Here is a 57671-nt window from a genome sequence, read left to right as displayed (position 1 = left end):
TCAAAATAATAAAAATAAGCCTTTTTGGGCTTGGTTTTAATTTATCTTTATTAAATTCAATGACTTATTCCGTGTTGTTGATTTTTTAAGGCGCGCTCTAATTTCATTAGTGTTATAAATAAATATCGCTGTCACTTTGCCGATCAATGTAGTTGCCCTGTCCATAATCACAGCCAAGTGATTTTAGACAGTCGTAATCTGTGTTTGTTTCGATGCCTGTTGCGACGACTTGAATGTCTAGTGCATGAGCCATGGCGCATAAAGCCTTGATGCTTTGTTTAGTAACGTCGCTATCATAAGCATTTTGTACCAATGACTCAGCTAAAGTGATGCGTGATATTTGGCATTCAAGTAATGGCTGTATAGATAAGTTTTGTCCTGTGACATGGCTCATTACCAATGATGACCCATAACTGTCGAGTAACTTGAACGATTGCCTAGCTGGACTATTTGATAAACTTGAACTAACGGTTTCAGCTGGCACCTCAAATAATAATTGCTGCATTGCTATTGGGTGCTTTTCAACGAGAGGCAGTAATATGGATGCTAGCAGATCCGGTTGGGATAGGCTTACCTGCGAAATGGGCATGCTTATTCGCCTGGGCTTGCTCTCCCGCAAAGATGAGAATGATTCTATTTCTTTTTCTATCGCATTAATCGCTTTACGAATCAGCTTAACTTCCAAGCAAATAATATTACCGGTCGATTCTGCAATACTTAATAACTCTTGAGCAGAAATTCGCCCAAGTTGAGGATGCTGCCAGCTATAAACCCCCTGCTCTTTTGTTTTAATGCCTGTTTTTAAGTCTTCTAATAAGGTTATTTCTAAAGAAAATTCGTCCCTTTCCAGTGCTAATTTTAGTTCTTGGCATAAAAAATCATGACGTTTGTTGTCCACGGCGATTTCTAGACTATAGAAGCGATATCTGTTTTTACCTGCTTTTTTCGCTTTATACATCGCATGATCTGCTTTTTGCTGTATGTCTTGTAAGTTGACGCGCTTTGCCGAAGTAAAAACAATGCCAATACTGGTGGTGACATGAGAAATTCGATGGTTAATGACAAAGGGCTTTTCAAAACTTTGGATAATTTTTTCTGCGATTTTTTCGGCAACAGGCTGATCTTTAATAGGAGCCGATATCACGACAAACTCATCGCCCCCTAAACGACAGATTAAATCTCGCTGACGAAGCGTATTTTTTAAACGTTCAGATACTTGGGCAAGCAGTAAGTCCCCATAACCATGGCCATAACTGTCATTGACTTGTTTAAAGCCATCCAAATCCAGCAAAAAGAAGGCAAATTTTTCGTTATTTTGGCGACATTCAATCGCAATACGCTCGAACTCACTGGTCAGATGTTGACGATTTGATAGACCTGTCAATTTATCAAAGTTAGCCTGTTGCCAATATTTGTCTTGATTCAATTTGTATTCAGTAACGTCGTGAGAAATGCCAATGACTCCAATAACTTCATCCTTTGAATTTTTTAACGGAAGTTTAGTTGATAGGTTCCATGTATCGTGACCATCATGCCACATTTCGTGATGAAGTTTGTTATAGACGCCCTTTTGCGTTCTGATAATGTTTATTTCTTCTTGTCTTGTGATACTCGCGTGCTCACTGGAGTAAAAGTCTGCGTCTGATTTGCCTATTACTTTGCTGGCATCTTTAACGCCATAACGCTTGGCTAAGCTTGGGTTGATTAGAATGAATTTGGATTCAAGGTCCTTAAGGTAAACCTGGTCGGGGATGGAGTTGATCAGTGATAAAAGCAGGTTATGTTCTTCTCTAACCTCGTTCAGTAAGGCATATTCTTTAGAAACATCTTCCCATAACTCAACCAATACATGGTCACCATCGCCAAGCTCCATGGAAAATTCATTAAGGCGTAAAATGGACTGATCATGGAGGCGTAAATAGTCTTTCTGAAATGACGATTGTGTTTTTGATATGGGTTGATCAGTTATAATCGGCTGCAGAGTTTTATGGTATAGGTTTTCTATCTGGGGACGGTTTAATGTGTAAGAGCTGCCTGCGACAATTGACGGTGCTAGCCATTCTTGAAAAAAAAGAGAGTTATAAAAAAATACACGCCCATCTAGACCATAAATTACCATTGCTCTAGGTAACTGTTCTGCTAATGATTGGTAATCTCTTTCTATTAACACAATGCCTTTCCAACCATATAATAAGGATAACTGTATAAATTTAGTCTTCAATGCCTATGGACACAATCCTTAAATACTAAAAAGCCGCCAAAAAGCAAGATTTTGGCGGCTTTTTTATCACTTTTCTCTACTAATTGGTTGGTGAGAGCTTACGATTAATGAATACCAATAACAATCCACTGCAAGATAATATACCCGCCGCGGCAGGAATCCATTCATAACCAAGACCAACGGTAATAACCAGTCCGCCCAAAGCTGCCCCTAAAGCATTACCTAAATTGAAGGCACCAATATTAATGGAAGATGCTAAGCCTGGCGCGTCCTCTGCGACCTTCATAACCTTCATTTGTAATGGCGGCCCAATACCAAAAATAGCGACACCCCATAAAAAAACCATAATTGCAGCAGAAAAAGTAGATTGGACGACAAAGCTAAAAGCCACCAAGAAAATAATCTGAGCCGTTAATACACAAAATAAAGCAAAGTCCGTCGACTTATCGGCTAATTTACCACTGATAAAATTCCCTAAGGTAAAACCAATTCCTGCCAGCATCAGAATAGAAGCAATGGCATTATCAGATGCGTTTGAGAGGGTTCGCAAGATAGGTGAAATGTATGTATATAGTGTGAACATGGACCCTGCACATAATACGGTACAAGCAAAGGCTCGCAGTACGGCGGGTTGCACAATGGCCGTTAATTCTTTTTTTACATTCGGCCTTTCTAACGCTGGCATTTCTGGTAAGAAGCGCAGCATCCCAGAAATGGCTAGAATACCCAGTAAAGCGGTAACCGCAAAAGCGGCTCGCCAATCAAGTGTTTGGCCTAGCCAAGTGGTGAAAGGAACACCAATAATATTTGCGATGGTTAAGCCTAGAAACATAGAAGCGACAGCCGAGCCTTTTTTATTCATGGGCGCTAGGTCCATTGCTACCATGGCGCCAATACCAAAAAAGGCGCCGTGGGAAAGACTTGTCACAATTCGAGAGATCAATAATACATCGTAATTCGGTGCTAAAGCAGAAAATGCGTTGCCGATAATAAATAATCCCATTAGGGCGATTAGGGATTTTTTACGGCCAAATCGACTTAAATATAAAGTCACGATTGGTGCACCAAACATGACGCCGACCGCATAAGCACTAATCAATAGTCCGGCGCTAGGAATAGAGACATTCACACCATCAGCGATGACGGGTAGAAGCCCCATGGGCATAAACTCAGTTGTACCGATGCCAAAAGCACCTAACGCTAAGGCAAATATGCCCCATTGATAAGCTCGCATAGAAGCTCCCTATCTGCATACAATTAAATAAAAAAGGAAACCAAACCGAAGTTTGATTTCCTTTACGATAAGATCAAATACCGTTCTTTAGACTTAAGCCATCACACTATTTGGGTGGTGTACCACAACAATGAGGAACATGACGAATATTATCCCTTACATTCTGTTCGACTTGGCGTAAGGTATTCAATCTCCAACGGTTTATCCAGCCATTATTAAGCATAATTTGTGAGGCTCGCATGGCTTCTAAAAGCGTGTTTAGATCCACCCATTTTACATCATAATGGATCTGAATTTTTTGTTTTTTCACTAAAATACGTAAAAACTGAATACCGTCCGCCTCTTGCCATGTTTGAAAGAATGACTTTGCTTGTTCCATTTGCATGGAGTGAGTGCAAATGGTGGCTTTAACAATGCTCGCCTGATCAAACGTTTTCATGTTCCACTCACCTGCTTCATTTTTTCTTTTTGTTCGGTGTTATCCAGAACCACCATATAATAAATACAATCAACATCATCCCGATGGCATTTACCAAATAAGTCATGAATTTTCTCCTTTTGAGTGGTCAGCTATTTTTAACTGTCGAAGTCGATTCGCATTTAACACAACGGTGATGGACGATAACGACATGGCTGCCCCAGCAACCAATGGATTCAGTAACCAGCCTGTCAATGGAAACAACACCCCAGCCGCTAAAGGAATGCCTAAGCTGTTGTAAGCAAAAGCCCCCCATAGGTTTTGCTTAATATTGGTTAACGTCGCTTTACTGACTTGGATAACGTCGGCCACATTGATTAAATCACTGCGAATAAGAGTGATGTCCGCACTTTGCATAGCGACATCCGTTCCCGCTCCCATTGCAAAACCCACATTAGCTTGCGTCAATGCCGGGGCGTCATTGATACCATCGCCAATCATGCCAACAATGTCCCCTTGATTTTGTAAAAGGCGAACCCTGTCTAATTTATCTTCTGGCATCAATTCACTATGATACTCATCAATTCCCAACTCGGTGGCAACAAATTCAGCGCTGTTTTGGTTATCCCCCGTTAGCATGACAACTTTCAGCCCCATATCATGCAGCATATTAATGGCTTTTTTCGATGAGGATTTGATGGGGTCTTGCAGATAAAAAATAGCCAATAATTGATTGTCACGAGATAAATATACTTTTGTTGCAGCATTGTATTGATGAGTGCGCTCATTATTTGTTGTCTGTTCAATCACTACACCTTGCTTCTCCATTAGACGCTGATTACCAAGGTAGTAGCGCTCATGATTGACTATGCCTTGCAGCCCCAATCCACTGAGTGACTGAAAGTCTGATGTTTCTAGTGAAGTCGCTTCTGTGATTGAGTCAGCATACTCCAGCAAGGCATTCGCCAAGGGGTGATTTGCCCCCTTCTCCAGTGAGGCAATCAATTGAGCCGCTTCTGTTTCAGTTGTGCTGTTAAAATATTCAGCCTTAACGACCGCAGGCTTGCCTTCAGTAATGGTGCCCGTTTTATCTAGCACGATAGTGGTTAATTGGCTGGCTGTTTGCAGAGCATCACCATTACGGATGAGCCCACCAAACTGTGCCGCTTTACCAACGCCAATCATGGTAGAGATGGGTGTCGCTAGTCCCAAGGCGCAAGGACAGGCAATGATAAGTACGCTAATGGCCGCAATAAGCATATGAATAATGACAGGGTCGGGTCCGAAATTAAACCAAACTAATGCCGCGAATACCGAGATAATCATCACACTAGGAACGAAAATAGCGGACACTTTATCGGCCAGTTGGCTAATGGGAGGCTTAGAGTTTTGGGCTTGACTCACCATATCGATAATTTTTGCCAACATGGTTTGCGCGCCCACTTCGGTTGCTTGGTAGCTAAAAGTCCCATTGCCATTCAGTGTACCCGCTGAGATTGTATCCCCTGTTTGTTTTTCGATGGGTATTGGCTCACCTGTGAGCATGGATTCATCGACACTGGATGAGCCACTGGTTACAACTCCATCAACTGGCATAGTGTCACCAGAACGAACCCGAATGATGTCCCCCACCACTATGTCACTAACGGGAAGGCTTTGTTCTTCTTTGTTGCGAATCACATTAGCCATTTTAGGACGAAGATCCAGTAGATGACGAAGAGCCGCACTGGTCTTACCTCGCGCTTTTACTTCAAAGGCTTGCCCTAAGTTAATTAACCCTAAAATCATAACACTTGACTCAAAATACAAGTGTCGTGAAGTGACAGGGAAAATATCAGGTACGATAACCACTAAGAAGGAGTATAGCCAGGAACTGACGGTTCCTAATGTGATTAAGGTATCCATATTGGATTGACGATGTAAAAAGGCTTTAAACGCACTACGGTAATAATGACGCCCAGCAATAATCATAACTAGCAATGTGAGCGCGCTCACCAAAAACCAACTTAACTGTTGCGATGTGGTTGTTACTGTCATATTGCCGCCAAGCCAGCCATAAAGCATCAATGGGATACCAAGCGCTAAACTAATAATGGAAGCATTACGTTTGCTCTTATATTCTTGCTGCTCTTGTTTCTCTCTTTCCTCAGCGGCTTGATCTGGATCGTTAATAACACTTGCGCCATATCCCACAGCGGAAATGGCTTCAATGATGGTGTCTGCAGATATGGACGCAGACACCTGTGCTGTACGACTGGCAAAATTCACTTCTGCTTTGGTAACACCGTCTAGATTATTCAATGTTTTTTGGATGGTATTCACGCAGGCAGCACAAGTAATCCCCGTTAGGGAAAATTGTTTTTGATGTGCTGAGCCATCGAGGGGGTGTGTACTCCCTTTGCTGTCAGCACCTTCATGTCCATTAGGTTCGTTTGCCAAGTCTTTTTGTTTTTGTCGGTTTGCTCCTTGGAGATCACTATTTTGCTTAGTCTCGCGGCCGTGAGAGCTTTGCTGCTCTTCGGCTTGATAGTCTCCAAGATAGGTGAAGCCGACTTCTTCAATCCATTGCTGAATGTCTTTTTTGCTTTTTGTCGTGGTCACCATTAGGTGATTTTGGGCGGGATTGCCTTCTACTTCGGCATCGCCTTCTTCTTGCTCAATGCGTTTTCTAATTTTACTGACGCAGCCCTGGCAGGACATTCCTTCTACGGATAAATTATAATGAGCACGCTCATTTTTTTTATATTGACCTAATGGTTGATAGCCTGCCTCTTGAACACATGCTTCCACTTGTTTTTGAGTTAAAACAGTTTGCACATCGAGACGATCCTCTACTGGCGTTCCGACCACTTCCGCGTTTTCATCTTCCAATTGAATTTGCTTTCTCACCTTGCTGACGCAGCCTTGGCAAGACATTCCTTCAACGGATAAATCATAGTGAGCAAGCTCACTGTTTTTATATTGACCTAATGGTTGATAGCCTGCCTCTTGAACGCATGCTTCCACTTGTTTTTGAGTTAAAACAGTTTGGACATCGAGACGATCCTCTACTGGCGTTCCGGTCACTTCGGCATTTTCATCTTCCAGTTGAATTTGCTTTCTCACTTTACTGACGCAGCCCTGGCAGGACATTCCGATTACGTTTAATGCCATGTTATTAATAGATGTATTTGAGTTCATCCTATGGCTCCTTTGTGTCTGTTGTTGTGGTGCCATCCTCTTCATGGTTCCAATCCTCAATGAGGCAGCAAATAGAGTGTCCATCAGGGGTGCCGTTGGGCATTTGATCCCATACCGCTAATGCGGCTTCCATGGTGTTTAAATGCGCTTGTAGCTCTGCTATTTTTGCTTTTGTTTCGGGCACTTTTTGCAATAAGAGCTCTCGCACCATAGGGCATGGTGAATCCCCACTGTCGGCATGCTGAAAAATATCGTCTATTTGTTTAAGGCTGAATCCTAGCGTTCTTGCCTGTTGTATAAACTGGATACGCTGTAAAGCAGTCTCATCATAGAGTTGGTAACCATTCTTAGGGTCTCGCTTGGCCACGATTAGACCTTCACGGGTATAGTGTCGTACTGTTTCGCTCGTTACATTGGCTTTTTTCGCCAGTTCACTCACTCGCATTTTTACCTCACTTGAAACAGGTAGCGGAGTTATTTGCTTCTTAATATGGCTTATACTATAAAACCTATGGGTAACACATAGGTCAAATGCTATTTCGTCAAAAACACCATTTGCTTATGAATTGCACATTGGTGAAAGGTTCACAGATAACCGGCTAGCAAGGGGTAAGGGGGGGCTAAAAAAGAAAAAACCGATGTGATGGCATCGGTTTTTTTGAGGCTCACAGCAGAGAGGCTTTTTCTTTTCGAATGGAGCGCGTCAGTTTAATGAAGCTTAAGTTTGGGTTTTACCACTTTGCCTATTTTCTGAGCCGCCATAATAATGGTTGCTTTAAACCAGCCGTGAATAGCAATCAAATGTAAACGATATAAAGACACGTAGACAAAACGGGCAATACGACCTTCAACAAACATGGACCCCCCCATCAAGTTCCCCATCAAGCTGCCAACGGTGCTATAACGGCTTAGGTTGACTAGAGAGCCATAGTCTTTATAAACATACTCTTTTAGCGGCTGGTCTTTGAATGAGGCTTTGATGTTGGCAAAGACAATCGAGGCCATTTGGTGGGCTGACTGAGCCCGTGGAGGCACAAAGGAGCCATTTGCTTGCTTGCACGCACAGCAATCGCCAATCACGTAGACGTTTTCAAAGTTCGCGGTTTGCAAATTGCCTTTTACTAATATTTGGTTATTGCGTGTAGTTTCAAAGCCTTCGATGTCTTTGACAAACTCGGGAGCTTTTACGCCAGCCGCCCAAATCATTAGGTCTGCCTCAATGAGTGTGCCATCAGCTGTTTCAAAACCATGTTTTTCAGCACGAACAACCCTTGTCCCTTGACTAATGGTGACGCCCAGACGAGTTAAGGCTGAATGGGCTTTCACGGTAATACGATCGGGTAACGCAGGGAGAATACGTTCCCCTGCTTCTATTAATTGGACATTAAGACGTTTCCCCGACATATCACGCATACCATAGGCTTTAAGAAGGTCTGCGACATGGAAGAGTTCAGCAGACAATTCAACACCTGTTGCGCCCCCACCTACAATGGCCAACTTCAGTTTGTCCTCTTTATCACCTTGGTTTAGGCGCAAAAAGTGTGTAAGAAGGGCTTGTTGGAATCGCTCCGCTTGCTTGTGCGAGTCAAGGAAGTAACAATGCTCTTTTACCCCTGGTGTGCCAAAGTCATTACTGATACTACCAACAGCCATCACTAAAATGTCATAGCCAATAGTACGTTCAGGCAAAATCACATGTCCTTTATCATCACTGATGGCGTCAAGCGTTATACTTTGTTCTTTAGGGTCGACATGAGAAACCGTTCCCAACTTGAATTGATAATGATGTTTGGCGGCATGAGCTCGATAATTAACACCGTCGCTATTAATATCAATGGACCCCGTTGCGACTTCATGCAGCAGAGGCTTCCAGATATGGATTTGGCTGCGGTCAATTAGTGTAATATTGAAGTCTTTCTTTTTGCCGTATGCATGGCCAAGCTGAGTAACAAGCTCTAGGCCACCGGCGCCACCGCCGACAACAACAATTTCTTTCATTTCGATCCCCCTATAAATGAATAATCAGGAAAACATTCATAAAATGCTTTCCTGATGACTCAACACAATACTCAGCAAGCGACCTATATTAGCTCGACTATTCTATTGTGCTTTTCCGATAACATAGAATCTGAGCAGTGCTTTTATTCGGTCTTGATTCTTTGAGTTAATAATTTGTCCAGTGTATTGGCAAATGCCATACGATCTTGCTGACTAAATGTTGAAGGACCATCGGATTGAATACCAGAAGAACGCATTTGTTCCATAAAATCACGCATCGCTAGGCGCTGTTTAATGTTCTCTTTACTGTATAACTCACCACGAGGATTAATGGCCAACGCCCCTTTAGCAATAACTTCCGAAGCAAGTGGAATATCAGCGGTCACAACAAGGTCCAGGTTTTCAACTTGTTCAACAATATAATTATCAGCCACATCAAAACCTGAACTGACTACCCTTCGTTCAATCCATTTTGATGGTGGAATGGAGATGGCTTGATTAGCCACTAAAATACAGGGAATATTGACTCTTTCTGCGGCTCTAAAAAGAATGGTTTTAATGACATTGGGGCAGGCGTCTGCGTCGACCCATATTCGCATAATAGAAAGTTCCTCTGAATGAGCTTCTATTATTAATCAGGTTAATGATGAAATCCAGCAACGATTATGAACATACAGATCACAAATAGTGATCTGTATGCAGTTTCATCATTTTGTGATGTTTTTTTAATAAATGCATCACATATTTGGATAATTTGGTCCACCAGAACCTTCTGGTGTGACCCAACGAATATTCTGTGATGGATCTTTAATATCACAGGTTTTGCAATGTATGCAGTTCTGAGCATTAATCTGAAAAATCGATTCCTCACCTTGTTGAACCACTTCGTAAACCCCAGCAGGACAATATCGCTGAGCGGGCTCACTGTATTTCGGTAGGTTCTCTTTAATCGGCACATCGGCATCTTTCAGTTGCAAATGACAAAGCTGATTTTCTTCATGATTTGTGTTGGAGAGAAACACGGAAGACAATTTATCGAAGCTTAATTTGCCATCGGGCTTAGGGTACGAAATGGGCTGGTGTTTGCTGGCTAATTCCGTACAAGCGTAATCCGGTGTCATATCCTTGAAGGTAAAGGGTAAGCTTCCGGAAAAAATACTTTGATCCAACCAGTTGTAGGCACCACCTAAGAAGGTCCCAAATTTATGCATAGCAGGAACGAAGTTGCGCGCTTGCTCTAGTTCTTTACCCAGCCACGACGCTTTAACTTCATCATTATATTGGCTTAACTCTTTTTCTGGCTGTTCTGATTGCAGTGCTTTGAACAATAGCTCAGCGGCAATCATGCCGCTTTTCATGGCGGTATGAGTTCCCTTTATTTTCGCTGGATTCAATGTCCCAGCATCGCAACCGATTAATAAGCCTCCAGGGAAGCTCATGCTTGGTAAAGAGGCCCATCCTCCCTTCACAATGGCTCTAGCACCATAAGCAACACGTTTGGCTCCCTTTAGATGCTTAGCAATCAGTGGATGATGCTTATATCTTTGAAACTCTTCGTATGGACTTAAAAAAGGGTTCTTATAATTCAAATCGACAATTAAACCAACGGACACTTGATTATTCTCAAGATGGTATAAGAAACCGCCACCGCCCGCTTCTTTACCTAATGGCCAGCCCGCTGTATGTACGACTAACCCTGGGGAGCTTTGCTCTGCTGGCACATCCCAAAGCTCTTTTATACCCAAGGCATAGTGCTGAGGCGCTTTCCCCTTATCAAGCTGATAGCGTTCAATTAATTCTTTACCAAGATGGCCACGGCAGCCTTCCGAGAAAATCGTATATTTGGCTTTTAAAATCATGCCAGGCATGTAGCCAGATTTTTGGGAACCATCGGCAGCAACGCCCATATCACCTGTAATGACGCCTTCGACGTTGCCTTCTTCATCATAAGATAGCGCCGCAGCAGAAAACCCTGGGAAGATTTCGACGCCAAGAGATTCTGCTTGTTCCGCTAACCAACGGCAAAGATTGCCTAAGCTAATAACATAATTGCCTTGGTTGTGAAGAGTTTTAGGTATCATCCAAGAGCTGAATTTTCTACTGTCAGTTTCTGAACCGAGCCAATACAATTCATCCTGATTAACTTCGCTTAATAAAGGCGCTCCCATTTCTTTCCAATTAGGAAAAAGCTCCGTGAGTGCTTTGGGATCCACTACCGCACCAGATAGAATATGAGCGCCAATTTCAGATCCTTTTTCCACAAGACAAACGCTTATCTCTTGGTTTTTTTCCTGAGCTTGTTGCATTAATCGACAGGCGGTCGTTAAACCTGCTGGACCACCTCCAACGATTACTACATCAAATTCCATCATTTCTCTGTCTGTCATACAGCCTCCTAAAACAGGCAGTCATGCTTTAATAATGTCGCTAGAATAGCAAAACTTACCTTCCGCGACGATGCAAACTTATTGATTCACTGCCTGTTTTTTTCATTATCGAATAAAACTGTCTTCATTTAAGATTTGTACAGACTTTTGTCCATGCTCAATGGTTTTTGCGTAATAACCCGCTCTGGGCAAAATATGATCACAATAAAAGTCAGCAGATTGTTGCCAAGAATTCACTTGTTGATCGCCGAGTGATTCGTCAGTTGTGCTCACTTGCTGGGCTCGAACCTGTAACCATCCACCTATTACATACCCCATCATCATCATGTAAGAATAAGCTAACCCAGTTCCTAGCACAGGGTTATCTTTCATGGCGGATAAGCATTTCTCTGTGGCTTGTTTAGCCACCTCAACTGAGCCTTTTACCTTTGCTGCATTATCATGTTTTTCTGAGTCTAGGTATCCATCTAGTTCGTTTTCCATTTCAGAAAACAATGCCGCCATGGCATGACCATTATCCCCTAATAATTTACGGCCAATTAAGTCGATGGCTTGAATGCCGTTGGTTCCTTCATAAATAGGAAGTATACGAGCATCACGAGCATGCTGAGCAACGCCAGTCTCTTCAATGAAGCCCATACCTCCATGAATTTGAATGGCCAGAGACGTCACTTCTTGAGCTTGTTCAGTAATCCATCCTTTAACAATGGGGGTTAGTAATGCCGTTCGAGCAATGGCAGCTTGTTGCTCTTCACCCTTGCTAATGTTTGACAAATCATTTTCTACCGCAGCAACATAGATCAATGAACGCATGGCATCGATTTGGGATCTCATGGTCATCAACATGCGAAGCACATCTGGATGCTCAATAATGGCTGCTCTGCCTGATCGGTCAGCCTTCATGCCTTGTTTGCGCTCTTTTGCATATTGCAATGCTTGTTGGTATGCACGTTCAGAGATAGCTAACCCTTGTAAGCCTACATCTTGTCGTGCGTTATTCATCATGGTGAACATGGCTTTTAAACCGTCATTTGGCTTACCGACTAAATAACCAATAGCGCCAGTTTTATCGCCGTAGCTCATCACACATGTTGGGGAGGCATGAATACCTAATTTATGTTCAACAGAAACAACGCTAATATCATTGCGTTCTGCAGGGTTTCCCTCTGCATCAAGTAAAAACTTGGGCACAATGAACAAGGAAATGCCTTTCACTCCGGCAGGGGCATCAGGTAGACGAGCAAGAACCAAATGAATGATGTTTTCAGACATTTGATGATCGCCCCAAGTGATAAATATTTTTTGCCCTTTAATGAGATATGTCTCTGCAGCTAAGTCGGCACTATTGGGGAAAGCTTTACAAGAAATGGCAGCGAGATCAGAACCTGCAGAAGGCTCTGTCAAATTCATCGTACCTGCCCACTGCCCAGTGACCATTTTGGGAATATAAGTATCTTTCAGTTCATCACTGGCGTGAGATTGGATGGCTTCAATGGCCCCATGTGCTAACAAAGGACAAAGTGAAAAGGCAAGATTAGCGGCTTGGATACCCTCATTTACCGCTGTGGCAATGGTTGAGGGTAAACCTTGCCCACCATATTTCACATCACTCGATAATGCTCCCCAGCCGCCATCACAGTAGGCTTGGTACATTTCTTTGTAGCCTTTTGGTTCGAACACTTCACCGTTTTCTACTCGTGAGCCTTCTTGATCTCCGCTCCAATTCAAGGGGGCTATTACTTGCTCGGATAGTTTACCCACTTCACTAAGAATGGCTTCGATAAGTTCTTGATCAAGTGGCTCAGCTAAATGAGGGGTTAAACGCTCAAGGCGAGCGACATTGTGCAAACTGAATAAAATATCTTTATAGGGGTATTTGTAATCGCTCATTTTTATTCTCCGTTTTTATGTGAGCACGAATTTCACACTATAGCATCGTCAAAGATACTCTATATCTCAATAACATTTCAGCGCTATATCTCTGACAAATACGTTCATTACTGACTTAATCTCTTTAAATATCAGCAATGCAGACTCTTAGCCATTTTTGTAAATTCCTCACTTTTTCGGTATTCCCCAGGTGTCATCCCTGTCCATTTTTTAAAAGAACGGAAAAACGCGCTTGGCTCATCGAAACCCATTAATGCTGCGACATCATTGATACTTAGCTGAGTCGCATTCATATAGGTAATGGCCGCTTCTTTACGACACTCATCTTTAATATGCTGGTACGAGGTCTGTTCTTCATTAAGTCGGCGGCGTAAGGTTGAGACGCTCATGTTTAGACCGCGAGCCACCTCTTCTGCACTGGGCATCTCCCGTGAAAAATCTTTGCCGAGTATCGCCGTCACTTGTGATTTTAGACTATTATCGTTGTCTACCATGACAAGCAACTGATAAGGTGCGGTTTTTAAAAAGCCTCGTAGGCTATCTTCCGTTTGAACAATTGGCATATCCAAATAACTAGAGGGAAAAACCAGAGCATTAGCATGCTGATTGAACTTTATTTCTGACTGGAATAGGGTCTTGTAATACTCCAAATCATTAGGGCGCTCACAGGTAAAATAGGCGGCTTTTAAGTTCAGGCGTCGACCAATTAACCAACAGAAAAAGTGATGCCACATCGACAGAGTGATACGAAGCTGTTCTTGGGACTCCCCTAATACTAAACTTGTGATATCGGTTTCCGTTGACTCAATTGGAGCAAAAGTAACCATGGCAAAACGCCCTTTTTTGATCAAAATCGGTTTGATTGTTGGACCACGACAAATGTCGTAAAAGTCACTACAACGGTACATTGCGTGGGCCAGCGAGCGAGCATGAATGATGCTCAAACACATCATGCGAAATGCTCCATTGGGCATCTTGCCGCCACTTAGCATACCAAAAGATTCATCTTGAACCAGCCACATGATTTTTTGATACAGCATGCCATATTGGTAGGCGGGGAAGTAATTGTTTTGCTCAATATCAGCTCGAGAAAGGCCTAGAGATTCAAGCAGTTCATCGCAATTTATTCCTTGATTATCGACGGCTTTTAGAAGGTAGCGTACGCTTGACATCGGAACCGATGCTTTCAAATTCATAGACTAATTCCATCAAGTTTTATACTTTCATTGTAAGGCTTATTTTACCTATAAAAAAAGGCTGCAATAGCAGCCTTTTTAACTTTACTTCTTTAAAACTTAATTTTCTTCCGTGAAAGCAGATAACAGTTCATCCACTGTTAACTCTTCAGTATCACTGTTAATACCAGATGCATTCACGGTTTTAACTGGTTCATCTTGTTTTGCCTCTTGAGGCTTCACGAACACAAAACGGCGTGGACGTGTTGCAGGCTGCGGCGCTTCTTGTTCAGGAAGTAGCCCCAGTCTTTCAAGTTTTCTGTGCGCTTGCTCTTTGCGCTCCTTGGATTTCTTAACAACAAAACGGCGAGTTGATGAGGCTTTGCGAGCTTTGTTCTGCTCTTTCATCATCTCCTTTGAGCCAGTTTTTCCAAGTTTGCCACGCATGCTGCGCGATTTTTTCGTACGAGCCATAAATAACCTCTCTTTCTCGCGCGCATTGTAGCAGTCAAATCCTTAAAGGTCATCATTCTAAGCGATGATTAACAGCTCGTTTTGAAAGAACTGTGCCCGATTTTGCGTTCTTGGCCTACTTTCCCCATTAGGGTTTTTACTTGAGCCATGTCGTTTGCTTTCAGTGCCGTTTCCAACGACTCAAAAACGCCAATCGTATCGTCAATAACTCCTTGGAACGCCTTTTCTTTTTTGGCTAATTCGGCACCCTGTAAGTTCTCTTCTATAAACAGATAAGGTGTTTCTTCACGAGATTTTTTAAATAGCGTAATTATCTTATTAACCCCTTCTGCCGCTGCTTGATTGTCACCAGATTTGATATCAGAACCAACCGTACGCAATTCGTCTCTAATATGATGCATATACCCTTGCAATGGACTTCCATCACAGCCAGCTTGAGCTAAAGAGCTACCCGTAAAAGCTAAAACGGCTAAAGAAGTAAGAAGAAAACGTTTAGACATGTCAGTAATCCTTTTAAATTGATTAAAGATAGAGCAATCATTAATGACTCTATTACTATAAATAGCATAAATGCAGTAAAACAGACCAATAAATAATGAATTAGTTCATATATTTGATCGATATATGTAAGAATATAATCATTTATTTCATGTAATAATTTAATCATATGGTAGAAAATGATTCTCATTCGTATTTTTATGCTTACCCTTTTTGTCTCAAGTATTAGTCAGATTGCGATCGCGAAACCCAAATGCTCTGATATAAATGCGATTCAAGCATCTAATAAGTTGGCAGAAAAGTTGACTGGTGGAAAAGTATTTAAGGAAGGCGAAGTTTTGAAGGTGAACTTGCCAAGCTACACCAAAGAAGTGGCTAGTTATATTTATGTGAAACCCGATGGCCTCTACTATTCCATATTCACACTGGTCAATACAAAGTGCGTGGCTAGATTCATCAAACGTACTAATGGCAAGTACTGAGCTAAAGACAAAAAGCCCCTGTGAGATAGAAAACTCGCTGGGGCTTTTTATGTGCAAACGGAGAAACAAAAAGTTAAGGAAATGAGGCTAGCTCTTTTTAGGCTCTTTTTTACTCTTCTCATTTTTTGAGGATGTCGAGTCCGTTTTCGACGAGTCATTTTGAGTGTCGTCTTCGTCCTCTTCGTCTTCTTCCCCTAATTTAGAGATGGCTTCCAAACGCTCAATGACTTTGGCTGAAATGCTGCCTTCAGGATAATTACCCTCTTCATCTGCTACACCCGGCTCAATACCTGTCAGTAAATGTAGTGCTTCATCGGCGGTAGAAATCGCATATACATGGAATTTCCCTTCTTTTACCGCATCAATAATGTCATCACTTAACATTAGGTTATTGGCATTGGACTTCGGAATAATAACGCCTTGAGTCCCTGTTAAGCCACGGGCGTTACAAACGTTAAAGAAGCCTTCAATTTTTTCGTTGACGCCGCCAATTGCTTGTATTTCGCCGTATTGGTTTAGGGATCCGGTGATTGCAAGGTCTTGACGTAGAGGCACTTGAATCAAGGCTGATAATAAACAGCACAGTTCGGCGGTCGACGCACTGTCTCCGTCCACATAACCATAGCTTTGTTCCATGGCAATTGATGCGGATATTTCAAGCGGATAACGTTGAGCGTATTTATTGCCTAGATACCCAGAGAGAATCAATACACCTTTGGAGTGGATATTTTGCCCCAAATTGGATTCACGTTCGATATCAACGATGCCTTTACCACCCGGATGGACTGTCGTCGAAATACGAGCTGGCGCCCCAAAGTGGCTGTCGCCAATTTGCATGACGGTTAAGCCGTTTATTTTACCCACGGCGGTACCTTCACTTTCAAGCAATACAGTGCCTTCAATGATTTCTTCAATGATTTTTTCACTGACGCGACCAGTACGGTGTTTTTTAGCCTTTAATGCTCTGGCAATATGATCGGCGGTAATTAATTCATCCCGGGCCATTTCACGAACGAAGTCCGCCTCGCCTAGTAATTCAAAAACATCGCCAATTTTTGCTGCCATCTCGCGCTGGTGTTCCGCTAATCGGCTACTGTATTCGATTAGGGCTGCTACACCATCACGGGTTACATTGGCGTATTCTTCTTTGTCAATTCGATCTTTCATGAGTCGCGCAAAGGAAAGCTCTGCTTCTTTAGTGCGCTTGAGGGTGTCATCAAAGTCGACCAACACACGAAACATTTCTTGAAAATCTGGGTCAGCGTCTTGCAATAAGTAGTAAATATCCCGAGAGCCAATTAGGATGACTTTAACTTGTAATGGCAAATCCTGCGGTGACAATGTTGTTGTATTCATCAATCCCATATCAGCGTAGGGATGTTCGATTTTAAGCGTTTTGCTCTTCAGGGCCCGCTTTAAGGCTTCCCACAGATAATGATCTGTAAGCAGCTTTTCGGCATCTAGAATTAAATAGCCACCGTTTGCTGCATGCAAACTCCCTGAGCGAATCAATCGGTAACTTGTGATCAACATCCCTTGATCACTGCTGTATTCTACTTGTCCAAACAAATTGCGGTAAGTCGGATGAGGTTCATATATAACCGGCATACCACCATTGGGACTGTGTGTTACAGCGACATTAGGCAAATACATTTCTTCATACATTTGACGACGGCCGATCTCATCACGGTTGTCCGATGCCTTGTCATCCGCCAGTTGGTCAATAATGGTTTTGTCTAAATCACTGCGCATGGCCTGCAAATATTCCTGTACAGGCGCATCGTCTTGATACTTTTCGAAGAGCCCCGCCATCAGAGGATCCAGTGCTTCTTTTACAGTATTAAGATTGAGTTGGCGTAGCTGTTCATAAGAGGCTCGTTTCCACAATGGTAAGCTCAATAATTCTTCATTTAGCAGCCCTTCTAAATGAGAAACCGCATTTTGGAAATCATCTCGCTCTTCATCACTTAGCCCTGCAAAGTCGTTTTCTTCAATGGCTTTGCCTTCTTTCATGGGAGCAAAACTGACTGAAGATGCGTCACGAAACATGGCTACACCAATTTTGACCGCCACTCTTTCAACTTTATTGATCGCCGCTTCGTATTGCTCGTTAAAGGCACGGTCAATTGCGCCTTTTTGTTGCTGATAAGAGGGATTTTCAAACGCTGCAGGAAACGTGGCCATAAGACCATCAATTAATGAGCGAATTTCTTTTTCAAATTCAGCAGCATGGCCAGGTGCGAATTCAAGGGCTTTGGGGCGATGGCTCTCTGTAAAATTATTGATGTACACCCATTCGTTTGGTGGTGTACGGCGTTTAGCTTCGCTTTTTAAATAGCTGGTTACATAGGAAGAGCGCCCTGTTCCGGAATCTCCCATGGCAAAAATATTATATCCAGGGCGCTGCATTGCAACACCAAATTGAATCGCTTCAACCGCACGCTCCTGCCCTAAGATGCCACTTAATGGCTCGAGATCGTTTAAGGTTTTAAATGGCAGGTGATCCGCTGGTACTTTAGCTGATAGTGCATGGTACGGAAGAGAGGTAACCATATTTGACATTAATGGGCTTCCTTGTAGCAAATAGGCCAACACTTGGTTGACCTGAGAAAGAATCATTTTATCTTTCTAATAATGAATTTTTAAAATATATGTGATGATTTGAGACTACCATTCTTATCTGCTTTACACCTAATTTTTCAGTAGAAAAATAGAAGAAAAGTAAACGAAAATAGGTACTTAAAATAAAGCTGATTAGATCAAATCAAATCTCTATCTATTGGCAAATAGAATGGTCTGCTCTGGGTCGACTTTTGAAAAGACCCGATGAAAATTCGCTGCCGTTGCCTCAAGTAGCGCTTCGTAGCGAATCCCTTTTAAATCTGCAACGTATTGAGCCACATTTGCAACGTATTGTGGTTCATTCTTCTTTCCACGATGCGGGACCGGGGCAAGGTAAGGCGAATCCGTTTCAACAATTAACGAGTCAAGAGGAAGCTTCTTAACGGTTTCTTTAAGCTCCAGAGCTGTTTTGAACGTCACGATACCGGAAATAGAAATCAGGTAGTTTTCATCCACGGCAGCCTTGGCCATAGCATAATCTTCTGTAAAACAATGCAATACACCTGCACTGTTTGGGTTGCTATGTTCACGAATTAGCTGCATTGTGTCGGCTTTTGCGTCACGGGTATGAATAATCACGGGTAAGCCGAGTTTGCCAGCGGCTTTTAAATGATGAACAAAGCTTGTCCTTTGTTTTTCATGAAGTGCGCTGTCTTTTTCGTAAAAGTAATCCAACCCTGTTTCGCCAATGGCAATGATTTTATCATGTTGAGCAAGATCAATCAGACGGTCTTCGCTGGTCAACAGTCCTTCTTTGTGCAAAGGGTGCACGCCACAGCTGGCATAGACTCCTTGTCGATCCGTAAAGCCAATAATGTCATCCATGTCATCTAAATTAACAGAGATGCTAAGTAGCTGCTTAACGCCAGCCTTTGCTGCCGCATCAATCGCGCCGTTTACATCACCGTTGTATGGTGTTAAGTCTAGTTTGTCTAAATGGCAATGTGTGTCAATTAGCATAAAGTGGTTACCATTGGTTCAATTCGTGTGTGAGTTGCATAACCGGATTAAGGTTGGTTTTTGACAGGTCGGATTTTAACCTTTGTAAAGCCTGATAGCGTGTCATCAAAGCTTGAATCCCCATTCTCTGCATGATTTGTGGGTACACTTCAGATAATACGGGATGGATTGTGGCACCAGCAGAATGACAGAGGCATTGATGCAGTATGGCAGCTAATCCATTGCAATAATCAACAATATTAGTATTACTAACCCCTGTCAGTAGCGCCTCGACGGTGGTTGTGCCCTGCATCAGCTCTTTTACCTTTTCTGGCAAGCTGGTGTAGATTCCCGTCTTCTGTTGTTTTTCCAAGCTAAGTAAACGAAAAGGTTGTGTTGTTAGCCAAAATAAAGTGTTAAGGGCCTCACCATCTGGTTGGCTCTGTAACCAACTTTCGACCTCCATTTGGGAAGGAGTTGGTACATTAACCAGTAAACAACGGCTACGAATGGTTGGCATCAAGCTAGTAGATTGAGAACTGGTCAATAAAAAGTAAGTTTGATCGGCAGGTTCTTCTAAAGCTTTTAATACCGCGTTGGAAGCGTTGATATTCATGGCCTGAGCGTGAGTGATCAGTACCACTTTATGGTTACCAACCTGAGGTTTTTGATTAATTTTATTGATGAGCTGACGGATCTGATCCACTTTAATGGTCGCTTCTTCACCATCCAAAAGATAGTAGTCAGGATGCGACTCCCCTGCCATGAGTTCACAGGAATGGCACTGACCACAAGCGACGCCTTGATCGACTTTTTCGCACATTAGGTCTTTGACGAGTTCTTTAGCCAAATGCTCCTGACCAACTCCATCGGCTCCGGTAATAAGCAAGGCATGTGAAAGCTTTTTGGTCTGCTTTAGGCGTTGTACTTGCTTGTGGCAAGCTTGTAACCACGGCGCGAGTTCGGTCATTTCTTGCTCTTGCTCCAGGATGACTGCAGCGCTACTAACTCTTGTTGAATTTGCTGCTTGACGCTCTCCAAAGGTTGGCTCGCATCAATCAACTTCATTCGCTGTGGACTCTGATGGGCTCGCTCTAAAAAGCCTTGGCGTACTTTCTCGTGAAAGAGATGAGACTCTTTATCCAGTCTATCGGAGTGTTTTCTTTGCTGTACACGCTGTTGACCAATTTCTACTGGCACATCAAGTACTAGGGTTGCATCTGTTTGGCAGTTCCCAACTACCCATTGGGTAAGGTGATCTAGTACAACGATATTGCCTCCTCTAGCGATGCCTTGATACACATAGGTGGAATCGATAAAACGATCACTGATGACCCATTTTCCCTGCTTTAAAGCGGGTTCGATTTTCTGGGAAATATGTTGAGATCGAGCGGCAAACATCATTAAAAGTTCCGCCATGTCGTCGACGGTTTCTTCTCTTGGACTCAATACGAGATTACGAATATCTTCCGCCAATGGTGTCCCACCTGGCTCACGAGTCATGACATAATCAATGTGCTGTGATTCTAGCCAGTTTTGAATATACTTCATCGCGGTGGATTTGCCGCTTCCCTCACCACCCTCTAACGAGATAAATTTGCCTCTCACTGTACTGTTTCTCCTTCTTTTTTTGATGATGAAGCGGATTGAGGCTCCGGACTTGAACGATAATCTGCACGTCGTTGTTTTTGATATTCGTCAACCGCTTTATTGTGCTCAGCCAATGTCTTTGAAAAGACATGTGAACCATCGCCTTTGGCAACAAAGTATAAGTCGTCTGTTTTCGTCGGATGCAAGGCCGCGACAATGGCTCGTAAGCCCACATTGGTTATTGGGGTGGGCGGAAAGCCTTTATGTAAATAGGTATTATAAAGTGACTTTGAGCGCAAATCTTTGTAAGTAATCGTGCCATTATAGTCTTTGCCAAGGCCATAAATAACCGTTGGATCCGTTTGTAGACGCATATGCTTGTGCAGGCGGTTAATAAATACCCCAGCGATTAATCCTCGCTCCTCTGGTACACCAGTCTCTTTTTCGATCATAGATGCCATGATTAACGCTTGATAGGGGGTTTTATAAGGTAACCCCTGGTCTCTTGTTGCCCATTCAGCCTCTAAACGTGATTCGAGAAGATGGTGAGCACGCTCTAAAATACGCTGATCGGTTGTGTCGTTATGATACTGGTAGGTGTTAGCGAAAAACAGGCCTTCTGGGTTGCTTCTTTTTATGCCCAGTTTTTGGGCTATTTCGGCATTTGATAAGCCTTCAAGAGTCATTTGTATGTTCCCCTTGGCTTCCATGGCTTTTAGATACTCTTGCAGAGTATTTCCTTCAACCAGTGTGATGGTATAGACAATGGATTTTCCTGAATCAAATAACGCCATCATACTTAATAACGTCATGCCGTTGGTGATTTCATATTGCCCTACTTTGGGGATCCACTCAGGATGAAGTTTCGCAACCACTCGGGTTAAAAAAGGATATTTTATCCAGCCGCGCTGGGCGAGTTTTTCCCCTAAGCCAAACGAAGTGTCTCCTTTTCTGACCTCAAAGACCTGCGGCTGCGCAAGAGTAATTGGTTGAGTGATTTCGTGATAAAGAAATCCTGCCCCGATGGCACAAAAGGTAATGATTATAATAAAGGCTTTGAATAGCCATCTAAGCGACGTCATGAACATCCCTAGTCTGCATTAGTTGTTGAAGTCTTAAGGTATTTTCCCCGATAGGAAAAGAGCGACCTTGAAGAGAAATAACAGGAACAATTCCCATCAAACTGTTGGTAATAAAAATTTCATCGGCTTGTTTCAAAGCCATGAGTGATAACGGACAAATATTGACTGGATAAAGGGTTTGAGACGTAATGATGTGCTTTCGATAAGTGCCTTGCACACCAGCTTTGCTCAAAGATGGTGTCACTAATACACCATTGTGAAAACAAAAAATATTGCTTTGAATGCATTCAATCACATTACCTGAGTAGTCGAGCATAATGTCTTCAAAATGCTTGGCTATGAGGTGCTGTTTGGCTAATACATTTTCTAAGCGATTAAGGTGTTTTAATCCACTTAAATAACGATTGCAGCTTACCTCTATCGGAGAAAGGCCTAGGTGAACGCCATGACGTTGTTCATAGGTATAATCTGGTGCGCTACCTACGCCCACTAGAATCGTATGTTTAGGGGGAGTTGGCGGTAAATAGCCTCGCCCACCTTCACCTCTAGTCACCATGATTTTCACCACAGAGAAATCATCCGTCTCCGCTAATATATCATCGAAAAGAAACTGTTTTAAACGCTGAATCTCTTCTTCCGAAAGTGGCATCCCTAGCTGTTTCAGCCCTCTAGTGAGGCGAGCCAAATGATCATGTAACTGATAAAAGCCGTAAGGCGATGCTTTAATGGTTTCAAATACACCATCTCCGTATGCTAACCCACGGTCTGAGGCAGATACCATGTCATCCTGATAGTAATTAACAAACCACTTCATGAAAAAACGACTCAGAATAAAAAGGGTGATTATAATAGCCTAAAAACGTACATCATCCCAGATTCCACGCCTCTCTTTACTTACGTCTTTTTATACGTAAAGAGTCATAAATAAAAACTAGAGATATTGATAAAACGGGTTTATTTACGGGAAAATATGACAGCGGAGGAAAAAATGGCACGGCTAGGTGATTAACTTACCTGCCAGCTTGCTGTGTACTTTTTATGTTTGATAGGTAATGGCGTCCCGTAGGGGGTTCGAACCCCTGTTACCGCCGTGAAAGGGCGGTGTCCTAGGCCTCTAGACGAACGGGACATAATCCAGTTTTGAGAAAACTGTTTAATAATAAAATGGCTAACCACCCTACTCTAGGATGATATTTTAGCTTTACAAATAAAAAGGCAATGCTTTCTTATCAAAGAAGATAATAATGGCGTCCCGTAGGGGGTTCGAACCCCTGTTACCGCCGTGAAAGGGCGGTGTCCTAGGCCTCTAGACGAACGGGACACAATCAGTTTTGAGAAAACTGTAAACCTATATCTTCACATCTAAGTGAAGATGGAGCGGGAAACGAGGCTCGAACTCGCGACCCCAACCTTGGCAAGGTTGTGCTCTACCACTGAGCTATTCCCGCACTATGATTGCCCTACTTGCTATTCGCATAACACAGTGAACAAACTCTAAATTCTTCTATCAAATACTTAGCAAAAGTTGATAGATAATGGCGTCCCGTAGGGGGTTCGAACCCCTGTTACCGCCGTGAAAGGGCGGTGTCCTAGGCCTCTAGACGAACGGGACACAATCAGTTTTGAGAAAACTGTAAACCTATATCTTCACATCTAAGTGAAGATGGAGCGGGAAACGAGGCTCGAACTCGCGACCCCAACCTTGGCAAGGTTGTGCTCTACCACTGAGCTATTCCCGCATTATGATTGCCCTACTTGCTATTCGCATAACACAGTGAACAAACTCTAAATTCTTCTATCAAATACTTAGCAAAAGTTGATAGATAATGGCGTCCCGTAGGGGGTTCGAACCCCTGTTACCGCCGTGAAAGGGCGGTGTCCTAGGCCTCTAGACGAACGGGACACAAAATCAGTTTTGAGAAAACTGTAAACTTTAGATCTTCACATCTAAGTGAAGATGGAGCGGGAAACGAGGCTCGAACTCGCGACCCCAACCTTGGCAAGGTTGTGCTCTACCACTGAGCTATTCCCGCCCTATAAAACCACCCTACTTTATTCGGGCAATATACTAAATAATGGCGTCCCGTAGGGGGTTCGAACCCCTGTTACCGCCGTGAAAGGGCGGTGTCCTAGGCCTCTAGACGAACGGGACACAATCAGTTTTGAGAAAACTGTAAACCTATATCTTCACATCTAAGTGAAGATGGAGCGGGAAACGAGGCTCGAACTCGCGACCCCAACCTTGGCAAGGTTGTGCTCTACCACTGAGCTATTCCCGCCCTATAAAACCACCCTACTTTATTCGGGCAATATACTAAATAATGGCGTCCCGTAGGGGGTTCGAACCCCTGTTACCGCCGTGAAAGGGCGGTGTCCTAGGCCTCTAGACGAACGGGACACAATCAGTTTTGAGAAAACTGTAAACCTATATCTTCACATCTAAGTGAAGATGGAGCGGGAAACGAGGCTCGAACTCGCGACCCCAACCTTGGCAAGGTTGTGCTCTACCACTGAGCTATTCCCGCATTATGATTGCCCTACTTGCTATTCGCATAACACAGTGAACAAACTCTAAATTCTTCTATCAAATACTTAGCAAAAGTTGATAGATAATGGCGTCCCGTAGGGGGTTCGAACCCCTGTTACCGCCGTGAAAGGGCGGTGTCCTAGGCCTCTAGACGAACGGGACACAAAATCAGTTTTGAGAAAACTGTAAACTTTAGATCTTCACATCTAAGTGAAAATGGAGCGGGAAACGAGGCTCGAACTCGCGACCCCAACCTTGGCAAGGTTGTGCTCTACCACTGAGCTATTCCCGCAAAATACTTTTCATACAGCACCAAAGAGAAGTAAACTACCATCAGTATAATTAGATGGCGTCCCGTAGGGGGTTCGAACCCCTGTTACCGCCGTGAAAGGGCGGTGTCCTAGGCCTCTAGACGAACGGGACATTGATTCACGTCTTGCTGTGTGAGCGGGTGCGTATATTACTGTTACTATTTGGAAAATCAACATTTTTTTTAATAATCTGCTAAGTTAGTAGATTAAACACTTGTTTTACAACAATTTTGTATAAAAATGGAGCAACTATGCTTAATAAACGTCTTATTTTGACTTTTACATTGTCAGCCGCTTTACTCGCTGGCTGTTCAACGACGCACTACATACAAATAGATCCCACTGCAGCTATCCAAAGCGAAAAACTCACTAATAATCGAGTGATTCAAGTCAGTACAACGACAAATATAGGCAACCAAATAGGATCAATCAAAACTGGCTTAAATGAACATGCGGATATATTTACTACTAACGATGTAAAACAAAGTGTTAACCAAAGTATTGTGAATGGTCTTCGCAAGTTAGGCTTTACTTTAGACCAGGGTGTTTTGCCACCGGCGAAAGTCGACGTTGTGATTACAAAAATGAGTTACACCACTAAAGTGGATAATTTAAAAACGATTGCGACGTTAAACTTTGCATTGAATGTGACGGTAACAGCTGGAGATGAAACGTATAAAGCGACATTCGCATCACAAAAAACCGAAGAATACGGAACTCTGCCCTATCAATCTGCTGTGCAAAAAGATATGAATGGGCTAGCGAGTAAAACTGTTACTCGACTACTAGAAGATCAAAGTATCATCAAGCTCCTTCAACAGTAACACCACCCAAGTATTTAAAAAGTTGGGGAGCGCTGTGTGGCCTCCCCTCTTCATTATCCCCTCAGGTTAACTTTATGGAACCTTTAGCTCTCATCTTGAATGCCTCATGCTAAAAGGTCGTGCTACTATTTGACGACAGAATTTACTACGGACTTAAGGTTGCCAGCTTAACGAGGAATTAACGTGCACATTCGAAAGTCAAACAAATTATCAAATATCTGCTATGAAATTCGTGGTCCTGTTTTAAAAGAGGCCATGCGCATGGAAGAAGAAGGACAGCGTATTTTGAAGCTTAACATAGGCAACCCTGCCCCATTTGGCTTCGAAGCACCAGATGAAATTCTCGTCGATGTCATTCGAAATCTTCCAACCGCTCAAGGTTATTGTGAGTCCAAGGGGTTATACTCTGCACGCAAAGCGGTCATGCAAAAATACCAGGCACTCGGGGTCAAATCCTCAGATGTTAATTATATTTGGATGGGCAACGGTGTTAGTGAACTGATAGTGATGGCGATGCAAGCCTTGCTGAACGATGGCGACGAAATTTTGATCCCGGCACCAGATTATCCATTGTGGACGGCGGCAGCAACGTTATCTGGCGGGTACGTCAGACACTACCATTGTGACGAAGGTGCAGGTTGGCAACCGGATTTACAAGATATTCGCTCCAAGATATCCAATAAAACCAAAGCCATTGTGATTATTAATCCAAATAATCCAACAGGTGCTGTTTATGAGAAAGGTATTCTGGAAGGTATCATCGACATTGCTGCTGAGCATGATCTGCTCATTTTCTCTGATGAAATCTACGATAAGATCTTGTATGACGGTGCTACCCATATTCCAACCAGTACCTTAACTGAAGGGAGAGCACCTTGCATAACTTTTGGTGGTCTATCAAAAGTGTATCGAACAGCCGGTTTTCGCTCGGGCTGGATGATCGTCACTGGCGACAGGTCGGGTATTAAAGATTACATCGAAGGGTTGGATATTTTGAGCTCAATGCGCTTATGCGCCAACGTGCCTGCACAGCACGCGGTGCAGACTGCTCTTGGAGGTTACCAAAGCATTAATGAGTTAATCGAGCCAGGTGGTCGCTTATACGAGCAGCGTCGTGTCGCTTGGGAGGCTTTAGATGCCATTCCTGGCGTACACTGCCATAAACCACAAGGGGCGCTCTATTTATTCCCGAGACTCGACCCTAAAATGTATCAAATAAAAGATGATATGGATTTCATTTTGCGTTTTTTACAGGAAGAGAAGGTACTGATTGTACAAGGGACTGGATTCAACTGGCCAACACCGGATCATGTGCGTTTTGTCTTCCTGCCACATATAGAACAACTCACCCCTGCCATGGAGCGATTTGCCGCCTTTTTAGATCGATTAAGAAAGCGTTAACTCTCTGCTTGAATTTCCACCAAACGGCCCTATCATGCTCCTTAACAATCTTTTAAGGAGCATGGTTATGCGTATCATTCTGTTCTTACTCACGAACTTGGCCGTCATGTTGGTGGCTGGTGTGATTCTCAGCTTGCTGGGCGTTAATAACTATATGACCAGTAACGGGTTGAACTTCACTTCGTTACTGATTTTCTGTGGTGTTTTTGGTTTTACGGGGAGTATCATTTCGCTACTGATGTCCAAGTTCATGGCCAAGCGTGGCACTGGCGCGGTGGTGATTGCACAACCAAGCAACCATAAAGAAGCTTGGTTGTTGGATACGGTTGCTCAATTATCAAAAGAAGCGGGCATCAAAATGCCAGAAGTGGCTATTTTTCCGTCCCACGATGCAAACGCATTCGCTACTGGCTGGAACAAAAACGATGCTTTGGTTGCTGTTTCAAGCGGTATGCTTGAACGTTTTCCACCAGATGAAATCAAAGCAGTGTTAGGCCACGAGATCGGTCACGTTGCGAACGGCGACATGGTAACCCTGACTCTGGTTCAAGGTGTGGTTAACACCTTCGTCATGTTCTTTGCTCGTATCGCCGCTTATGCTGTAGATCAGTTTTTGCGCAAAAATGACGACGAAGGCTCCGTTGGTTGGGGGTACTACATCGCTACATTTGTTTTCGAAATTTTATTCGGCATTCTCGCCTCAATGATTGTGATGTGGTTCTCTCGTTACCGTGAATTCAGAGCCGATGAGGCGGGTGCTCGTCTAGGCGGTAAAGGCGCTATGATTGCTGCTCTGGCACGTTTGCAAAGTGAGCACGAAGAGAGTCACATGCCTGATGGTATGGTTGCTTTCGGAATTAATCGCGGCAAAATGCCAACATTGGGGGAGTTGTTCTCAAGCCACCCACCTATCAATGATCGAATTAAAGCACTGCAAGCTTTATAGTCAGATACACAGTTTGATACAACAAAAAACGCCCGATCCGTTGGGCGTTTTTTTTGTTTTCACTTCACGATAGACAAGTGAACAAACGCCCTTAAAGGGCTTGTGTGACGTTACCTTATCGGCATAATAAGAAATTACCCGTTGTAAAAGGAAGAACCTATTGTGCCCTATTCTCTGTCTTCGATTTCTATCTACCCAATCAAATCCATCCACGGCGTGGAATTAGCACAAAGCCAAGTAGAGTGGTTTGGGTTAACTGGGGATCGTCGCTATATGCTCATCAATTCAAATGGCGAATTTATCACTGGCCGAGAGTTTCCTCAGTTGGTCTTGATCAAAGCTGAGCGGCTTACTAATAAAACATGGGAACTGTCTCATCCTGATACTGCTATTAAGCTGGTATTAGACCCTGCGACCCTTAGCTCTACCTATCAAGATGTTGTGATTTGGGAAAAATCACTAAAAGCACAACATTGTTCGGAGCTGGCCAATGCTTGGTTTAGCCAAGTATTAAACAGTGATGTTCGCTTGGTTTATTTTGGTGAGCAATCTGAACGGTTCACGAAAAGAAGGCCTGAAAGTCCCGTGGGCTTTGCCGACGGTTACCCATTCCACTTAACTTCCCAAGCTTCTCTAGAGGAGTTAAATCGTACATGCCAAGAAAACATACAGATGACGCAATTTCGTCCCAATCTTGTTGTGACGGGCTCTCAGCCCTTTGAGGAAGAGACATGGAAACGTCTGCGGATAGGTGACGTCGAATTTGAGAATGTAAAACCCTGCGCTCGCTGTATTTTTACCACTGTACACCCAGAGACGGCACTACGCAGTAAAAAAGGCGAACCAATGAAAACATTAGGCAAGTTTCGCTTGCAGCCTGAGGAAAAAGCCATCAATTTTGGCATCAATCTCATTGCCCTCAATACAGGGGAGATTAACGTGGGCGACAAAATGGAGGTTTTAGAGTATCAAGAAGCCTTTACTTATCAAGACAAACGCTAACGTCATTTTAGCAGAGATAAAAAAGGGAGCCTCTCGATACAGGCTCCCTTTTTATTGTGAATCACTAACGTGTTCACTCAATACAAGATATTAAACGTCCTGTTTGGCTAAATATTCGTCGTAAGTACCGTGGAAATCAACAATGCCATCACTGGTCACTTCAACAATGCGAGTCGCCAAAGAGGAGACAAATTCGCGGTCGTGACTGACAAAAATCAATGTTCCTGGGTAGTTTTCCAGCGCTAGGTTTAAAGACTCAATCGACTCCATATCCATATGGTTGGTCGGCTCATCCATTACTAGCACATTTGGTTTTTGCAACATCAGTTTGCCAAACAGCATTCGACCTTGCTCTCCACCAGAAAGTACTTTTACCGACTTTTTGATGTCATTTTGTGAGAACAACAGGCGACCCAGCGTGCCACGAATCACTTGCTCGTCATCACCCTCTTTAGCCCACTGCCCCATCCATTCAATCAAATCGACGTCTTTGGTGAATTCATGGGCATGATCCTGAGCGTAATAGCCTATATTAGCATTCTCAGACCATTTCACTTCCCCTTTAGTCAGTTCCGTGTCACCAACCAAACATTTAAGTAGCGTCGTTTTACCAATTCCGTTCGGGCCGATAACGGCGATACGCTCACCGACTTCCACCATCATATTCAGGCCGCTGAATAGCTGCTCATCGTAAGACTTGGCCACATTCTCCACCTGAACGGCCATACGATGTAATTTTTTCTCTTGTTCAAAACGAATAAAAGGACTTTGACGACTTGATGGTTTGACTTCTTCAAGTTGGATTTTGTCTATCTGTTTCGCGCGCGAGGTGGCTTGTTTCGATTTCGAAGCGTTAGCAGAGAAACGACTCACGAACGATTTCAGCTCGTTGATTTGTGCCTTTTTCTTCGCATTATCCGATAATAGACGCTCGCGAGCTTGTGTTGCGGCGGTCATGTATTCATCATAGTTTCCTGAAAACAAACGCAATTCGCCGTAATCCAAATCCGCCATATTGGTACAAACCGAGTTAAGGAAGTGGCGGTCATGGGAAATGATGATCATGGTGCAGTTGCGCTCAACCAATACGCCTTCCAACCATCGAATGGTATTGATATCCAAGTTATTGGTAGGCTCATCAAGCAACAGAATATCTGGATCAGAGAACAATGCTTGAGCAAGCAATACACGTAGCTTTAACCCTGGTGCGACTTCACTCATTAAGCCATAATGCTGCTCGGTTGGAATCCCTACCCCTAATAACAATTCTCCGGCACGCGCATCGGCAGTGTAGCCGTCCATTTCAGCGAATTCCGCTTCCAAATCCCCCGCACGAAGCCCATCCTCTTCGGTCATTTCGGGATTGGCGTAAATCGCATCTTTTTCAGATTTAACGGCCCACAGCTCTGTGTGCCCCATAATCACAGTATCGATAACAGAATATTCTTCGTAAGCGAATTGATCCTGTTTTAATTTACCAAGGCGCTCATTTGGGTCTTTAGACACGTTACCAGAACTTGGCTCTAAGTCGCCGCCAAGGATTTTCATAAAGGTGGATTTACCGCACCCATTTGCACCGATTAGACCGTAGCGCTTGCCTTCAGCAAACTTAACAGACACATTCTCGAATAAAGGCTTGGCACCAAATTGCATGGTGATATTGGCAGTTGTTAACAAGGTATTTTTCCGCTTTTAAAAGTAAATTGAGCGCACCTAAGTTGGCGGCTTGCATTAATGGTCAGCATTATCGCACAGATCTACCTTGCTCTTTAAGGTACTAGATAAAATTACTGATAAAAAATCAAAAACGCTTAAAAACTAACAAAAAATACGCGAGATCAATGGAACAATTGCTTACAATCTTACTCCAATTATTACGACTCAACACAGAAACAGGCTGTCATTAAATGATAGAAGACGCTAAAACTTATAGAAACAGGGATACAAAGCTAACAAACAAAGGATTACTATCGACAGAGAAGAGACATTGATTGACGGGAGACCATAATGAAAACCGTCCTTAAGCAAGACACAAACTATAATCTAGAGCCATCTAAGCTCAAAGAAGGCTCGGTTTTTGGTGCCCTATCGGAACGCTCTATTACGTATTTACTTAACAATGGCGTGCTTATAGAACTGGACGCTGGTGAGCAGCTGTTTGACTATGGAGATAAAGGTGACCGTTTTTACATTGTCTTGGAAGGTCGTTTAGATTTCTACAAAACCCACAATAACCAAACCTCTCATACCAGAACCATCAACTTTGGTGAAGCCGTCGGTTTCGTCTCAATGATTGCTTTGCACGATAAAGTAGGTAAAGCCATTGCCAAAGAAAACAGCATTGTATTAGAGATTACCAGCCAATTGTTTAGTGACTTTCATGATGATCACGCGTTTGACTTTGGTATTTTATTAATGAATTTATCTCGGGATATGGCAAGGTCACTACGGGTGCTCGGTAATGCATTGGTAGAAAATCACATAAGCATCAATACCTAAATGAGGCCTGTTTTATCTTGGGCTTGTCTACCAAAACATTACCGGCGTAATTTACGCCGCGCTTAATATTTCTCTGCTGCTATAACTGAGATCTCAACTAATAACTCTGGACGAGCTAAACGAGCCTCAACACAGGCACGTGCTGGCGTGTGCCCTTGTACAACCCAAGCATCCCAAACATCGTTCATTGCGGCAAAATCTTTCATGTCGCGAAGATAAATAGTGGCCGATAAAAGATGTTCTTTACTAGAGCCCGCTTGTTCTAATAAGGCTTCCACTTTATCTAACATGGTTTGAGTTTGCTCAGTAATATCTGCATTTGCATCCGCCGCCACCTGTCCACAAAGGTAAATGGTACCATTGTGCTTCACAATACGACTCATGCGTGGCGTGATTTCTTGGCGCTCAATTTTCATAATCCACCTCAATATAAATAAAGCAGAATATTAACAACATTTGAAAAGAATATTCACCCGTAAATCTGCAAAAAATTGGCGTTTTTGACTGCAAAGAATTAAAATTCCAATCCTTTCTGAGCTTTTATGCCACGTTTAAAAGCATGTTTCACTTCCTTAATCTCACTGACGGTATCCGCTAACTCGATTAAAGCGTCACTCGCTCCTCTTCCTGTCACCACAAGGTGCTGACGCTCTGGTCGATTCATTAGCGCTTCCAGAACGTGATCTTCAAAAAGATATTCATAATGAAGTAGATATGTCAGTTCATCGAGCACTACTAAATCGAGGCTTGCATCCGCCAGCATATCCGCTGCTTTTTGCCAGGCCTCTTCTGAAGAAGCGATGTCCGCCTCACGATTTTGCGTTTCCCATGTAAAGCCAGAGGACATAATTTCCCATCTAATGCCGTCTTGTTTTTTAAAAAAATCAATTTCTCCTGTGTTCCACTCACCTTTTAGAAATTGCACTACCCCTACTTTCATACCATGACCCAACGCACGAGCGACCATTCCTAATGCTGAACTGGATTTCCCTTTCCCATTACCAGTTAAGAGTACAAAGGTTCCCTTATCTTCTTGGGCCTTGGCGATACGTTTGTCTACATGCTTTTTGATGTTTTGCATGCGTTTTTGATGTTTTTCTGGGTCTTGAATTGCTTTTGACACAATAGACTTCCTAGTTGATGTAAATTAACAATGAGAGAGTTAAGAGAGTGCCTTATCAATAGGACAGATATTGATAAGGCAAATAATGAGAGTTAACAACCCGTCATACTACACTCTATCATCCTCTGGATCATAGCCGAGATTTGGCGCTAACCAGCGTTCAGTATCTTCTTTACTCATACCCTTACGTTTGGCGTAGTCATCCACTTGATCAGGACCTATTTTGCCAATGCCAAAATACGTTGAGGCTGGATGGGCGAAGTACCACCCACTGACCGCTGCTGTTGGCAACATAGCAAAGCTTTCTGTAATTTCCATATCAATATTATCTTTGACATTCAATAGTGACCACAGTTTGGCTTTCTCTGTATGATCAGGGCAAGCAGGATACCCTGGCGCAGGGCGGATCCCTTGATACTTTTCTTTAATTAATTGCGCACTAGTCAAACTTTCATCTGGTGCATAGCCCCAGATCTCCTTACGCACTTTTTCATGTAAGAACTCTGCTGTGGCCTCGGCTAAACGGTCCGCAACAGCTTTGATCATAATAGAATTATAATCATCGTGATCAGCCTCGTATTTCGCGACGATGGGCTCAATACCAAAACCCGCAGCGCACGCAAAAGCACCGATATAATCAGAAATCTTCGACGCTTTAGGGGCAACAAAGTCGGCCAAGCTATGGTTATATTTTCCCGGTGCCGTCAGTTCATTTTGTATACGCAAGAAAGATAAACGTTCTATAACTTCACTGCGAGACTCGTCTGCATAAATCTCGATGTCGTCATCGTCTACCTGGTTGGCTGGAAATAAACCCACTATGGCACGCGCCTGTAAACTGGCATTCGCGATCACGTTATCCAACATGGCAAGCGCATCGTTATAAACACGCGTCGCTTCTGCACCAACCACTTCGTCCGTTAAAATGCGTGGATAAGCGCCAGCCAATTCCCACGTTTGGAAAAAGGGTGTCCAATCGATGTAATGTCGCACTTCAGCCAAATCGATATCATTTTCAGTCAGCACTGTAAGGCCGATTTTATTGGGCGTCACTATGCCACTGGAAAAATCGACGGGGGTTTTATTTAGACGCGCTTTGTCCAGTGAGACTCGACGACCTGCTTTGGCTCGGTCTTTATAGCGCAGGCGCGTTTTTTCATAATCGACTTTGATCTCATCGATAAAGGCTTGTCGGCGGTTTTTATCCTTGCTCAGTAAAGCGCTGGCAACCCCCACGCTGCGTGAGGCATTGGTAACATGAACCACTTGATTTTGTTTATAGTTTTGCTCAATTTTAACCGCAGTATGGGCTTTGGAAGTGGTTGCTCCGCCAATCATTACTGGCAGGTTGAAGCCTTGTCGCTCCATTTCTTTTGCCACATGCACCATTTCATCCAATGAAGGGGTAATCAAGCCGGATAAGCCAATCATATCGGCTCCTTCCTCTTTGGCGGTACGCAATATTTTTTCGGCAGGAACCATGACCCCAAGGTCAATGACTTCAAAATTATTGCATTGCAAAACAACGCCAACAATATTTTTACCAATGTCATGAACATCGCCTTTTACGGTGGCCATGACAATTTTGCCATTACTGGACGATGCGGTGTCCATGTTCAGGCGTTTCTCTTCTTCAATAAAAGGCATTAAGTAAGCAACGGCTTTTTTCATGACTCGAGCCGATTTGACCACCTGAGGTAAGAACATTTTACCTGAACCGAATAAATCCCCCACAATGCCCATTCCATCCATAAGAGGTCCTTCAATGACCTCCAAAGGACGGGCATACGCTTGACGTGCTTCTTCGGTGTCATCATCAATGAATTCAGTAATCCCTTTGACCAAGGCATGGCTTAAACGTTCTGTTACGGGTAAGTTGCGCCACTCTTGTGTTTCTTTTTCTGCGACCTCGCCAGTACCTGCAAACTCACCAGCAATGGCTAGCAAGTTATCGGTCGCATCCGGCGTACGATTCAAGACGGCATCTTCTACTGCATCACGCAATTTAATTGGAATGTCTTCATACAAAGCTAATTGACCAGCGTTGACGATTCCCATAGTCATACCCTGCTTAATCGCATGATATAAAAACACAGCATGGATGGCTTCGCGAACAGGATTGTTGCCTCGGAATGAAAACGACACGTTAGACACCCCACCAGACACCTTGGCATAGGGCAGCTCACGGGTAATGTCTCCCGTTGCTTCAATAAAATCTAACGCGTAACGGTTGTGCTCTTCAATACCGGTCGCTATGGCAAAAATATTGGGGTCAAAAATAATGTCTTCTGGCGGAAAGCCGACTTCATCAACTAGGATTTTGTAAGAGCGTCGACAAATCTCGATTTTTCGCTCTCGAGTATCCGCCTGGCCGAGTTCGTCGAATGCCATCACGATAACCGCTGCACCGTATTTCATGAGCTTTTTCGCTTGCTCTCGAAAGTTGTCTTCCCCTTCTTTCATACTAATGGAGTTAACAACCCCTTTACCTTGAATCCATTTCAAACCTGCTTCGAGAATGTCCCACTTAGATGAGTCCAGCATGATAGGCACACGCGAGATGTCAGGCTCAGATGCGATCAACTTAAGGAAGCGCTCCATGGCAGCCTTGGAGTCCAGCATGCCTTCATCCATGTTGATATCGATAATCTGCGCGCCGTTTTCTACTTGTTGACGAGCAACATCCAGTGCTGTATCGAAGTCCCCTTCTTTAATCAAGCGCTTAAACATCGCTGAGCCCGTAACATTGGTCCGCTCGCCAACGTTCACAAATAAAGTGTTTCCATCAATATTGAACGGTTCAAGCCCAGATAAACGACAGGCTTTTTCGATAGTGGGAATCTCACGGGGCGCAGATTGGGCGAAGGCTTTAGCAAAGGTTTCAATGTGATTTGGTGTCGTCCCACAGCAGCCACCAATGATATTAATAAAACCGGAATCGACCCACCCTTGAATCTCTTCAAGCATTTCTTCCGGCGTTTCATCGTATTCGCCAAACGCGTTAGGCAGGCCAGCATTAGGATGTGCCGATACATGTGTATCAGCAATGCGCGATAACTCTTCCACATATTGGCGCAAATCTTTTGGCCCCAACGCACAATTTAACCCCACAGAAAGTGGTTTAGCATGCGCAATAGAGTTCCAAAAAGCTTCAGTGGTTTGACCAGATAAGGTTCGGCCAGACGCATCCGTAATGGTACCTGAGATCATAATTGGGTAACGAACGCCTGTTTTTTCGAAATAATCTAATACAGCATAAATGGCGGCTTTGGCATTTAAGGTGTCGAAAATCGTCTCAATTAGAATGAGGTCCACACCGCCTTTAATAAGGCCATCAACAGCGACCGTATAAGCCTCGACTAGCTCATCAAAGTGTATGTTACGGAATCCTGGGTCGTTAACATCTGGCGAAATCGTACAAGTTCGGCTGGTCGGCCCTACGGCACCAGCGACAAAGCGAGGCTTCTCAGGGTTTTGCTGAGTGAATTCATCAGCGGCTTCGCGCGCTAATCGAGCTGATTCGTAGTTCAGCTCATAACTAAGCGCCTCCATATGGTAATCCAACATGGAAATGGAGTTAGCATTGAAGGTGTTTGTTTCAATGATGTCAGCCCCCGCCGCTAAATAGGCTGAGTAGATATCTTTGATGATTTTTGGTTGTGTTAATGACAGTAAATCATTATTCCCTTTTAGCTCGCTCTCCCAGTCTTCAAAACGTTCACCACGGTAGTCTTGCTCTTCAAGCTTGTACGACTGAATCATGGTTCCCATTGCGCCATCAAGAATCAGTACGTTTTGCGCTAAACGCGCTTCAATAATGGAATACGATTTGGACTTTACCACTGTCACTACCTCAATATGAATATGCGAGCTTACTATACCTAAAACTTAGCCGCTAAGTGTTGAATATTAATAATGTAGAATTGAATGATCTGACTCATCAAAGACACAATGCAAGAAGAGTAAAGTGAACTAATTCCATTGAAAACCCACAGACAAAAAAGCCCTGCTTCTTCTTGGAAAGCAAGGGCTTAGAATGGCTGGCCGCGACACCTATGTCATCTGTTTCTTATCACTAGTTCGTGGTATGGTAGGCCGCTTTATTAACTAGAGAGCGCGTTTGAAAAAATAGCAAATTATGCCTCTTTCTTTCTCCTACTCATATAGCCTGCCCCAAAGCCACCAGCTAACCCAAGTAATATTGCACCAGCCCAGAAGCCATATTTATCCAGTAAGTTATCGTTCTTCAGCGCCATTGTTTCACTACCATCGTACACTTGTCTTAAGATAACTTGATTGTGGTAGTTCATTTCTTGCGACACAAATAAGTTCAATTTAGCATTGGGGCGTTCGTTTAGGCCGTTTAATCGCCAACGCCATTGCAATTGACCATTTTGGAGCGATGCTTCAACTTTAGGGCTGCTGATCATTTGGATGGCACTATCCGTTACCAACTGAGCAACGTAACTTTGCCCTGCTACAGGATTAGCGACGCGGGCGGTGACAACAATCTCGAAGTTATTATGTAAAGAGGCTTCTTTAGGAAGCTGCCAAGTCACACTTTCTAGACTAACGGCTAGCTGATTTTTAAGAGAGGCTACTTCCGCTTGAAACGGAATCAAGTCATTCACTTGAGCCGCCAATTTAGTCCGCTCTGCAGCATCTTTGGCTGATTGTTCTTTTAAAGAGGCCAACTCTTTCTCTAAATTGGCTTTATCTTGTTCTAGGCCAGTCAATTGATCCGATAACGATTCGGCTTGAGCCTGGCTTGCTAATAACGCTTTATTGCTGTCTTTAAGCGCCTTGTTCGCATCAACATTCATTCGTTCGAGTTGAGCTAATTGCGACTCTAAAGCCTCTATGTGACGGGCATCAACCGTGTGTTGTGCAAGTTGCTTTTTAAGTGTCTGTACATTCTTTTTATAATCGTCAATCAAACTTGCCTGTGCGTTTAACTTTGCTTCAAGAGTCGCTATCTGGCCCCGAATCTGACTGCTTTCTTGGTTGGTTGCCGTGTCGTCAGAAGACGTTGATTGATTTCTATATTGATCAGTTAATTTAGCCTGTAGGTGCTTTATCATGCCTTCTTGTACGTGAATTTTATCCCATAAAGACTCTTGTTGTGCTCTGGCATCGGATATTTGACCTCCCAGCTTTAAATTCTCTGCTTTTAGTGAGTCTAATGCTTTCTGGTCGGATAAATTATCAAGGGTCAATTTGTTATAGCGCTGTTGTAAGGTTTTTTGCTTGCTTTCTAGTGAACGGTATTTTTTTTGCAAGGCGGAATAAGCAGAGTTTAGCGTTTGATAGCTTTTGTTTAGTTTTACAAAATCCAACGTAGCATTTGTGTTGTCTTGATTTTGTGACGCTTTGTTTACAGAAAGGCGGCTTGTAAGTTGTTTTTTAAGAGAGGCATTTTCTGTTTTCAGCTGGGCAATTTTTTTATTAAGTTGGTCATTATCAACCCTAAGCTTAGCGTATCGAGATTCTAAATCACTGCGTAGTCGCTTTTCCTTTTCTAGAGCAACCAAGGAGTCAGAATTTGATGATGATTTTCCAAGAGCATCTATTAAGGCGTCTTTTTCATCCAGCTGATGTTGTAATTCAGTCAATTTGCTTTGGTTCTTCGCTAATGTCTGCTGCAGCGCTTCAATACGCTGGTTTTTGGCTTGCAATGTTTCTTGAAGGGAGGCCTTCTGATTTGTGTTTGTCGGATTTTGCTGTGCTGATGCAACGGCTCCAATTGTGCTGGATTGACCTTGCGATGACGTATTACTCGTCGTGCTACAAGCCGTGGTCATGAGTCCTAATGCAATAGGTATAAACAAAGTGGTGCGACTTATCATTATATGCCCCTAAACAAACCCAAGCTCATCAATTAGTTAATCTGTTATGCCAGAATCCAGAGTGAAATGCAAAAAAAACGTAAATTTTTCACTCTTTTCAATAGCTTCTTTGATTGTAGATGCTGAAATAAAAAATACCCAAGACAAAACGTCTTGGGTATTTTTTTAACTATTGCATTTTATAAAAATAGCTTATGCCAAAGATTTTGAAACCACTTCATAAACGTCTTTAGAAAGATCTTCTGCAAGAATACGTTCTAACTGTTGTTTCATCTGATCACTTAACTCTGGCTTGAGTTTTTTCCAGCGTGTTAGTGGTGTACATAACCGAGAAGCCAATTGAGGATTCCGCTTATTCAAAACAATAATTTGATCGGCTAGGAATCGGTAACCAGAGCCATCTTTATGATGGAATCCTGAGATATTTTGACCAAACCCACCCAATACAGAGCGAACTTTATTAGGATTCTTCAAATCAAATGATGGATGTTCCATTAAAGTCTTCACAACACCTAATGCATCATGGCTTTCTTGTGAGGCGCTTAACATCAACCATTTATTGACGACGAGAGGTTCGTTTTTCCATTGTTCGTAGAAAGCCGATAACATTTCTGCTGCACTCGAATGGCCCGTATTCACCGCAATAGATAAGGCGGCAAACTGATCTGTCATGTTATTTGCGTGCTTAAATTGTTCAGTTACCGCCGTTTGTGCTTGCAGATCAGTTGATTCAGCCCAGTATGACAGCGCTGTATTTTTCAATGAGCGGTGAGCAATGTCTTGCGCGCTGGCTTGATATTCACCATTGACGAGATGTTTCTTATAGACTTCAGCAAGTTGAGCGGACAGAGCATTGGCAATGGTCACTTTCAAGAAATGACGAGCCGTTTTAATTGCCTGAGGGTCAATGACTTCGGCCAGTTCAGACAGATAGGCTTGGCTTGGCAATTCAAGAATCAAAGCTACCATCGCAGGGTCAAGTGTTTCGTCTTCTAGTAGTGCTTTAAAGCCCGCCACTAAATTCGAGTCGATAGAGAAAGCCTCACCATGTTCAGCTTGCTTAATCAGTTGGCTCAACTCATTTACCGCCAATTGTTGTGCCGCACTCCAACGGTTAAAGCCATCACTGTCACAGGATAACAATAGAAGCAGCTGTTCAGTGGTGTAATCGTAGCGCAACTTTACTGGTGCTGAGAATGAACGTAACAGCGATGGCACAGGTTTACAGTGCACATCAGTAAATTCAAATGTTTGCTCGTTGTCTTTCAGATGAAGCACGACATCATTTGAGAGCTCATCTTGAAAACCAACCGTTAATGCTTCGCCCTGTTGGCTTAGTAAGCCAACACGAATTGGAATATGCAGAGGAAGTTTTGTTGGCTGGGCCGGTGTTGGCGGCGTTTGCTGCTTAATGGTCAAACGGTAGGTGTTGGCTTGATCATCGTATTCATCTGTTACGGTTACAACGGGCGTGCCAGCTTGCGAGTACCAACGTTTAAACAAGGTTAAATCCACACCAGAAGCATCTTGCATGGCGGCAACGAAATCATCACATGTTACTGCTTGACCATCGTGGCGCTCAAAGTATAAATCAGAACCTTTACGGAATGCTTCTGCCCCTAACAAGGTGCGGATCATGCGAACGATTTCAGCGCCCTTTTCATACACTGTTAAGGTATAGAAGTTTGAGATTTCAATATAAGAAGCAGGCCGAACAGGATGTGCCATTGGCCCTGCGTCTTCTGCAAACTGTGCCGTTTTCAGAAAAGACACATCTTCCACACGCTTTACTGTTTCAGAATGCATGTCCGCAGAAAAAGTTTGATCACGGAAAACGGTAAAGCCTTCTTTTAGGCTCAATTGGAACCAGTCGCGGCAGGTAACTCGATTACCAGACCAGTTATGGAAATATTCATGAGCGACAATGGCTTCCACACGAAGGAAGGTATCATCCGTAGTCGTTTCTGGGCTTGCCAGTAAACAAGATGAATTGAAAATATTCAGTCCTTTATTTTCCATTGCCCCCATATTGAAATCATCTACGGCGACAATCATGAAAATATCCAGATCGTACTCACGGCCATAGGTTTCTTCGTCCCAACGCATAGCGCGCTTAAGGGCTTCCATCGCATAATCCACTTTGTCTATATTATGAGACTCAGTGAAAATCTGCAGTTTCACATCACGCTTACTCATGGTTGTGAACACATCATTCTTAACGGCAAGATCACCCGCTACCAAAGCAAAAAGGTAGGCAGGTTTGGGGAATGGGTCGTGCCATACAACAACCGTTTTCCCTTCGTCCGTTTTGCTACGCTGAATTTCATTACCGTTAGATAACATCACTGGGTAACGTGACTCATCGGCAATGATAGTGGTTGTAAAAACCGACATAACGTCGGGGCGATCTAGATAATAAGTGATATGACGGAAGCCTTCGGCTTCGCATTGGGTGCAAAACATGGAGGAAGAGCGGTACAAGCCTTCCAAACGCGTGTTGTTTTGCGGCTCAATCAATGTTTCGCAGGTAAGAACAAACGTATCAGCTGTTGCTGTAATAATCAGTTTGTCATCCACCAAACGGTATTCTTCACTAGGGAGTGCATAGCCATCCATTGCAACACCAATTAACTTGACATCTTCCCCCCCATCTAAAACCAGTGGTTGGGTTGATTTGCCACAGGCGGGGTTACGGCGCATATGCAAATGCGATGTGACTACCGTGCTAGTCTCATCAAGATCAAAGGTCAATTCGGTTTTATCGATAAGAAAAGGAGGAACCTTATAGTCTTTCAATAATATTGCTGAGGGTTGACTCTCTTTCATGTACTCTCTCCTAAAATGAGAATGATGCTTGGTAACCAGTGTATTTGCGAATATTAATGACGCCTGTATCGAGCATCCAATATTGACCTTTAATGCCCATTAACACCCCTTCTATGTCAGGGGTTTTATCGCCATTAAGACTGGTTACCTTCGTTGGGTAGTCTAAAACGGGGTAAGTAAATTGATGCGTTTCGTTTTCATCAGACAAATCGGTAATTGATTGCAAACCGAATTCATTCTGTAATGCATCCAACCCTTCGTATAACAACCCGATTAAACGTTCTTGCTCATATTCTAAATCCAGCTCGGCGGCGTTTCCCTTTAACATATTACGCCAATTGGTTTTATCCGCCACTTGGCTTTTGAATAAGGTTTCCACTAATCCCGACATACGACGATTGTTGACACGAAACAAGGCTCTTGCTTGGGTCGCCCCTTGGTCAATCCAGCGGGTGGGTAATTGATCACCACGGGTAATGCCTACTTTTAAGCCTGATGAGTTGGCAAGATATACATAATGATCTTGCATACAGTATTTTTCCCCCCACTCGGGTTCTCGACAAGTTCCTAGATGGAAATGACATTTCTCGGGACTCATAATGCAGGCATCACAAGCGGCCAATTTTTTAAAGCAAGGAAAGCAAAAGCCTTGGTTGAAGGACTTTTTGGTTTGTCGGCCACAATGCACACAATGAATGTCGCCGGAAAGATTCAATGAGATTTTTTGCCCTAATAGGTCATTTAAAGCAACACTTTCATTCCCTAGAGTCAAAGAATACTGAACTTGGCCAGAGGGAGCCGACACCGACATTTTTTTCAAATTGCCCAATAACATTAAACCTTACCCTTAGGGTCGTTGTTCACCCATTTAACGGTTTCATGCTCATTAGTGCTGGTTTTGCTGTCACAACCTGTATGTACGTTGCGATCAATGTACCCTACTCGGCTTTCTTCTGGCTTATTGCTATAGTCGTAGGTAATGACGGCCTGCAAGCAAAGCTCTTTTTGCTCTTCTGTTAAGCGCACACCATTTGGCCACTTACCCAATTCGACAGCTTGCTTCAAGCGAGCATAGACCTCTGGGGACATGTTATCGATCATTTCTTTAAAGTTCATCACACACTCTCATTGCCGCTATGACGCACGGCCTTTATAAATAACGGGCCAAGCCAATCCGCTTGTCGGATAGGCTTGGCATTTTAAATCTGGCGACTAGGTTTACAATTGTCGTAATGGCCGATGTTTGGTTGCCACCCAGTAAACAAGGCTTAATGCTAATCCAGCAAATAAACCAATCGTATGGGCTGTATTGGCAATGCTTCCTAATCCCAGAGACTCAGGAATTTGCGTATAACCGATTCCCAGCCATACCATAAAAAAGATCATCAAGGGTTTACTGACAATAACTGGCCAGTCTTTGCGTAGTATCGGCAACAGCCAAGCAAAGCCGATTAACCCGTAAACGACTCCTGATAACCCACCAAATAGAGGATTAGAATCAATTTCAAACTGCAATATATCGCTGAATATCGCGATAACAATAACGCCTACTATCCAAGCAAGTGAACCAATCATTCGTTCTAAACGACGCCCCACATCCCAAACCCATAAAGCGTTAAAAACGATGTGCATGACACTAAAATGAATCAATGCCGGAGTCAGTAAACGCCAGTATTCCCCTTGAGCCAGCACATCTGATAATGAATAGAAACGAATCTGACCGCCAATAACGGTAAAGGGCGAAATGGTAAAATAACGTACCATTGAAAGATCCGACCCTAGCTGAGTCACAAATGCAACAATGACCGCCGCTAACAACACACCGGCTGTGGCTGGTGCGGCTTTTATTTGTTCAACAATACTGGATGAAGACTGAGGAATGGGTTGACTAGGATCGATTTCGACTTTATTGAGCATCTGGGGATCATCAAGCCAAATCTTCACTAACTGTGCTGCAGGTTCTTGATGGGATGGATGATTCACCCAAAGTTCACGATGCCCATCATTCACAATGATCCTATGAGACATTTTTAAACGCCACAACGTTTGGCTTAATAAAGATGGGTCTTCATTCGCTGAAAATTGATAAACTAGATACATGGTCTGAGTGACACCTCTTATCCTATTGTTAGATACAACGTTAGACAATCGCTAGGATTTATAACTGGACTGCCAACCTAACTTGTCACGACATACATCGTAAAAATCATGGGTTTTAGGGTGTATTAAGCGAATGCCACCTGCTTTTTTCGTGATATGAATTTCATCCCCAGGTGCCGTTGTTATATTCAATTGGCCATCACAGCTAACACTTGGGTAGGTGAGATTTGTCTCACAGACCACGATGCGAATGCGCGCATTCGCATCAATAACAATCGGGCGATTACTCAATGTATGTGGGTGCATAGGCACTAATACTAGGGCATCTAATTTAGGTAGCATAATAGGGCCACCTGCTGACAGAGCATAAGCAGTAGAACCTGTTGGAGTGGCAACAATCAGACCATCTGACTTTTGGTTCATGACGAACTGGTCATCAATGAATAAATCAAAGCGGATCATCCGCGCCGATTTGCCTGGATGAAGTACCAAATCGTTTAACGCAATACCTTCACCACTCGGTCTATTTTGACGCTTTATCTTCGCTTCGATCATAAAGCGTTTTTCTTCGTAGTATTCACCACGAAAAATAGGCTCCAACTCTTCTTTCAATGCATAAGGCGAAATATCCGTTAAAAACCCTAGCGTGCCACGGTTAATACCAATAACAGGAATGTCATAATTACAAATGGCTCTAGCCGCACCGAGAAAACTTCCATCTCCTCCTACGACCATGACCAAGTCACATTCATTCCCCAACTCCTTTAACGGAGAAGAAGCCACCTTAAGGCCAGGCATCATGGCCGCTAATCCTGTTTCAAGTACAGGTTGTGAGCCCTTCTCGGCAAGGTACTCCATCAAACTTTTAACTGTCTCTAGGATTTGTGACTTATCTAATCGAGCAATTATGCCAACACGTCTAAAAAGACTCATTTAGTATTCTCTTTCTCATCTACTGGTGTCATTCGTCTGATCTAGCAGGGGATTGTTATGCTCTTTTTATTGCCTGCGTGCCGCGCCACTTTAACATGAAGCAGGCTATGACCGCTATCTGGTGATCTATCTTGTTTTAGGCATAACCACGCCAACCTTGCAACCCGCCAGTATGAATTAGCAATGTTCGTCGATAGGGCCAGTCTCCTTTATGCCATTGCTTCATAACATAAAAAAGGGTCTTGCAAGTATATATAGGATCTAACGGCAGGTCAGGATTCACTGCGTTGCATTCGTCAATAAATTCCAGCAGAGACCCACTGTGTTTGGCAAACCCACCTTCATGAGCCTCGGAGTGAAAAAATAAGCGTTTGTCCAAGGCCAGTTCAGTCTGTGTGCTATTCATTGTCTTTAATGACAAGGCTAGCGCTAAGATATCAGCTCGTTGATGCTCAGCTCCTTTTAAGGCACTGATAACGTGTAGATCAACCGGTTGTGGATGTGATAATAGCCCTGCTGCGGTCGTGCCCGTTCCGGCAGATACCACCCAAGCATCATATTGATTATCTAAGGCTTCAATATGTTTTGCCCAATCAAGACAGCCTTTGGCACCTAGCTCACCGCCACCACCTTCTGGAATCCAATAAACATCGCCGTATAATGCATTAATTTGCTTTACCACATCCGCATTCAAGCCACGCTTATACTCTCGCCTTAACGCAGGCCACAGTTCAACACCATTCCAAACCACATCACGTAATGTTGGTGTTAACCGTGGATGGAGCTCTCCTCGTATCACGGCAAGTGCTTTAAATTCTAGGTGAGTATTAAGCGTCTGGGCGAATGCATGAAGATGATTTGAGTATGGGCCCCCTAATGAAGCTATGTACTTCGCTTGGCGTGCTTTAGCTTCTAACAGATGATATTTCAGTTTATGCCACTTATTACCCGGCGCATAAGGGTGTTCAAGATCACCACGATAGACAAAGAACTGGCCTTGCCTATGCAGATTTTCATAACGCTTAGGAATGATAAAGGGTTGAATAATGGACAAAAAAAAGCCTCGATGGTTAGTCGAGGCGAATTCTAGCACATATTGAAGGGAGCAAAATAAGGGAATATTCCACTGCATTCTCGTTGTTTGACCTCAGCCCTTAAAATAAGTTCAACAGTAAGGCAAAGATAATAGAGAACAAATGTCCCTATGCATGGCATTTCTTTGTTAAAATTTTGGCAGTCATCATTAACGGAGTAAAAGATACATGATTCCATCTCTTTCTGAAGTCTCGCCCGTTCAGGCTAAATACCTCTCGTTTATTGAGCGCCTGAAGGCTTCAGGATTTTCAGGGGATACCAATCCTGATTATGCTAACCGGATTGTCTTGTCAACGGACAACTCCATTTACCAAATCTTGCCTCAAGGGGTTATTTACCCCAAATCCGCTGAAGATCTGCAATGTCTAGTTAAGCTGAGTAATGAGGACGCTTTTCACGATATTGTGCTCAGTCCTCGTGGTGGTGGCACTGGTACGAATGGTCAATCTCTCACGGATGGTTTGATTGTTGACTTGTCTAAATACATGAATCGTATTATTGAGATCAATGTAGAAGAAGGTTGGGCGCGTGTCGAAGCGGGAGTGGTAAAAGATCAGCTCAACAAAGCTATTAAGCCTCATGGGTTATTTTTTGCGCCTGAATTATCGACCAGTAACCGGGCCACGATCGGTGGTATGATCAATACTGACGCGAGTGGACAAGGCTCAGTAATGTATGGCAAAACGCGAGATCATGTACTGTCACTCAAAACGGTTTTTTTAGATGGTACATTACATGAGTCGGCTCCCATCAATGATGATACATTAGAGAAAATTAAGTCTGGAAGCGATTACGTTGCCCATGCCCATCGGGTAATTGATTCGATCCAAAAAACGAAGCAGCAAGAGATTGGTGACACTTTCCCTGAATTAAATCGTTGTTTAACGGGTTACGACTTGGCCCACATCCGCACGGACGATGGAAAGTTTAATTTAAACTCAATTCTATGTGGTTCCGAAGGCACGTTAGGGTTTATTGTCGAAGCGAAAGTTAACTTGCTGCCGATCCCAACCTATGCGGCCTTAGTCAACATCCGCTACGATAGCTTCGAGGGCTCCCTTCGCCACGCTCGGGATTTATTAGCGGCCAAACCGGCTTCTATTGAAACAGTCGACTCAAAAGTGCTGGGCTTAGCGAAAGGCGACATTATTTGGGGTTCTGTCTCTGAGTTCTTTCCCGAAAATGAAGATGAAAACATTCAAGGAATCAATCTTGTTGAATACACGGGAAATGATGAGCAGGAAGTCACTAAGCGCATCAAGGTGCTGACAGACAAGCTAGATGACGCGAATAAAGAAGGATCTGGAAGTAGCGCTCTAGGCTACACCGTTGCTATGGGGCATGAAAATGTCAATAAGCTTTGGGCAATGCGTAAAAAATCCGTTGGGCTGTTAGGCAATGCCAAAGGAGAAAAGCGTCCTATTCCATTTGTTGAAGACACCGCCGTGCCTCCGGAAAATCTCGCGGACTTTATCATGGAATTTCGTGCTGTCTTAGACAGTTACAAGGTTCAATATGGCATGTTTGGTCATGTTGATGCAGGTGTTTTACACGTTCGCCCTGCGTTGGACTTAAAAGATGAATCCCAAGAACCGATGATTCGCGAGATCACCGATAAAGTGGTCGCTTTAACACAAAAGTATCATGGTTTGCTCTGGGGGGAACATGGTAAAGGGGTTCGCTCTGAATATTCGCCCTCCTTCTTTGGTGAACTTTACCCCAGCATTCAACAAGTCAAAGGAGCCTTTGACCCCAGAAACCAGCTCAACCCAGGTAAAATAGCCACGCCATTTGAACTGGGTGCTGATCTTCTTAGAATTGATAACGTGCCGTTACGCGGTCAATTTGATCGACAAATTCCCTTGCACAATCGAGATCAGTTTAAAGAAGGTATGTACTGTAATGGCAATGGCGCCTGTTACAACTTTGACCCCAGTGATGCCATGTGCCCTTCTTGGAAAGGTACACGCGATCGTCGTCATTCGCCAAAGGGGCGAGCTTCACTGATGCGTGAATGGCTGCGCAGTATGAGTGAACATGGCGTGGATACGCTAAAAGCGAGTCAAGACATAAAAAACAGCCACTTTATATGGCGGTTTATTCCTCGCTTAAAAAATACGCTGGCCAAGCGTCGTGGACAATATGACTTTTCTAACGAAGTGCATGAGTCGATGATGGGCTGCTTGGCATGTAAATCTTGCGTTGGGCAATGTCCTATTAAGGTTGATGTGCCAGAGTTTCGCGCCAAATTCTTAGAGCTCTATTACAGCCGCTACCTACGTCCTGCAAAGGATTATCTCATTGGCTCTCTCGAGTTTATGATGCCAACGCTCTCCCTGTTTCCGCAGCCATATAATTGGCTGGTTAAGAACCGTTGGATCAATCAACTGAGCAGTAAATACTTTGGCTTAACTGATAGTCCGGCGTTGAGCACGCTCAACCTAAAAAAAGAAATGTCGCGTCGAGGCATACGCTTGGCTACGCCTATGGCCATCGAATCACTCAGCCCTAAAGATAGAAAGCGTGCCGTTATCATTGTCCAGGATGCCTTCACCAGCTATTTTGAGACGGAACTGGTACTGGATACTATGGAAATGCTGACCCGCCTTGGTTTCCAAGCCTATCTTGCCCCTTACCTACCAAATGGTAAACCCCTGCATGTTCATGGTTTCATGAAAGCGTTTGAGAAGGCCGCCCGTAAAAATCTCGACATGTTGCAAAGCTTGTCGTTTTACGGCTTGCCTTTTGTTGGTATTGATCCTTCAATAACCCTTACTTATCGATCAGAATACAGCAAAACCTTTGGCGATAGCCGTCCAATCCCTACGGTTCAACTCATGCAGGAATGGTTGGCAGAGCAAGCCGAACATTTACAAAATCAGCCTCTTTGTGGAGATGGCAGCACTTACCATTTGATGACTCATTGCACGGAAAAAACCAATGCAGCGGGATCGATCAAGAATTGGCAAGAGGTATACAAACTGCTTGGCTTGACGCTAAAGGTTGAAAATGTAGGTTGCTGTGGTATGGCTGGAACCTACGGCCATGAAGCCAATAATGTAGACACTTCTAAAGTCATTTATGAACTGTCCTGGAAAGAAAAAATACATGACCCAACCCTTGCTGGTAAACTTGTTGCTACAGGGTATTCTTGCCGTAGTCAGGCAAAGCGTTTGGATGATGCAGCACTCCCCCATCCTGTCCAGATACTGCTGAAACATATTAAACAATCGGCGGTGACTTCGTAAGGCAGAGCGTCTCATAAGGATGTCTCTAACTTGTTCTTGCTAATCGAGCCAGTTGATATCTGGCTCGATTTATTTAAAGGAAAACCATGAATTATCTTAATTTGCTTCATGACAGTGCGGACGAGTTCGGTCCCATTCGTGTTTATGACGATGGGAAGTTTCGTATTTTATCTTTTGCTGATGGGGACGAGCAAAGTCGTATCAAATTAGCGACGCCCCATATATTGCAACATGAGTACACGCAGGCCATGACGCTAACCTTATTGTTTTGTCAACAGCCCAAACGAGTAGGCATATTAGGTTTGGGGGGCGGAACCTTGTTAAGTGCGCTTTACCACGCTATACCCAGCATACAAATTACCGCAGTAGAATTAAGAGAAGAAGTGATTGAATCGGCCAAAATGTACTTCAAGGTACCACAAGGCAAACGCATTCAAATCGAACACGCTGATGCCCAAGAGTACATTAAAAAAGGTTTTAATCGAAAGGTCGACATTCTAATGACAGACCTTTATAACACAGATGGCATGGAGCACGGTGTTCTAGAAAAAAGCTTTATTGAAAACTGTGCCAGACAGATCAAAGAAGACGGTTGGTTGGCTCTTAACTGTTGGTTAAGCCATAAAGATGACCCCCATTTAGTGTCGACATTAAAAGCCTCATTCTCGGATATTCGCGCATTAGACACAGGTAGTGGTAACTGGGTCGTGTTAGCAGGCAAAATTAAGAATGAGATGAACAGCAAAGAGCTAAAGGCCATCGCTCAGAAAGTAAGCCAACAGCTTGGTTTCCCACTCAATAAGTGGTTATCTCGGCTTTACACTATTGAATAACAATAACTTTTCGCTTTCTTATGCATGACACCCTAAATAATACAAAAAGGACGCATGCGAGCGTCCTTTTTGTATCTCATGTAGAGAGAACATTGTTTATGTAAACTAAGCTGGCAGAACACTGTCAACTAAGGCTTTCGCTTCTGTTTCCAGTTTCGCTAAATGCTCTTCTGAGATAAAGCTTTCCAAATAAATTTTATAAACATTTTCTGTTCCTGATGGGCGAGCAGCAAACCAGCCATTTTGTGTCGACACCTTCAAACCACCAATGGCGGCGTTATTCCCTGGTGCATGAGTCAATACACTCACAATATCTTCACCTGCCAGCGTTGTTTGCGTAACGTCTTTTTTATCTAGGGCACCAAGAATGTTTTTTTGCTCAGGAGTGGCGACCACATCAATGCGTTTATAATAGGGTTTACCATACTTAGCCACTTGCTCTTCGTATAAGGTTTGTGGATCTTTGCCTGTCACCGCTAAAATCTCAGCAGCCAGCAAGGCCATAATAAATCCATCCTTATCTGTCGTCCAAACTGATCCATCGTGACGCAGGAAAGAAGCGCCAGCACTCTCTTCTCCTCCAAACGCCATCGAGCCATCAAAGAGCCCCTCAACATACCACTTGAAGCCGACAGGAACTTCGCATAACTGGCGGCCTAACCCTTCGACCACTCTGTCTATCATGCCACTGGATACGAGGGTTTTACCAAACTTAATGTCTTTCGACCAAGCCGGACGGTGGGATGACAAATACTCAATTGCTACCGCTAAATAGGCATTGGGGTTCATCAAACCAAAACCTGAACAGACAATGCCATGGCGGTCATAATCAGGATCATTGCCCACGGCAATATCAAAATTATCTTTCAATTTCAACAAGTTCTGCATGGAATACGGGGATGAACAATCCATGCGAATTCGACCATCTTTATCAAGTGGCATAAAACGAAATGTTGGGTCCACTTCATTGTTTACGACAGTGATGTCTAATCCATACTTCTGCGCTATAGGGCCCCAGAAATGAATGCCTGAACCACCCATTGGATCAACACCAATTTTAACGCCAGCCTTAGCAATCGCAGGCATATTAATTACGTTTTCAAGGTCATCAACATAATGTTGAATGTAATCAAACTCTTCGACCAGCCCTGAGGCCACTATTTCTTCATTCGAAAAAGATTTCACATCGAGCAGTTCACTTGCCAACAAAGCATTGGCTCGCTTAGCAATCCAATCGGTAATATCTTTGTCAGCCGGGCCCCCTTTTATAGAATTATATTTAAAACCACCGTCTTCTGGTGGGTTGTGTGATGGCGTAATGACAATACCATCACTTCTATCGGCTTGGGGGGCCTTGGCATTATGCGTTAATATGGCATGAGAAATAACCGGTGTGGGTGTAAAGCCACCGCCTGTTTGCACTCGTACCCGAATACCGTTTGCCGTTAAAACACTTAGTGCCGTTTGAAAAGCTGACTCAGATAACGCATGAGTGTCTTTCCCTAAATACAAAGGTCCTTGAATAGCCTGACTTTGACGATAATCAGCGATGGCTTGGCTAATGGCTAAAATATGATTCTCATTAAAGCTAGACTGGAAAGCACTGCCACGATGTCCAGACGTACCAAAACTCACCTGTTGAGATGAAATCGAAGCGTTTGGTTTTTCCATAAAATATGCCGTCATTAGTTCTGGAATATTCACTAATGAGCCCTGTTCGGCCAACAGCCCAGCACGTGGATGAATTGCCATGTCTCAAATGCCTCTTAAGAAAATGATACGAATTAGTGTGTCTTATTATTATGACGGTTTCAACGGCCATGCCAAGTGTTTTCCATGATGACTCAATCACTTACTGGGATGATTGCATTACAAAATAACCCAAAAATACGATGGAAAACCTTCTTTCCCGACTTTCCTGCGAGCACGACTTAAGCCATACTCAGAATAAAAAGGATGGTTTTGATCTATGATGAATCAAAATGCGCTTATTCTTTCAGGGGGAGGAGCTCGTGCGGCTTACCAAGTTGGCGTGCTTTCCGCTATAGGTAGAATGGTGGTAAAAGGCAGCCCGCTTCCTTTTCCAATTCTCTGTGGCACTTCCGCCGGAGCCCTTAACGCTACTATGTTGGCCACCAATGCAGGGAACTTTACCAAAGCCGTTTCTAAATTAGCTTTTGTCTGGCGTCATTTAACCCCGGAAAGAATCTATAATATGGGGCGTTGGCCGATTGCGACCTCGATTACCAAAACACTCATTTCATTATTTCATACACAAAACCACGCAACACCAATAGCCTTGATGGACAACGCTCCGCTAAGAGAGCTTCTCGATAATTTTCTTGATTTTTCAAACATTGACACAGCTATTGCAAACAGGAATTTAATTGCATTGGCCGTCACCGCCATGAGCTACAGTACAGGGGAATCGACTACTTTTATGCAGGGCTCTGATATGATAGGGCCTTGGCATGACAACAGGCGACGTGGCATTCTCGAGAGCATTACCACTGAACATTTGTTAGCGTCCAGTGCAATTCCTGGCATCTTTCCCGCCCAGAAGGTTCAGAATCACTTTTATGGAGATGGTGCCATCAGACAAAAATCGGCGATTTACCCTGCCATTAAAATGGGAGCGAAAAAACTCTTTATTATAGGGGTCAGCGGCAACCGTCGAGCCAACCTTCAATCCGACCTCCCCGACGAATACTCAGCGCCAAGTGTCGCGCAAATATTAGGCCAGCTACTAAACAGTGCGTTTATTGACAACCTTGAGGATGACATTCATCAACTGGAGATTATGAATCAGTTAATTCAAGATATTCCGAAAGACAAGCGTGGGCCTTACGAACTCCCTTCAGAAACGTTGATAATTTCACCATCAGAAGAAGTAAACGCCATAGCGGAACATTACATCGACACCCTTCCCAAAAACATTCGAGTACTTATTAAAGCAACGGGGGGATCTATTTCCCAAACGGCCAGTTCTGCAGCCAGCTATTTACTCTTCACGCCAGAGTATTGTAAGGCCATGATGGAGCTTGGTTATAAAGATGCCATGCTCGAAAAAGAGAACATTCTTAAATTTTTTGAAAACGACGAACAGAATACAACTTCTAGTAATAAAGCAATGGTTTATTAAGTCGGCTAAGAAGTTTGAATGGACATATCGACAAAGTAAAAACAAAAAAAACCGCTCAGTGAGCGGTTTTTAGTGTCGAATTTAGCGAAACGACATCACAAGGTTAAGCGACGTAAATCGCTAAGCAATGAGTTAAGATAGGTCATAAAGCGACCTGCATCGCCACCATTCACGGCTCTATGATCATAAGACAAACACAGAGGCAGCATAGTGCGAGGCTCAAACTCTTTACCATTCCAGCGTGGTTCAATATCGGCTTTAGAAACTCCAAGAATACCCACTTCAGGCGCATTCACGATAGGCGTAAAACCTGTACCGCCAATAGCCCCAAGACTAGAGATAGTGAAGCAGCCACCCTGCATATCAGCGGTTTTCAGTTGCTTATCCAGAGCTTTCTTAATCAGCTCATTGGCTTCTTTAGCAATTTGAACCACCGATTTTTTATCCGCATCACGTAATACAGGTACCACCAATCCAGCGGGTGAATCCACTGCAATACCAATATGCACATAATGTTTTTGAACATAGCTTTCGCCGTCGGACATCAAAGAGACATTAAAAGCGGGGTTGGCAACCATCGCTTGTGCCACCGCTTTAATAAGGAATGGAAGAGGTGTTAATTTCACACCTTGTTTTTCCATTTCGCCTTTTAACCCCTTACGGAAAGCTTCAAGATCAGTAATGTCAGCTTTGTCGAACTGCGTTACATGGGGGACAACCAATGAGTTGCGAACCATGTTTTGCGCTGTCAACTTCTGGATTTTGCTCATTTTAACGACTTCAACGTCGCCAAATTTGCTAAAGTCCATATCTGGTACTGTCGGTAGACCTGAACCAGTTGTTACCGCGCCAGCGACAGGAGCAGACGCAGCTTTTTGAACAGCCGCTTTGACATAAGTATGCAAGTCTTCTTTCGTGATACGGCCACGAGGACCTGTCGCACGAACAAGCGCTAAATCTACGCCCAATTCACGAGCTAACATACGTACAGCAGGGCCTGCATGAACGTTTTTAGCTGGCGAACTTAGTACCGCAGATTGATCCGCTGCTGCCGCTTTTTGAGGTGCAGCTTTCGGCGCAGTTTCTTTTTCTGACACCGTGTTTTGCTTAGGTGATTCTGCTTGGGGGGTTGGTGCAGCAGCACCCTCCACTTCTATCTCAAGAACAGCGTCGCCTTCGGAAACCTTATCACCCTCTTTCACAGAGACGGATTTTACCGTGCCTGATTTTGGTGATGGAATTTCCATGGAGGCTTTGTCTGTCTCTAGAACGATGATGGAATCCCCTTCAGAGATCTTATCGCCAATAGCAACACATACTTCAATGATATCAACGCCTTCTGCGCCACCAATATCAGGAACGGCAACTTTTTCAACACCGCCAGAAGTAGCTTGCGCTTGAGGAGTAGCATTAGACGACTCTTCACCAGAGGCTTTGTCAGAAGATGGCGCTGACTCAGATTCAGCTTGGGAAGGCGCTGACGAGGTTGTCGCCGTGCTTTCAGTCATCAAGACAAGAATCTCATCTCCCTCAGAAACGGTACCGCCTTCTTTAATCAAAAGCTTCTTCACTTTACCGCTTGCTGGTGCTGGTATATCCATAGAGGCTTTATCGGTTTCAAGCACGATGATGGAATCACCTTCTTGCACTTCATCGCCTTCTGCAACACACACTTCAATCACGTCTACACCCGTCGCACCACCAATGTCTGGTACAGACACAGTTTGCTCGGAAGGTGCTGGCATGGTCGTTTTTTGAGCAGGCTTTTCTTCTGCCGTTGGAGTTTCTTCTTTTTTAGGTGTTTCTTTCTTTGGCTCTTCAGAAGCGGCTTCAGCTGCTTCAACTTCAAGCACAAGAATGTCATCACCTTCGGAAACAGTATCGCCTTCTTGTACTTTAATAGAGGTAATTTTACCTGCTATAGGAGAAGGCACGTCCATAGACGCTTTATCTGTTTCTAATACGATAATAGATTGGTCGATCTCAATAATGTCGCCAACTTTTACGCTGACCTCAATTACATCGACGTCAGTCGCACCACCAATATCCGGTACTCGAATGATTTCAGTACTCACGGAAATCTCCTTTGTCATATAGACGCATCAAACTGATAAATTTATCTGACTCGATCACTATCGAGTCAGATACCTAGCTTGTTATATAATTAGCAAGTAACAGGGTTTGGTTTTTCTGGATCCAAACCAAACGTCTTAATGGCTTCGCTAACTACAGATGCATCGATTTCACCGTCTTTTGCCAACGCACTCAGCGCAGAAACGACAACCCAATAACGGTTAATTTCAAAGAAATGACGCAATTTCGCACGCGTATCGCTTCGGCCAAAACCGTCTGTACCGAGTACATTATAAGTACCCTTCACAAATGGGCGAATTTGGTCAGCAAACAATTTAACGTAGTCTGTTGATGCAACAACAGGCCCTTTATCTGCTAAACATGTTTCAACGTAAGACTGGCGTTGCTCACTTTCAGGGTGAAGCATGTTCCAACGGCTTACATCAAGACCCTCACGGCGAAGTTCATTGAATGAAGTCACACTCCAAACATCCGAATTTACACCGTAATTTTCAAGAAGAATTTCTGCTGCCGCTTCCACTTCACGAAGAATCACGCCAGAACCAAGTAGTTGCACTTGTTTCTTATTGCCTTTCTTCTGATGAGTATGAAGCTTATACATACCTTTAATGATGCCTTCTTCAACACCGTCAGGCATGTCTTCATGAGCATAGTTTTCGTTCATTACTGTTAAGTAATAGAAAACACTTTCTTTCTCTTTATACATACGACGTAAGCCATCTTGAACGATAACCGCGACTTCGTATGAGTAAGTTGGATCGTAAGACACACAGTTTGGAATCAAGCCAGCTTGGATATGAGAATGACCATCCTCGTGCTGTAAGCCTTCACCGTTTAGCGTTGTTCGACCTGCTGTTGCACCAATCAAGAATCCACGAGCTTGTGAATCCCCTGCCGCCCAAGCTAAGTCACCAATACGCTGGAAACCAAACATTGAGTAGTAGACATACACAGGAATCATTGGCAGATTACTGTTGCTATAAGAGGTTGCTAGTGCAAGCCACGCTGAGAATGCGCCAGGCTCATTGATCCCTTCTTGAAGGATCTGACCTTTCGCATCTTCTTTGTAATACATGATCTGCGTATGGTCATGTGGTGTATAACGCTGACCTTCAGATGAGTAAATACCCAGCTGACGGAACATACCTTCCATACCAAACGTACGTGCTTCGTCTGCAACGATGGGCACTACCCGTTCACCGATATTCTTGTCTTTAACCATGACGTTAAGAGTGCGAACAAAGGCCATGGTTGTCGAAATTTCACGGCCTTTTGTACCAGCAATTTGAGATTTGAAGGCTTCCAATGATGGAACTTCAAGTGCTTCACACTCACGACGACGAACAGGGAAATCTCCATGCAGCTCTTTACGGCGGGCACGTAAGTATTTCATTTCTGGACTGTCTTCCGCTGGGCGGTAGTAAGGTAAATCCTTCAGTTCTTCGTCACTGATTGGAATGCCAAACTTGTCACGGAATTGTGCCAAAGACTCTTCATCTAGCTTCTTAGTTTGGTGGGCTGTATTCTGCGCTTCAGCCGCTTTAAACATACCGTAGCCCTTGACTGTTTGAGCCAAGACAACAGTAGGCTGACCTTTATGAGAGGTTGCTTCCGCATAAGCTGCATACACTTTATACGGGTCATGACCACCACGGTTAAGATTCATGATGTCATCGTCAGACATGTCCTTAACCATTTCGAGCAATTCTGGGTATTTACCGAAGAAGTGTTCGCGAGTGTAAGCGCCGCCATTGGCTTTGTAGTTTTGAAGTTCGCCATCGCAAACCTCATCCATACGTTTAACCAATAAGCCCTTGTCGTCTTTTTCGAATAATGGATCCCAATGACGGCCCCATAAACATTTGATGACATTCCAGCCAGCACCACGGAAGACACCTTCCAATTCTTGTACAATTTTACCGTTACCACGAACTGGGCCATCAAGACGTTGAAGGTTACAGTTGATAACGAAAATCAAGTTGTCTAGCTTTTCACGTCCAGCAAGTGCAATTGCCCCTAGGGATTCTGGCTCGTCACACTCACCATCCCCTAAAAACGCCCATACTTTACGGTCACCTTGATCAATCAAGCCACGGCTATGCTGGTACTTCATAACGTGTGCTTGATAAATCGCTTGTATTGGTCCAAGTCCCATGGACACAGTTGGGAACTGCCAGTAATCCGGCATCAACCATGGGTGAGGATAAGAGGAAAGACCCTTACCGTCCACTTCGCGGCGGAAATTATCCAATTGCTCATCCGTTAAACGCCCTTCTATATAAGAGCGAGCGTAGATACCTGGTGAAATATGGCCTTGGAAGAAAACCATATCCGCTTCCTGCTTGCCATCAGCCCCACGGAAAAAGTGGTTAAAGCCAATGTCATAAAGCGTTGCGGCAGAAGAGAAACTGGTGATATGACCACCAAGAGTTGAATCCTGACGATTCGCTTTCATTACCATTGCCAATGCATTCCAACGAATTATGGAACGAATACGACGTTCCATAAATAAATCTCCCGGCAATGTCTTCTCATTTTGAGGAGCAATTGTGTTTCGGTAAGACGTTGTAATGGAGGCTGGCATTGGTGTGCCTGCTTTCGCAGCCTCTTTTGTTAAACGATCCAAGATGTATTGTGCGCGCTCTGGCCCTTCTTCTCGAAGGACAGACTCGATTGCATCAACCCATTCTTTAGTTTCGATCGGATCGATATCTTCGAGGATATGCTGCTC

The 57671-nt window shown here is 43.6% G+C and carries 41 protein-coding genes and 14 tRNA genes (1 of these 55 cut by a window edge); 9 read left to right on the top strand and 46 right to left on the bottom strand.

The window, feature by feature from the left end; all coding sequences use genetic code 11:
- Nucleotides 1–112 precede the first annotated feature (112 nt).
- From AC0VYI_RS12840 to AC0VYI_RS12785, 12 genes are all read right to left on the bottom strand, one after another.
- Entirely contained in the window at nt 113–2170 is a 2058-nt protein-coding gene (locus tag AC0VYI_RS12840) for a diguanylate cyclase domain-containing protein (protein ID WP_475443334.1), read from the bottom strand.
- 130 nt (nt 2171–2300) lie between these two features.
- The gene (locus AC0VYI_RS12835; protein WP_475443332.1) at nt 2301–3455 is read right to left on the bottom strand and encodes an MFS transporter; all 1155 of its coding nucleotides are present in this window, start codon (nt 3453–3455) and stop codon (nt 2301–2303) included.
- A gap of 106 nt (nt 3456–3561) precedes the next feature.
- Entirely contained in the window at nt 3562–3894 is a 333-nt protein-coding gene (locus AC0VYI_RS12830; RefSeq protein WP_475443330.1) for a hypothetical protein, read from the bottom strand.
- A 102-nt stretch (nt 3895–3996) separates the two neighbouring features.
- A complete protein-coding gene (locus tag AC0VYI_RS12825) occupies nt 3997–7053 on the bottom strand; it encodes a heavy metal translocating P-type ATPase (RefSeq protein ID WP_475443328.1) in 3057 nt (1018 codons plus the stop codon).
- A 1-nt stretch (nt 7054) separates the two neighbouring features.
- On the bottom strand, nt 7055–7498 hold the full coding sequence (locus AC0VYI_RS12820; RefSeq protein ID WP_475443327.1) for a MerR family transcriptional regulator: 444 nt from the start codon (nt 7496–7498) through the stop codon (nt 7055–7057).
- Between the two features lie 263 nt (nt 7499–7761).
- Nucleotides 7762–9051 (bottom strand): NAD(P)/FAD-dependent oxidoreductase, encoded by a 1290-nt coding sequence (locus AC0VYI_RS12815; protein ID WP_199478641.1) that lies wholly within the window; start codon nt 9049–9051, stop codon nt 7762–7764.
- A gap of 143 nt (nt 9052–9194) precedes the next feature.
- The gene (locus AC0VYI_RS12810; protein ID WP_199478640.1) at nt 9195–9650 is read right to left on the bottom strand and encodes a YaiI/YqxD family protein; all 456 of its coding nucleotides are present in this window, start codon (nt 9648–9650) and stop codon (nt 9195–9197) included.
- A gap of 138 nt (nt 9651–9788) precedes the next feature.
- Nucleotides 9789–11438: an electron transfer flavoprotein-ubiquinone oxidoreductase gene (locus tag AC0VYI_RS12805; protein ID WP_199478639.1), complete on the bottom strand. Its 1650-nt coding sequence runs from the start codon at nt 11436–11438 to the stop codon at nt 9789–9791.
- Nucleotides 11439–11543: 105 nt separating this feature from the next.
- Nucleotides 11544–13328 (bottom strand): acyl-CoA dehydrogenase, encoded by a 1785-nt coding sequence (locus AC0VYI_RS12800; protein WP_475443324.1) that lies wholly within the window; start codon nt 13326–13328, stop codon nt 11544–11546.
- A gap of 131 nt (nt 13329–13459) precedes the next feature.
- Nucleotides 13460–14524, bottom strand: coding sequence for an AraC family transcriptional regulator (locus AC0VYI_RS12795; protein WP_475443322.1), 1065 nt, complete (start codon nt 14522–14524; stop codon nt 13460–13462).
- 99 nt (nt 14525–14623) lie between these two features.
- The gene (locus AC0VYI_RS12790; RefSeq protein ID WP_199478636.1) at nt 14624–14977 is read right to left on the bottom strand and encodes a hypothetical protein; all 354 of its coding nucleotides are present in this window, start codon (nt 14975–14977) and stop codon (nt 14624–14626) included.
- A 68-nt stretch (nt 14978–15045) separates the two neighbouring features.
- Entirely contained in the window at nt 15046–15477 is a 432-nt protein-coding gene (locus AC0VYI_RS12785; RefSeq protein ID WP_475443319.1) for a cytochrome b562, read from the bottom strand.
- A 177-nt stretch (nt 15478–15654) separates the two neighbouring features.
- On the opposite strand from AC0VYI_RS12785, the gene AC0VYI_RS12780 reads away from it, so the two are divergent.
- The gene (locus AC0VYI_RS12780; RefSeq protein WP_475443318.1) at nt 15655–15957 is read left to right on the top strand and encodes a hypothetical protein; all 303 of its coding nucleotides are present in this window, start codon (nt 15655–15657) and stop codon (nt 15955–15957) included.
- Nucleotides 15958–16044: 87 nt separating this feature from the next.
- On the opposite strand, the gene AC0VYI_RS12775 is transcribed toward AC0VYI_RS12780, so the two are convergent.
- From AC0VYI_RS12775 to AC0VYI_RS12680, 20 genes are all read right to left on the bottom strand, one after another.
- Nucleotides 16045–18519: a Lon protease family protein gene (locus tag AC0VYI_RS12775; RefSeq protein ID WP_475443316.1), complete on the bottom strand. Its 2475-nt coding sequence runs from the start codon at nt 18517–18519 to the stop codon at nt 16045–16047.
- Between the two features lie 210 nt (nt 18520–18729).
- Nucleotides 18730–19539 carry a TatD family hydrolase gene (locus AC0VYI_RS12770; protein WP_475443314.1) on the bottom strand — a complete coding sequence of 270 codons (810 nt, stop codon included), beginning with the start codon at nt 19537–19539 and terminating at the stop codon, nt 18730–18732.
- Between the two features lie 7 nt (nt 19540–19546).
- Complete coding sequence (holB, locus tag AC0VYI_RS12765; RefSeq protein ID WP_199478631.1) at nt 19547–20488, bottom strand: DNA polymerase III subunit delta'; 942 nt, start codon at nt 20486–20488, stop codon at nt 19547–19549.
- Nucleotides 20485–21126, bottom strand: a complete 642-nt coding sequence (gene tmk / locus AC0VYI_RS12760; protein WP_475443312.1) for a dTMP kinase — start codon at nt 21124–21126, stop codon at nt 20485–20487. The genes holB and tmk overlap by 4 nt, the downstream gene beginning before the upstream one ends.
- A complete protein-coding gene (mltG, locus tag AC0VYI_RS12755; protein WP_475443310.1) occupies nt 21123–22190 on the bottom strand; it encodes an endolytic transglycosylase MltG in 1068 nt (355 codons plus the stop codon). Before mltG ends, tmk begins: the two co-directional genes overlap by 4 nt.
- On the bottom strand, nt 22177–23004 hold the full coding sequence (gene pabC, locus AC0VYI_RS12750) for an aminodeoxychorismate lyase (protein ID WP_475443308.1): 828 nt from the start codon (nt 23002–23004) through the stop codon (nt 22177–22179). The genes mltG and pabC overlap by 14 nt, the downstream gene beginning before the upstream one ends.
- A 239-nt stretch (nt 23005–23243) precedes the next feature.
- Nucleotides 23244–23319, bottom strand: a tRNA-Glu gene (locus AC0VYI_RS12745).
- A gap of 116 nt (nt 23320–23435) precedes the next feature.
- Nucleotides 23436–23511: transfer RNA gene (locus AC0VYI_RS12740), tRNA-Glu, on the bottom strand.
- Nucleotides 23512–23563: 52 nt separating this feature from the next.
- A tRNA-Gly gene (locus AC0VYI_RS12735) sits at nt 23564–23638 on the bottom strand.
- Nucleotides 23639–23726: 88 nt separating this feature from the next.
- Nucleotides 23727–23802 (bottom strand) — tRNA-Glu (locus tag AC0VYI_RS12730).
- A gap of 52 nt (nt 23803–23854) precedes the next feature.
- Nucleotides 23855–23929, bottom strand: a tRNA-Gly gene (locus AC0VYI_RS12725).
- An 88-nt stretch (nt 23930–24017) separates the two neighbouring features.
- Nucleotides 24018–24093, bottom strand: a tRNA-Glu gene (locus AC0VYI_RS12720).
- Nucleotides 24094–24148: 55 nt separating this feature from the next.
- Nucleotides 24149–24223 (bottom strand) — tRNA-Gly (locus tag AC0VYI_RS12715).
- A 43-nt stretch (nt 24224–24266) separates the two neighbouring features.
- A tRNA-Glu gene (locus AC0VYI_RS12710) sits at nt 24267–24342 on the bottom strand.
- Between the two features lie 52 nt (nt 24343–24394).
- Nucleotides 24395–24469, bottom strand: a tRNA-Gly gene (locus AC0VYI_RS12705).
- A 43-nt stretch (nt 24470–24512) separates the two neighbouring features.
- Nucleotides 24513–24588: transfer RNA gene (locus tag AC0VYI_RS12700), tRNA-Glu, on the bottom strand.
- A 52-nt stretch (nt 24589–24640) separates the two neighbouring features.
- A tRNA-Gly gene (locus tag AC0VYI_RS12695) sits at nt 24641–24715 on the bottom strand.
- A gap of 88 nt (nt 24716–24803) precedes the next feature.
- Nucleotides 24804–24879: transfer RNA gene (locus AC0VYI_RS12690), tRNA-Glu, on the bottom strand.
- A 55-nt stretch (nt 24880–24934) separates the two neighbouring features.
- A tRNA-Gly gene (locus AC0VYI_RS12685) sits at nt 24935–25009 on the bottom strand.
- 55 nt (nt 25010–25064) lie between these two features.
- A tRNA-Glu gene (locus AC0VYI_RS12680) sits at nt 25065–25140 on the bottom strand.
- A gap of 139 nt (nt 25141–25279) precedes the next feature.
- Between AC0VYI_RS12680 and AC0VYI_RS12675 the strand changes: the two genes are divergently transcribed.
- The 4 genes from AC0VYI_RS12675 to AC0VYI_RS12660 all read left to right on the top strand — a co-directional run bounded on the left by AC0VYI_RS12675 (nt 25280) and on the right by AC0VYI_RS12660 (nt 29201).
- Nucleotides 25280–25852: a YajG family lipoprotein gene (locus tag AC0VYI_RS12675; protein WP_199476370.1), complete on the top strand. Its 573-nt coding sequence runs from the start codon at nt 25280–25282 to the stop codon at nt 25850–25852.
- A 183-nt stretch (nt 25853–26035) separates the two neighbouring features.
- Nucleotides 26036–27253, top strand: coding sequence for a pyridoxal phosphate-dependent aminotransferase (locus AC0VYI_RS12670; protein WP_325097283.1), 1218 nt, complete (start codon nt 26036–26038; stop codon nt 27251–27253).
- A 67-nt stretch (nt 27254–27320) separates the two neighbouring features.
- Complete coding sequence (gene htpX / locus AC0VYI_RS12665; RefSeq protein ID WP_199476371.1) at nt 27321–28199, top strand: protease HtpX; 879 nt, start codon at nt 27321–27323, stop codon at nt 28197–28199.
- Between the two features lie 162 nt (nt 28200–28361).
- On the top strand, nt 28362–29201 hold the full coding sequence (locus AC0VYI_RS12660) for an MOSC domain-containing protein (RefSeq protein ID WP_475443306.1): 840 nt from the start codon (nt 28362–28364) through the stop codon (nt 29199–29201).
- 90 nt (nt 29202–29291) lie between these two features.
- Here the strand turns inward: AC0VYI_RS12660 and AC0VYI_RS12655 are convergent, their stop codons facing one another.
- Nucleotides 29292–30878, bottom strand: a complete 1587-nt coding sequence (locus AC0VYI_RS12655; protein WP_475443304.1) for an ABC-F family ATPase — start codon at nt 30876–30878, stop codon at nt 29292–29294.
- Nucleotides 30879–31208: 330 nt separating this feature from the next.
- Here AC0VYI_RS12655 and AC0VYI_RS12650 point away from each other — a divergent pair, with 330 nt between their 5' ends.
- Nucleotides 31209–31700 carry a Crp/Fnr family transcriptional regulator gene (locus AC0VYI_RS12650; protein ID WP_199476373.1) on the top strand — a complete coding sequence of 164 codons (492 nt, stop codon included), beginning with the start codon at nt 31209–31211 and terminating at the stop codon, nt 31698–31700.
- A 62-nt stretch (nt 31701–31762) separates the two neighbouring features.
- Here the strand turns inward: AC0VYI_RS12650 and AC0VYI_RS12645 are convergent, their stop codons facing one another.
- The 10 genes from AC0VYI_RS12645 to AC0VYI_RS12600 all read right to left on the bottom strand — a co-directional run bounded on the left by AC0VYI_RS12645 (nt 31763) and on the right by AC0VYI_RS12600 (nt 45660).
- The gene (locus AC0VYI_RS12645) at nt 31763–32116 is read right to left on the bottom strand and encodes a RidA family protein (protein WP_475449765.1); all 354 of its coding nucleotides are present in this window, start codon (nt 32114–32116) and stop codon (nt 31763–31765) included.
- Nucleotides 32117–32214: 98 nt separating this feature from the next.
- The gene (gene cobO / locus AC0VYI_RS12640) at nt 32215–32823 is read right to left on the bottom strand and encodes a cob(I)yrinic acid a,c-diamide adenosyltransferase (protein WP_475449763.1); all 609 of its coding nucleotides are present in this window, start codon (nt 32821–32823) and stop codon (nt 32215–32217) included.
- Between the two features lie 108 nt (nt 32824–32931).
- Nucleotides 32932–36666: a methionine synthase gene (gene metH, locus AC0VYI_RS12635; RefSeq protein WP_475449761.1), complete on the bottom strand. Its 3735-nt coding sequence runs from the start codon at nt 36664–36666 to the stop codon at nt 32932–32934.
- A gap of 293 nt (nt 36667–36959) precedes the next feature.
- A complete protein-coding gene (locus AC0VYI_RS12630) occupies nt 36960–38669 on the bottom strand; it encodes a hypothetical protein (protein ID WP_475449759.1) in 1710 nt (569 codons plus the stop codon).
- 192 nt (nt 38670–38861) lie between these two features.
- On the bottom strand, nt 38862–41495 hold the full coding sequence (gene pepN / locus AC0VYI_RS12625) for an aminopeptidase N (RefSeq protein WP_475449757.1): 2634 nt from the start codon (nt 41493–41495) through the stop codon (nt 38862–38864).
- A gap of 10 nt (nt 41496–41505) precedes the next feature.
- A complete protein-coding gene (locus AC0VYI_RS12620; protein ID WP_199476379.1) occupies nt 41506–42330 on the bottom strand; it encodes a DUF2797 domain-containing protein in 825 nt (274 codons plus the stop codon).
- Nucleotides 42330–42611, bottom strand: a complete 282-nt coding sequence (locus AC0VYI_RS12615; RefSeq protein ID WP_475449755.1) for a YeaC family protein — start codon at nt 42609–42611, stop codon at nt 42330–42332. The genes AC0VYI_RS12620 and AC0VYI_RS12615 overlap by 1 nt, the downstream gene beginning before the upstream one ends.
- Before the next feature lie 102 nt (nt 42612–42713).
- Nucleotides 42714–43595, bottom strand: coding sequence for a rhomboid family intramembrane serine protease (locus AC0VYI_RS12610; protein WP_475449753.1), 882 nt, complete (start codon nt 43593–43595; stop codon nt 42714–42716).
- A 51-nt stretch (nt 43596–43646) separates the two neighbouring features.
- Complete coding sequence (locus AC0VYI_RS12605; RefSeq protein WP_199476382.1) at nt 43647–44528, bottom strand: NAD(+) kinase; 882 nt, start codon at nt 44526–44528, stop codon at nt 43647–43649.
- A 136-nt stretch (nt 44529–44664) separates the two neighbouring features.
- Nucleotides 44665–45660: a 1-aminocyclopropane-1-carboxylate deaminase/D-cysteine desulfhydrase gene (locus AC0VYI_RS12600; protein ID WP_475449751.1), complete on the bottom strand. Its 996-nt coding sequence runs from the start codon at nt 45658–45660 to the stop codon at nt 44665–44667.
- Nucleotides 45661–45790: 130 nt separating this feature from the next.
- Here AC0VYI_RS12600 and ydiJ point away from each other — a divergent pair, with 130 nt between their 5' ends.
- Together ydiJ and AC0VYI_RS12590 are read left to right on the top strand one after the other, a co-directional pair.
- Nucleotides 45791–48871 carry a D-2-hydroxyglutarate dehydrogenase YdiJ gene (gene ydiJ / locus AC0VYI_RS12595; RefSeq protein ID WP_475449750.1) on the top strand — a complete coding sequence of 1027 codons (3081 nt, stop codon included), beginning with the start codon at nt 45791–45793 and terminating at the stop codon, nt 48869–48871.
- Between the two features lie 86 nt (nt 48872–48957).
- On the top strand, nt 48958–49704 hold the full coding sequence (locus AC0VYI_RS12590) for a spermidine synthase (RefSeq protein WP_475449748.1): 747 nt from the start codon (nt 48958–48960) through the stop codon (nt 49702–49704).
- Between the two features lie 105 nt (nt 49705–49809).
- Here AC0VYI_RS12590 and pgm read toward each other — a convergent pair whose 3' ends face one another.
- Nucleotides 49810–51456 carry a phosphoglucomutase (alpha-D-glucose-1,6-bisphosphate-dependent) gene (gene pgm, locus AC0VYI_RS12585; protein ID WP_475449746.1) on the bottom strand — a complete coding sequence of 549 codons (1647 nt, stop codon included), beginning with the start codon at nt 51454–51456 and terminating at the stop codon, nt 49810–49812.
- A 217-nt stretch (nt 51457–51673) separates the two neighbouring features.
- Here pgm and AC0VYI_RS12580 point away from each other — a divergent pair, with 217 nt between their 5' ends.
- Nucleotides 51674–52846: a patatin-like phospholipase family protein gene (locus tag AC0VYI_RS12580; RefSeq protein ID WP_475449744.1), complete on the top strand. Its 1173-nt coding sequence runs from the start codon at nt 51674–51676 to the stop codon at nt 52844–52846.
- Between the two features lie 95 nt (nt 52847–52941).
- Here the strand turns inward: AC0VYI_RS12580 and aceF are convergent, their stop codons facing one another.
- Together aceF and aceE are read right to left on the bottom strand one after the other, a co-directional pair.
- Nucleotides 52942–54921: a dihydrolipoyllysine-residue acetyltransferase gene (gene aceF, locus AC0VYI_RS12575; protein WP_475449742.1), complete on the bottom strand. Its 1980-nt coding sequence runs from the start codon at nt 54919–54921 to the stop codon at nt 52942–52944.
- 89 nt (nt 54922–55010) lie between these two features.
- Nucleotides 55011–57671, bottom strand: partial view of a pyruvate dehydrogenase (acetyl-transferring), homodimeric type gene (gene aceE, locus AC0VYI_RS12570; RefSeq protein ID WP_475449740.1) — the 3' portion only. Its footprint extends 6 nt past the window's final position; 2661 of the gene's 2667 nt are visible here — the last part of the coding sequence; its start codon lies off the right edge, out of view — the gene reads right to left on this strand; its stop codon occupies nt 55011–55013.

The sequence above is a fragment of the Marinomonas sp. 63XJN7_9_ISO-PGPR-S23-217 genome (assembly GCF_056173515.1).
Note: the sequence above shows the minus strand (reverse complement) of the source record. Positions and strands in the feature narration are given on the sequence as shown.

Bases quoted from the DNA above. Each gene is read 5' to 3' on its own strand.
- AC0VYI_RS12835 (WP_475443332.1), bottom strand. From the start codon at position 3,455: ATGCGAGCTTATCAATGGGGCATATTTGCCTTAGCGTTAGGTGCTTTT.
- AC0VYI_RS12830 (WP_475443330.1), bottom strand. From the start codon at position 3,894: ATGAAAACGTTTGATCAGGCGAGCATTGTTAAAGCCACCATTTGCACT.
- AC0VYI_RS12825 (WP_475443328.1), bottom strand. From the start codon at position 7,053: ATGAACTCAAATACATCTATTAATAACATGGCATTAAACGTAATCGGA.
- AC0VYI_RS12820 (WP_475443327.1), bottom strand. From the start codon at position 7,498: ATGCGAGTGAGTGAACTGGCGAAAAAAGCCAATGTAACGAGCGAAACA.
- AC0VYI_RS12815 (WP_199478641.1), bottom strand. From the start codon at position 9,051: ATGAAAGAAATTGTTGTTGTCGGCGGTGGCGCCGGTGGCCTAGAGCTT.
- AC0VYI_RS12810 (WP_199478640.1), bottom strand. From the start codon at position 9,650: ATGCGAATATGGGTCGACGCAGACGCCTGCCCCAATGTCATTAAAACC.
- AC0VYI_RS12805 (WP_199478639.1), bottom strand. From the start codon at position 11,438: ATGACAGACAGAGAAATGATGGAATTTGATGTAGTAATCGTTGGAGGT.
- AC0VYI_RS12800 (WP_475443324.1), bottom strand. From the start codon at position 13,328: ATGAGCGATTACAAATACCCCTATAAAGATATTTTATTCAGTTTGCAC.
- AC0VYI_RS12795 (WP_475443322.1), bottom strand. From the start codon at position 14,524: ATGAATTTGAAAGCATCGGTTCCGATGTCAAGCGTACGCTACCTTCTA.
- AC0VYI_RS12790 (WP_199478636.1), bottom strand. From the start codon at position 14,977: ATGGCTCGTACGAAAAAATCGCGCAGCATGCGTGGCAAACTTGGAAAA.
- AC0VYI_RS12785 (WP_475443319.1), bottom strand. From the start codon at position 15,477: ATGTCTAAACGTTTTCTTCTTACTTCTTTAGCCGTTTTAGCTTTTACG.
- AC0VYI_RS12780 (WP_475443318.1), top strand. From the start codon at position 15,655: ATGATTCTCATTCGTATTTTTATGCTTACCCTTTTTGTCTCAAGTATT.
- AC0VYI_RS12775 (WP_475443316.1), bottom strand. From the start codon at position 18,519: ATGTCAAATATGGTTACCTCTCTTCCGTACCATGCACTATCAGCTAAA.
- AC0VYI_RS12770 (WP_475443314.1), bottom strand. From the start codon at position 19,539: ATGCTAATTGACACACATTGCCATTTAGACAAACTAGACTTAACACCA.
- holB (WP_199478631.1), bottom strand. From the start codon at position 20,488: ATGACCGAACTCGCGCCGTGGTTACAAGCTTGCCACAAGCAAGTACAA.
- mltG (WP_475443310.1), bottom strand. From the start codon at position 22,190: ATGACGTCGCTTAGATGGCTATTCAAAGCCTTTATTATAATCATTACC.
- pabC (WP_475443308.1), bottom strand. From the start codon at position 23,004: ATGAAGTGGTTTGTTAATTACTATCAGGATGACATGGTATCTGCCTCA.
- AC0VYI_RS12675 (WP_199476370.1), top strand. From the start codon at position 25,280: ATGCTTAATAAACGTCTTATTTTGACTTTTACATTGTCAGCCGCTTTA.
- htpX (WP_199476371.1), top strand. From the start codon at position 27,321: ATGCGTATCATTCTGTTCTTACTCACGAACTTGGCCGTCATGTTGGTG.
- AC0VYI_RS12650 (WP_199476373.1), top strand. From the start codon at position 31,209: ATGAAAACCGTCCTTAAGCAAGACACAAACTATAATCTAGAGCCATCT.
- AC0VYI_RS12645 (WP_475449765.1), bottom strand. From the start codon at position 32,116: ATGAAAATTGAGCGCCAAGAAATCACGCCACGCATGAGTCGTATTGTG.
- AC0VYI_RS12630 (WP_475449759.1), bottom strand. From the start codon at position 38,669: ATGATAAGTCGCACCACTTTGTTTATACCTATTGCATTAGGACTCATG.
- pepN (WP_475449757.1), bottom strand. From the start codon at position 41,495: ATGAAAGAGAGTCAACCCTCAGCAATATTATTGAAAGACTATAAGGTT.
- AC0VYI_RS12620 (WP_199476379.1), bottom strand. From the start codon at position 42,330: ATGTTATTGGGCAATTTGAAAAAAATGTCGGTGTCGGCTCCCTCTGGC.
- AC0VYI_RS12615 (WP_475449755.1), bottom strand. From the start codon at position 42,611: ATGAACTTTAAAGAAATGATCGATAACATGTCCCCAGAGGTCTATGCT.
- AC0VYI_RS12610 (WP_475449753.1), bottom strand. From the start codon at position 43,595: ATGTATCTAGTTTATCAATTTTCAGCGAATGAAGACCCATCTTTATTA.
- AC0VYI_RS12605 (WP_199476382.1), bottom strand. From the start codon at position 44,528: ATGAGTCTTTTTAGACGTGTTGGCATAATTGCTCGATTAGATAAGTCA.
- AC0VYI_RS12600 (WP_475449751.1), bottom strand. From the start codon at position 45,660: ATGCAGTGGAATATTCCCTTATTTTGCTCCCTTCAATATGTGCTAGAA.
- ydiJ (WP_475449750.1), top strand. From the start codon at position 45,791: ATGATTCCATCTCTTTCTGAAGTCTCGCCCGTTCAGGCTAAATACCTC.
- AC0VYI_RS12590 (WP_475449748.1), top strand. From the start codon at position 48,958: ATGAATTATCTTAATTTGCTTCATGACAGTGCGGACGAGTTCGGTCCC.
- pgm (WP_475449746.1), bottom strand. From the start codon at position 51,456: ATGGCAATTCATCCACGTGCTGGGCTGTTGGCCGAACAGGGCTCATTA.
- AC0VYI_RS12580 (WP_475449744.1), top strand. From the start codon at position 51,674: ATGATGAATCAAAATGCGCTTATTCTTTCAGGGGGAGGAGCTCGTGCG.